Here is a 57,671-nt window from a genome sequence, read left to right as displayed (position 1 = left end):
GGGCCAATGATCCGTACCCCGAGGCGGCGCGCACGTGGGACCTCCACGTGGCGACATACGAGGGGTGCGACAGCGGTGCCGGATACGCCGACGCGATCACCTGCATCGTGTACGGCGCCGGCGGGGCCAAGACCGTATGTCTGTCCACCCTCGACCCCATGGAGCAGGAATTGTCCCGCAAATGCGCCGAAAAAGAGCAGGTTCCATGATTGGGCGAAACAAAAAATATGCTTTCATTGCGGCGTTAATCGGGGCGCTCGGGGGGTGCGGCGGAACCGGCGGCCCGGCCGAAAAGGCCGCCACGACTCCCGCCTCCCCGCCTGCCCAGGGCGTGCCGCTGGTCGTGCTCATGCCGACAGCGTGGAGCGGCGGCATCGGCACGGACCTGCCCGGCCAGACGTTCTGCGCCGATGTCCGCGAGCGCGGCAAGCCGCCGCCTCAGGCCGTGGCCTGCCGGTTCGTCGCTCCTGAGGGCACAGTCGTGCGCCTCACGGCCAAGGCTCGCGACCGTCACCCCGCCCTGGTCCACGAGTTCGACACCCTCAGGCTCGACCTGTGCAGGAACGGGGAGTGGTCGGCCAGCAGCCGTACCGCCACCTGCACGATCACCGTGAAGACCGGCACAGTGCTCTGTCTGAGCTCCAACGACCCCACTGAGGCCATGGTCCGTATCGCCTGCCCGTGGGCCGAGCAGGGCGCCGCCGCGCTGCCGGCCACCGCGCCGCCCGGGTTCACCTTCGGCCCGCATACCGCACTCACCTACGACGCGTTGCTGAGCTGAGCCATGACGGCCGACGAGCAGCGACACCTGATGCGCGAGGGGATGCGCGACCGGCTCGGCCGGTGGGCTCGCTCCTCCGGCAGGGGGCTGCGCCGCTGGTCCCCTCCCACCCTGATCGGGGTGCTGGCGACGGGGGCGCTTGTCCCGCTGCTGCCCACGGCGGGCGTGGCCGTCGGGGGCGTGCTCGGGGCTGCGCTCGGCGTGCTGGCTTCGGTCGGCGCGAACGTGCTCACCGACGTGCTCAAGGGGGCCGTCGAGACCATCAAGCCGGGCCAGCCCCCGGAGGCGCTGGAGGCGGAGGTCCAGCGGCGCATCGAGGAGGCGCTGGAGGCGGACGACGAGGTGGCCGGGTTGCTCCGCGCCGACATCGCCCGCGTCCTGCAGGAGGTCGGCGTCGTCAGCACGCTGGTCAACGAGGCGGTCGAGCTCGGCGACCGCGAGCTGCAGTCCCAGCTCATGACCGGACTGACCGCGCTGGGCGAGGAGTTCGGCGAGTTCCGGTTCCTGGTCGGCGACGTGGCCGCCGCGCTGAACGCGATGCAGGGCAGCATCGACCGGCAGGGAGCCAAGCAGCGCCAGATCATCGACCTGCTGCACCAGCAGTCGGCCAGCACCCGGCTCATGCGCGAGGACCTGGCGGCGCTCAGACGGCGCAGGGGTGGCGGCAGGCAGGCGCCCCCTGAGCGATGGAAGGGCGGGGCGCCGTACCGGGGGCTGATGCCTTTCGGCGAGGGCGACTCGGCGGTCTTCCACGGGCGCACGCAGGCCGTTGCCGAGCTGGTCGGCATTCTGGCCGCCCGGCTGACGGGTGTCGGCCTGGTGGTGGTGACCGGAGTGTCCGGCGTCGGCAAGTCGTCGCTGCTGCGTGCCGGGCTGCTACCCGCGCTGGCGCGCGAGGCGTTGTCGGCCGAGGCCGCCGCGTGGCCCCGGATGGTGATCACACCGACCCGTTCGCCGCTGGATGTGCTGGCAGTACATCTCGCGGCGATGTCGGGAGCCGATCCAGTCGCGCTGCGCGAGCGGCTGGCGCTGGCCCCCGACCAGGCGCGGCTGTTGGCCAGGCAGGCTGTACTCGCCGAGACCATGCGCCGCCAGGCGGTGGGCGGCAGGAATGAGGAGCTGCGGCTGGTCCTCGTGGTGGACCAGTTCGAGGAGCTGTTCGCGCCCGACGGGCCGCCGGAGGAGGAGGCCGCCGCGTTCGTCGCGGCCCTGCACGCCGCCGCGTCCCCCGTAGGGGACGGCGGCGAGGCCCCGCCCGCGCTGGTGGTACTCGGAGTCCGCGGTGACCAGGCCGCGCGCTGCGCCCGCTACCCACCGCTGCGGCAGGCGTTGCAGGACAGCCAGTTCGTCCTGGCCCCGATGGACGAGACGGGGCTGCGGCAGGCCATCACCGGCCCCGCGGACGCCGCAGGGCTTCGCATCGGCAGGCGGCTGGTCGAGACCGTCCTTGCCGAGCTGCGCAACTCGGCGCCGGACGCCGAGACGGGCGCGCTGCCGCTGCTGTCCCAGGCGATGCTCATGACCTGGGAGAGACACAAAGGCGACGAGCTGACCGTCGGCGACTACGAATTGTCCGGCGGGGTGCGCGGTGCCGTGGAGATGGCGGCGGAGGAGGCGTACGCCGCGCTGGCACCGCAGGACCGCGAGGTGGCCCGCGACGTACTGCGCCGACTGACCCTGATCGACCGCGATGGGCGGGCGCTCTGCCGTCGGGTGCCGTTGGAGAGCCTGCCGGAGCGGGCCGGACCGGTGCTGACGGAGTTCGCAGGGAAGCGGCTGGTCGTGCTGGGAAAGGGCACCGCCGAACCCGCCCACCAGGTGCTGCTGACCGCTTGGCCGCGACTGCGCAGGTGGCTTGAGACCGACGCCGACGAGTGGAAGCTGCACGGCCGCCTGGCCCACGACGCCGACCAGTGGCTGCGCGCCGAGCGTGACCCGTCGTTCCTCTACGGCGGACGACAGCTCAGGGCGGTCCGGCTGGCGGCGGAGGGCTGGCGGTCCGACCCCGGCCGTTATCCCACGCTGGAGGACACCGCTCGGGAGTTCCTCGACGCCTCCTCCGAGGCCGAGGCCGCGCGCGGCCGGCGACAGCGCCTGACGCTGGGCGGAGTGGCGGCGCTTCTGGTGGTGGCGCTGGTAGCAGCGCTCCTGGCGGTGCTGGCGGACAGGGAGGTGGACCGCGGGCAGGCCGAACGGCTCTCCCGTCGGCTGGCCGCACGCAGCGTGGCCGACCCCGATCCGGTGGCCGCCGCGCTCTTGGCGGCGGCCGCCTGGCAGGCCGCGCACACCGACGAAGCCCGCTACAGCCTGCGTGCCGTGGCCGCGGGCCCACACCGCGGCACGCTGGAGGCTCACCTGGGCGGCGCGAACGCGGTCGCGTTCAGCCCCGACGGCAGGCTGCTGGCCAGCGCAGGTGCCGACAGCCTGATCAGGCTCTGGGACCCCGCCACGCGCAGGCCCGTCGGCAGACCGCTGGCGGGGCACTCCGAGGAGGTCACCTCGCTCGCGTTCAGCCGCGACGGCCGCACGCTCGCCAGCGCGGGCCGAGACCGCACGGTCCAGGTGTGGGACGTAAGTTCGGGCAGTCGGGCCGCGACACTGGCGGTCGGCGACAGCGGCCCCATCGCATTCGGCACGGACGGGGCGACGGTCTTCACCGGCACCCGCCTGTGGGACCTGGCCACGCGCGGCCCTGTCGGCGAGCCTCTTGCCACCACCGCGTCCGCGGTCGCCCACAGCCCGGACGGCCGCATGGTCGCCACCGCCGACGAGCACGGCACGGTACGCCTGTGGGACACCGCCATCCGTCGCCAGAGCGGCCCGGACCTGACCGGTGCGGGCCGTCCGCTGGCCTTCGGCGGGAAGTACCTGCTCACCGCCGGAGACTCGGGGCTCCGCCTCTGGACGGCCGCCACCGGCAGGGCGGCGGGAGACCTCCCCGGCTGCCCGGCGGGGACGGGAGCGGACAGCGCCGCGTTCAGCGCCGACGCGGGCATGCTCGCCCTCGGCTGCAGCGACCGCACGCTGCGGCTGTGGGACGTAGCCGCCCGGCAGCCGCTAGGCGAGCCGATCCGTGGCCACACCGACGTCCTCACCTCGATCGCGTTCAGCCACAACGGCGCGACGGTGGCCACGGCGAGCGGTGACGGCACAGTTCGGCTGTGGAACTCCCGTCCTCCGCTGCTGCTGTCGGTGCCCGAGCGAAACGGTCCTATGGCGCTCGACCCACGCGGGACGGCGCTGGCCACAGGCGGTGTGGGCAACGGCGACTGGAGGGTCACGCTTTGGGAGCCGTCCACGGGGCGCGGCACCGCGCTGGGCGGGCACAAGAGCTGGACCACCGCCCTGGCGTTCAGCCGCGACGGTACGAGGCTGGCCGCCGCGACCGACGACGCCGTTCGAATCTGGGACCTGCCCGGTGGACAGGCACGCACGGTGCTGGTGGGCGGCGACGTGCAGACGCTGGCCTTCTCCGCCGATGGCCGGTCACTGCTGGCGGGAGGGTCGAGGGCCGGCTACGAGGTGGTTCAGTGGGACGTCGCGTCCGGCCGCAGGCTGCGGACGTACCGGCCGGCAGTGGACACGCCGCCGCAGGGCCATCTGACACTCAGCCCCGACGGGCGCCTGCTGGCCACGGCCGCGGGACGAGTCGCCCTGCTGTGGGACCTCGCGACAGGTCGGCCCGCGGGCGCGCCATTGAGCGGCCACGCCGACCTGGTCAACGACATCGCCTTCAGCCCCGACGGCGGACTGGTCGCCACGGCGGGCTCCGACCGGACGGTCAGGCTGTGGAACGCCGCCACCGGGCGACCCTCCCGCGAGCCGCTGACCGGGCACGGCGACGACGTGCTGGCCGTGGCGTTCAGCGCCGACGGCCGCGTGCTCGCGTCGGGCGGGAGGGACCGGACCGTTCGGGTGTGGGACGCCGCCACCCGGTCGGCGATCGGCCGGCCGCTGACGGGGGCCAGGGACTTCGTGACGGATCTCGCCTTCCTCTCGAAGCCGGGCGTGCTCGCCTCCGTCGACGGCACGGGGACGCTGCGGCTATGGGCCACGGGGGAACCTCCGGACCTGGAGGCGGCGGCCTGTGCGGCGGCGGGCCGCTCGATGACGCGGACGGAGTGGGAGCGGTACGCGCCCGGAGAGACGTTCGTGCCGGTCTGCGAGCGTCCAGGGGCCTTCCCTGCCGTACCCGTCTTCCCTTCGCCGCGGCCCGTCGCCACGCCCGGCGAGCCGAAGGCCACCGCCGTGCGGGCGAGCGCCGCCCAACTCGCCGGGAGCTATACGTTCGTGCTGGACACAGAGCGCACCAAGGCGGCGTTCCTGCCGGAGGCCCCGGCGCAGACGTATCCGCTGCAGCAGGAGCTGGATCGGCTGGCCGGGATCTACCAGGCCGACGGCTCCGTCCGGTTGGAGGCGGCCTGTGGCGGACCCGCCTGCGCGCTGCGCCTGAAGGGCTTCGCAGGCGAGGCACCCATCATGCTGCGCCGCACCTCGCAGGGGACCTTCCGGGGCGGGCGCGGCGACCGGAGCTGGACCCTCGAGCCCGGCGCCGTGGACGCTGGGCGGGTGACGGCCTTCTCACTCACCTACCGGGTGACAGACCCGTCAGGCGAGTACGGCGGCTCGCACGGCTTCCGGGCCGCCAGGGCGGCGGGTCCTTGATCTCCTTGAGCACGAAGACGTGGACGAGGGGGAGACCAACGCCATCGCCCACGTGTACGACGGCAGGGCGGCCGACGGACGAACCACCTCGGCGGCCGTCCGCACGCCATCTCACGCCCAAGGATCTCGAAGCGTCACTGGGGTACTAGTCGAGGTCGGCCGGCTTGGGACCGTCGTAGACCGGGTTCTTCTCCAGCCGCTCCTTCGTCACCAACAGCCTGACCTCGTCGGCCGACAGCGCCTGGGCCTCCCACACGATCCAGTCGTCCCCGACGGAGTCCGGCTGCTTGTGAGGGTTGTACCCGTAGCCGCCGCCCTCGTTCGGGTCGATCACCGTGACCACCGACTTGATCCCGCGCTCGGCCGCCTCCTTGCGCACCTCACCCACCGTGCGCTCGTCCACCTTGAGCCCGTGCAGCGCCTCACCCTCGCTGGTGGCCGGCGCCCAGTTGTCGTACCGCTCACCCGGCTGCGCCGTACGGCCGAGGTAGACCACGCCCTTGCCGGTGTAGCCCACGTCCACCGTGACCGCCAGCGCGCAGCCGGGGGTGCCCATCTGGCACCCCTCTGGCTCGAGGCCGCCGCCGAGGCCCTTACCCGGGGTGGTGCCTCCGGAGCCGCCGATGCGCACGACCTTCCCGACCCCGGTCGGGGACGACGGCAGCAGCGTGAGCGCGACATTCAGGCCCACCGCCTTGAACGCCTCCGCGTACTTGGCGTGGTCGGCGTAGGGGTCCTTGACCTTGGCCACCCACTGGTCGCCGCGCCGCTCGATCTCCATGGCCGCGTTCGCGTATGACGTGGCCAGCCCGGGCCCGTCCGTCAGCAGCCCTGGACCGACCACCGCCGCTGCCGCCAGCGCCGACACCGCCACCCCCGCCATCACGAACCTGCGCACGCGGCGCGGCCGTACGGCGGGCTCGTGGACGCGCTCGGCCTCCATGATCGTCTCCAGCAGCGTCCGCGCCCCCGCGCCGGACGCCCGTCCCCTCAGGTCCTCGTCACGCACCCTGGCCAGACCGCCGACCTGGTCATCCACGTTCGTCATCGTTGCCTCCCCGCAAGAGCTACCCGGTCGACCTGGACGCCCGCCGCCTCCAGCGCGCGGGCGAAGCGCTTGCGCGCTCGGTGCAGCCTGATCCGTACGGCGTTGCGCGAGCAGCCGAGCACGGCGGCTATCTCACCGCGCTCCAGCCCCTCCCAGCCGACGAGCGCGAGCAGTTCGCGGTCGTCGGCTGGGAGATCTCTGAAGGCCATGGCGATGACTCCGCGCTCGACCGAGGCGTCCGGCGTGGTGGCGTAGAGGTCGGCCAGGTCGAGATCGAGCTCCACGGTGCGAGCCTGGTGCCTGGCCGTGCCTCTGCGGTGGTTGGCCAGCACGTTGCGGGCCACGCCGTACAGCCAGAGGCGCGCCCCGTCCCCGCCTGGCAGCTGGTCGATCCGCCGCCAGGCGATGGCGAAGGTCTCCGCCACGACGTCGGCCGCGTCGTCGGGTGAGGCACAGCGTCGTACGGCGTAGCCCAGGATCTGCTCGTAGGTGTCGGCATAGACGGCCTCGAACCTGGACCTGCGACGTTCATCCACGGGCGATTCCCACGATCAGCCTCCTGGGTTACGAAATGTCGGACACCTCTCCATGTCGAAACCCCGGCCACCATTTCACCGGCCATCAGAACCGGACTTCGGACACCTCTCCATGTCGAAACCCCGGCCACCATTTCACCGGCCATCAGAACCGGACTTCGGACCCCGGCCACGCGCCCCCAGGGCCCCACCGTGACGCCGGCCGTCTTCATCCGGGACGATCACGACCGGCGCGCTGAGGAGAAGGGGTCCTCTGGCCTGTCGCCCCGGACCCGTGGGAACGGGCCGAGCGGCGGAAGGCGAACGCCGAACTCCCCGAACTGAGCTCCGTGAGCCGGGCCCCGCGAAGGCCGAGCAGCCGGATCCTGGAGCCCTTGGCCGACACCCGCGGGCCAAGACCCGAGGGCTGAAACCCGGAGGCCGAGACCCGAGGGCTGAAACCCGGAGGCCCAGACCCGGAGGCCGAGCCCCGGAGGCCGAGCCCCGGAGGCCGGCATAGGGATCCGGGCTGAGGCTGGTGGGGTTGGGGTCAGAGGGTGAGGAGGGCGGCGCTGCCGTAGGAGCCGCCGAAGCCGGTTACCAGGGCGACGCCCGCGCCACCCCTCACCTCGCGTACGGCCTGTGCCACATTGTTGAGTCCGTGAACGTATCCCTCGGAGAGCAATCCCCCGTGTGGATTGACCCCGGCGTGTCCCCGAGCCAGCAAGAAGGCTCCGAGGTCCGGTCGGGGCACGAGGCCGAAGTCCTCCAGCTGGCGGGGGACGAGCCACGAGTACGCGTCGTAGAGCAGGGCCACGTCCACGTCGGTGGGATGCATACCGGATGCTGTCCACAGCATGGGGGCCACGTACGTCGAGAAGATCGTGGTGACGTCGGGTGAGCGGTCCATTGTTGAACAACCGGGGCCGCCTCCCCGTACCACTGCCCTGATCCTCGGGCCTGGCAGCACCGCGCTCACCACCAGCGCGCAGGCGCCGTCCGTTTCCTGGCAGCAGTCGACCGTACGCAGGGGACTGCAGACGAAGGGCCTGGCGAGATAGTCCTCCAGTGACAGGGGGCCACGGCGGAGGGCTCTGTCGTTGGAGGCGGCGTTCTCGCGGGACTGCGCGACGACGGCGTGCAGGTGCTCCTCGGTGAGTCCGGTGTCGTGGAGGTAGCGGGTGGCGGCCATCGCGAACATCGGAATGGGGCCCGCCATGCCGTACGGGATGGTGAAGCGCTCCTGCGGGCCCGTCGAGACGGTGTTCATGCGCTTGCCCGAGCGGCCGTTGAGGGCTCGATAGATCAGGACGTGACGCGCCAGGCCCGCCCCGATGAGCATCGCCGCGTCGCCGAGGATGGACGCGGCCTGGGTGCCGCCGCCGGAGATGTCGTTGTGCCAGCCGAGTCTGTCGATCCGGAGCGCTCGAGCTACCTGGACGACCGGTGCGGAGTCGTTGAGGTGGTAGCTCAGGACGGCGTCGAGCTCGCGCGGGTCCAGGCCGGCGTCGGCGCAGGCGAGCCGGGCCGCCTCGACCGCCAATTCCAGCTCCGTCTTGCCGGAAGCCCGCGTGAGGGGTGTCATCCCGATCCCGGCGATGGTGCCGCGCATGCTCCTCCCGGCGAGTGGCGTCGTCGTCACCCCCAGACCTCTGACCGCCGGATGTCGGTGGGTGGCGGTGCGGGCGAGCCGATCGTCCGCCCGTTACGGTAGTGCGGCACCCTGAGTTAGGCAAGCGCTTGCTAGGCACCAGGAAGATCGCGCTCGCCCACCAGGTGGGCATGACCGAACGGACGGCGGACGATCACCGTACGCGCCGCGCTCCCGCGATCGAGGTCAGATCATCGAGACGAGAATCCTCCGACTACCGGTGTAAGCGTGCCTGCCATGCATCACCAGGAGGTTGTCGATCATCATGACATCCCCCCGCTCCCACGGAAACGAGCACTCGTTTCGCTTGGCGACCTCCCGCACCATACGAAGGTCATCCACGCCCAAGGCACCGCCGTCCCCGAACGTCGCCTGAAGAGGAAGCTCCTCATCGGAAGAGGCCATCTCCAACAAGGCCTCAGCCTCATCGGCGGGCAAGCTGGACACGTGCCACTGCTCAGCCTGGTTGAACCACACCTCCTCCCCCGTCACCGGGTGCTGACGAACAGCCGGCCGAACCTGCCGCACGCGCAGGTCATCGTCGTCCGTCCATCGGAACTCGGCGCCGGTCTCGGCGAGAGCGCGCTCAACGTCGCCCCGGTCCTCGGTCTCGTAGGTGTCCTGCCAGGACTTACCGAGTCCGAACCCGCCATGCAGGTTCTGCAGGTAGGCGACCCCACGGGACGTGAACCGCGTACGCACCTCAGGCGAGAGCCCGTCCAGCACGGCACGCGAGTCGGACACAGGGGTGGCGCCACCGGTGGCAGGGGCCTGATCGCAGTAGAAGAACAGCCGCGAAGGCCACCGGTGGGAGTAGGACAGCTCATTGTGCAGGGAGATCTCGTACTCCGCCGGATACTCGGTGGAGGTCCAGACACCGGCCTGTACGGCGACGCGAGGCGAGTTGCCGTGGCGGTAGTTGGTGAACGGCTCCCCGAAGGTCCTGACGAACTCGTGGAACGCGGCAGGCGAGTCGACGCCCAGCCCTCGGAAGAGGACGGCGCCGTGCTGAAGCAGCAGCGAATCAGCGGAGTCGCGGTCGGGGGAGCCCAGAACAGCGATGGTCGTCGCGCCAGAAGTGAACTTGTCCATGTCAGTGCTCCTGCGGGTCCGGCATGCCCTTGGTGCGAGGGATCGGGGAGAGCGCCAGCACGATGATCGGGATCACCGCGCCCGCGGCGCAGATGAGCAGGGTGGTGCGAAGGCCGATGCCTTCGGCGAGAAGGCCCATGAGCAGGGCGCCCGCGGGCGCCAAGCTGAGGGCGACGGCCCGCTGCGAGGCCATGACGCGGCCCTGGAGGCGTTCGGGGGTGGCGCCCATGCGGAGGGTGCCGCTGGCCACCATGGCGATCGGGCCGGTGATGCCGAGCAGGAACTGCGCGAGGCCGATCATGGTGACGAGCTGCCAGGTGGGTCCGGTGGCCAGGCCGATGAGGAAGAGCGAGAGGTTGCCGATGACGGTCATCCAGAAGAAGGAGGGCCCGATGCCGATCTTCTTCATCGACCTGACGGCCAGGAGCGAGCCCAGGATGGCGCCGGGTCCGCCGATGGCCAGCAGGATGCCGACCCAGTACACCGGCAGGCCCAGGCCCTTGATGACCCAGATGGGCAGCAGCACCTCGATGCCGGTGAAGAAGAACATGTAGAAGCCTGCGGCGATCACGCTGGGGCGGATCAGCGAGTCGCGCAGCACCCAGCGCAGGCCCTCGGCGATGGAGGAGAAGACGCCGGGCCGGTCCTCGCTGCGCTCAGGCACGGGCTCGGGCTTGCGGATGAGCGCGCAGCTGATCGCGGAGACGACCAGCGCCACCACGTCGATGATCAGAACCTGGACCGCGATGAAGGCGTTGACCAGCACGGAGCCGACGCTGTTGCCCGCGACGCGGGCGACGGAGTTGCTCAGCTGGAGCTTGGCGTTGCCGTCGCCGATGAACTCGCGTCCCACCAGGAACGGCAGGTGCGACATGTTCGCGACCTCGAAGAACACGAACAGCACGACCGACAGGAAGGAGATCGCGCCGAGCCAGAAGAGCGTCAGCATGTCGGCGGCGTAGAGGCCGATGACCGCCAGGAGGAGTAGGGAGCGGCCGATGTCAGCGGCGATCATGGTGGGCCGCTTGCGGAACCTGTCGGCCCAGAAGCCGGCGAACAGGAACAGCAGGAACGGCAGCCGCCCGACCGCGCCCAGCGTGCCGACCTCGGCCTCGGTGGCGCCCAGCACGACGATGGCGACCAGCGGCATGGCCACGACGGTGATCTGGCCGCCGAACTGGGAGGTGCTGTAACCGACCCAGAGTTTGAGGAAGTCGCGATGCTTCCAGAGGCTTGTCGGTGCTGCCTCAGTGGCGGGCGCGGTGTTCGAGACCACGGTCCATCCACCTCCTCCATGCGTTGGCGGTGCGGGTGACGTAGGGGTTGTAGAGCGCGCTGAAGCGCGCGCCGGGGATGAGCCCGGTCTCCAGGTTCGGGACGAACGCCCGCCACCCGTAGTCCTCGTCGGGCGGGGCGTTGTCCTCCTCGGGGATCAGCAGGATCGCCGGCCCGTCGAAGGTGTCGTGCTTGTAGCGCCCCACCGCGTGCGCGTTGGCGCGGAAGACCTCGACGTAGCGCTGGATCTGGTCGAGGTCGGTGCTCTCGGTGCGGAGCTGGCCTTCCTTGGTGGCGGCGTTGACGATGGCCAGCAGCCGTTCGGCCGGCTCCATCAGGCTCAGTTCGCGGGGGTCGAGCGAGGTGGCTCCGCCGGCCAACGCGTGCACCATGAGCGCGGTGTCGTCCTCCAGCGTCGAGCCGACGACCGGCTCCTGCGCCGAGGACCAGGCCAGGAAGACATACGGCACGTCGTGGCCGTCCTTGCGCAGCCGACGGGCCACTTCGAGGGCGATGTTCCCGCCGATGCAGAAGCCGCCGACGAAGTACGGCCCGTCGGGGAAGAGCTCGCGGACGTAGCCGGCGTAGGTCTCGGCCATCTCGTCGATGGTGGTCTGTACGGCGTCGCCCTCGGTCAGCCCGTGCGCGGGAATGGCGTAGACCGGCTGGTCGTCACCCAGGTGCTGGGCGAGCGGCCGGTACCGGAAGACCTGCCCGCCCAGGGCGTGGATGAGGAAGAGGGGCGGACGGTTGCCCGCGGTGCGCAGCGGCACGACCCGGCCACGGGAGATCGGGTTGTCGCCCTCGTCCGCCAGGGCTTCGGTGAGCTGGGCGATCGTCGGCGCGGCGAGGACCGTGGCGACCGGGATCTCCCTGCCGAGCGCCTGCCGCATCCGCAGGGCCAGGCGGAGCGCCAGCAGCGAGTGTCCGCCCAGGTCGAAGAAGTCGTCACGGATGCCGGGACGCTCCACGCCGAGGATCTCCGCCCAGATCCCGGCGAGGGTCTCTTCCAGCTCGTCCCTGGGCGCCTCGTAGGGAGCCCGGGCCACCGGCGCCGGGTCCGGGAGCGCCTTGCGGTCGAGCTTGCCGTTGGCGGTGACGGGCAACCGGTCCAGCTCGGTGAAGGACGAGGGCACCATGTGGTCGGGCAGCCGCTGGCGGAGGAATCCCGCCAGCTCCTCCGGCTCCGCCGTGCCGACCACGTAGGCCGCCAGCACGCCGCCGACGGGCCGCACTGCCGCGGCCTGCACGCCAGGGTGCTGAGCCAGGACGGCCTCGATCTCGCCGAGCTCCACCCGCATGCCGCGGACCTTCACCTGGTCGTCGATGCGGCCCAGGTAGTCGACCTCGCCATCGGGCAGCCAGCGTGCCAGGTCGCCCGTGCGGTACAACCGCGCCCCTGGCTCGCCATAGGGGTCCGGCACGAAACGCTCCGCGGTCAGACCTGGCCGCGCGGCATACCCCTGCGCGACCTGCACCCCGCCGATGCACAACTCGCCTGCGGTCCCGACCGGGACCCGGCGCAGATCGGCGTCGAGGATCTCGATCCGCGTGGCCCTGATCGGCGACCCGATCGGCGTCCGCTCCTCGCCCACCCGGCACGCATGCCAGGTGACGTCGACGGCGGCCTCGGTCGGACCGTAGAGGTTGTGCACCTCGACGCCGGGCCACGATGAGTGCACCCGAGCCACCAGAGAAGCAGGCAGCGCCTCACCCGAGCAGACGACCCGCCGCAACGACGGCACGTCCAGATCCGGGACCTCCATGACCGCGTCCAGCATCGACGGCACGAAATGCGCCATCGACACGCTGTGAGCGCGCATCAACTCGATCAACGCGGCCGCGTCCAGGTGGGCACCTGGTGGCGCCACCACCAGCCCGGCCCCCTCCATCAGGGGCCAGAACAGCTCCCACACCGACACGTCGAAGGTGAACGGCGTCTTCTGCACGACCCGATCACCAGCCCCGAGAGGGAACGCCTCCCCCATCCAGACCAGCCGGTTGGCGATGGCCGCGTGGGAAACGAGCACCCCCTTCGGGCGCCCTGTCGACCCGGAGGTGTAGATCAGATAGGCGGGAGCGCTCGGCGGGATCGTCAGGCCGAGAACCGGCCCCTCCGCCGACTCGGAAGGAGCCACCACCACCGAACCAGGGAAACGGCCAGGCTCCCCCGTGATCACGACACGAACCCCGGCGTCACCCACCATGAAGGACAAACGCTCATCCGGGTAGTCCGGCTCCAGCGGCACGTAGGCCCCACCAGCGGCCATCACCGCATGCACGGCCACGATCAGATCGGCACCGCGAGGCAGGCACACGCCCACCACATCGCCCAGCCGTACACCCTGCTCGCGAAGCACTGCGGCCAACCCGCGAACCCGAGCCCCGAACTCGGCATACGTCAACCAGGAGCCATCCCAGACAGCAGGGGCATCCGGCGACGCGGCCACCCGCCGAGCCACCACATCCGGCAACGCCACCAACTCCCGAGCCGCACCCGTCGCGTTCCACCCCTCCACCGACGACATATCGGCGGCCAGGAGCTCCTCGGACTCGCGCGGGTCAGCGGCCGGATCCTCGGCGATCTTCGTGAAGACCCGGCGGTAGTGCTCGCCCGCCCGCACGACCTGATCGGCGGAGAACTGCGTGATGTCGTACTTGAGCTTCAACTCCAGCCCGCCGACCTGCGGCGACCAGGTGAAGTTCGCGGACAGGGGCAGGTTGGTCTGCTCGAAGAACTCGCTCTCCACGACCTGGATGACCCCGCCGGGACCGAGGTCCTGGTAGACGTGGAAGTCGCGATAGTCGAAGAGCACGTCGATCAGGGGAGAGCGCTGGCTGAGACGCTGCATCTCGAACAGCGGATACAGCCGGTGCGGCAGGAACGCCACCTCCGCGGCGAAGACCCGCTTGATCAGCTCTTCCCAGCTCGGCACGTCGGTGCGCACCCGCACCGGCACGCTGTTGAGGAACAGCCCGAGGACCTGCTCGGCCGCCTCGTGCTCGGGCCTGCCGTGCGTCACGATGCCGGTGACCACGTCGCTGTCGCCCGTCAGGAGCGCCAGCACGCGTAGATGCCCGGCGAGCAGCACGGTGCGCAGCGGCACCCTCGCCTGCCGCGCCACCCGCTCCAGCCCTTCGACGAGCTGGTCATCAAGGCGTACGGCATGCGAGACGGTGTCCTCGGCGTCTCCCGTCCGGTAGCCGGGAAGCCTGGGCAGCGCGGTCACCGGCGCGTCGGCCAGCACGTCCCGCCAGAACTGCTCGGTCTGCGGCGAGGCCACCGCCTCCTTCTCCCTGGCGACGAAGTCGCGGAAGGTGGAGGGCGGCGGCACGGCCGGCGCCTGCCGTACCCCTTGCAGCCCCGCGGCGTAGCGGTCCAGCAGCTCGGTCACCATGGTGGCGACGCTCCAGCCGTCGAGGATCGCGTGGTGGAAGCTCAGCGTGAGCGCGAACTCGTCGGTGTCGAGGTGGTGGATGACGGCGCGGAAGAGCGGCGGCGCCTCCCAGTCGAAGGGCCGGTGCTTCTCCTGCTCGCGCCAGATGCTCAGGCGCTGCCCGGGGTCCTCGAACCCGGACAGGTCGAGCTCCTGGACGGGTGGCTCGACGTCCTGCCAGACCAGCTGGATGGGCTCGTCGAAGCCGGTCAGGTCGAACGAGGTGCGCAGGACCGAGTGCCGGGCCATGACCTCGCGAAGGGCGGCACGGAAGGTGTCGCTCTGGTACGGCCCGCGCAGGATCAGCGTGAAGACGTCATGGTAGGTCGCGGAGTCTTCCTGGTAGGCGCTGTGGAAGAGCATCCCGGACTGCAGCGCGGTCAGCGGGTAGGCGTCCTCGAGTTCCAGAGCGGTCAACGCTTGCCTCCTTGGAAACGCTGCTTCAGCCGGTCCAGGTCCGCGGCGCCGAGCATGCTGAACGCCTCGCTGCCGCGGCTCTCGTTCACCGTCCCGGTGGTGACCACCTGGGCGAGCTCGCGCACCGTCTGGTGGATGAAGATGTCCTCGAGCGCGAGGGTGTATCCGCGGGCCCGGAGGCGCGCGACGATCTTGAGCGATCTGATGGAGTCCCCGCCCAGTGCGAAGTAGCTGTCGTGGGCGCCGGGCGTGGGGACGCCCAGCACCTCCGCCCAGACCTCGGCCAGTGCCCGCTCGATCTCACCGCTCGGTTCCTCGTACGGCACGCCGACAGGGGCCTGCGGTTCGGGGAGCGCCTTGCGGTCGAGCTTGCCGTTGGCGGTCACCGGCAGGCGGTCCAGCACCGTGAAGGAGGCGGGCACCATGTGCTCGGGCACCCTCTGGCGCAGGAAGCCGGCCATGTCCTCCGGATCCGCCGTGCCGACGACGTAGGCCGCCAGCACGCCACCGGCCGGACGCACCGCGGCCGCCTGGACGCCAGGGTGCTGAGCCAGGACGGCCTCGATCTCGCCGAGCTCCACCCGTATGCCGCGGATCTTCACCTGGTCGTCGATGCGGCCCAGGTAGTCGACCTCGCCATCGGGCAGCCAGCGTGCCAGGTCGCCCGTGCGGTACAACCGCGACCCGGGCGGTCCGAACGGATCGGGGACGAACCGATCGGCCGTCAGGCCCGGCCGCGCGGCATACCCCTGCGCGACCTGCACTCCGCCGATGCACAGCTCGCCGGCGGCGCCCACGGGCACCCGGCGCAGATCGGCGTCGAGGATCTCGATGCGCGTCGCCCTGATCGGCGCCCCGATCGGCGTGCGCTCCTCGCCCACCTGGCAGGCGTGCCAGGTGACGTCCACCGCCGCTTCGGTCGGGCCGTAGAGGTTGTGCACCTCGACGCCGGGCCATGCTGAGTGCACCCGAGCCACCAGAGAAGAAGGCAGCGCCTCCCCCGAGCACACGATCCGCCGCAACGACGGCACCGCCGGGTCCGGCTCCTCCAGGACCGCGTCCAGCATCGACGGCACGAAGTGCACCATCGACACGTTCTCCCGTCGCATCAGCTCGACCAGCGCGTCCGCGTCGCGATGAGCCCCAGGAGGCGCCACCACCAGGCCGGCTCCCTCCATGAGGGGCCAGAACAGCTCCCACACCGACACGTCGAAAGTGAACGGCGTCTTGTGCATGACCCGATCACTGGGGGTCAGGGGGAAGGCCTCCCCCATCCACACCAGCCGGTTGGCGATGGCCTCATGGGAAACGAGCACCCCCTTCGGACGGCCGGTGGAGCCGGAGGTGTAGATCAGATAGGCGGGGGCGCCGGGCGGGATCCGGACACCCGGCGGAGCCGGGTCCCCTGACGCAGCCGGACTCACCGTCACCCCGGGGAAGCGCTCGGGCTCATCGGTGATCACGACGTGGGCACCGGCATCGGCCACCATGAAGGACAAGCGCTCATCGGGGTAGCCGGGCTCCAGCGGGAGGTAGGCACCTCCGGCCGCCATCACGGCATGCACGGCCACGATCAGGTCGGCACCGCGAGGCAGGCACACGCCCACCACATCGCCCAGCCGTACACCCTTCTCCCGCAACACCGAGGCCAGCGCGTTCACACGTGCCCCGAACTCGGCATACGTCAACCAGGAGCCATCCCAGACAGCAGGAGCATCCGGCGACGCGGCCACCCGCCGAGCCACCACATCCGGCAACGCCACGAACTCCCGAGCCGCACCCGTCGCGTTCCACCCCTCCACCGACGCCACATCGGCGATCAGGAGGGGCAGCTCCGAGACGGGCAGGTCAGGATCGGCGACGGCGGCGGACAGGAGAGCGGCGAAGTGCTCGGCCAGCCGCGAAACCGTGTCGGCGTCGAAGAGGTCGGTGCGGTACTCGAAGATCCCACCGAGCTGGCCGGGGAAGCGCTGGACATACAGCGACAGGTCGAACTTGGCGGTGGTCGTGCCCGAGCTCACCCACTCGGCTTCCAGATCGCCGACGCGGAGCTCGGACCGCTCCGCGTCCTCCACGCTGAAGAGCGCCTGGACCAGCGGCGTGCTGCCGAGATCACGACGCGGCTGCAGGTCCTCGACGAGCGCCTCGAAGGGCACCTCCGAGTTGGCGAAGGCATCGAGCGCGGTGTTCCTGGCCCGGCCGATCAGCTCTCGGAAGGTGGGGTCGCCGGAGCAGTCGGTGCGCAGCACGAGGGTGTTGAGGAAGAAGCCGATCAGCGGCTCCAGCTCCGGCCGGGGCCGCTCGGCAGCGGGGGTGCCGACCACGATGTCCCGCTGTCCGGTGTGGCGGGCGAGCAGAGCGGTGAAGGCGGCCAGGAGCGTCATGAAGAGCGATGCGTTCTCGTCCGCGCCGAGCAGCCGGAGGCGTTCGGAGACCTCCGGAGAGATCATGAACGGGATGTTGCCTCCGTCATGACCTCTGCGAGCGGGACGCGGCCTGCTCGTCGGGAGCTCCAGGCGTTCCGGCATGCCCGCCAGTCGCTCGCGCCAGTAGGCCAGCTGGGTGTCACGCAGCTCGCCCTCGACCCGGTCCCGCTGCCAGGCCGCGTAATCGGCGTACTGCACGGCCAGGTCAGGCAGCTCGCGACCCGCATAGAGCTCACCCAGCTCCTGGGCGAACAGTCCGGACGACCACGCGTCGTTGGCCACGTGATGGATCGTCACCAGCAGCTCGTGATCCTCCGGCGCGTGCCGTACGAGAGCAGCCCGGATCGGCGGCTCCACCGTCAGATCGAACCGCCGAGCACCGAAGGCCCGCAGCTCCTCCGACCGCACCACCTCGAACGGCACAGCGGCCTCGGCCGCCACCGAGACGAACACATCGTCGTCACGCTGCACGAACCGCGATCGCAACACCTCGTGCCGGACAGCCATCGCGACCAGCGCACGCTCCAGCGCCGCCACATCCAGCGGGCCCCGCAGCCGCAACCACACCTGCGTGTTGTAGACAGCCAGCTCCGGCTCCAGCTGGTCGAGGAACCACAGCCGCCGCTGGCCGTACGACACGGGCAGCAACCCGTCGCGCGGGATGGGCACGACCTCGACCGAGGTGGCGGTGCGCGCGGCGGCGATGCGCTCCGCCAGACCGGCCACGGTCGGCGCCTCGAACAGGGCTCGGACCGGCAGCTCGATGCCGAAGGCGGCGCGCAGGCGGGTGACGACCTTGATGGCCAGCAACGAGTGGCCGCCGAGCGCGAAGAAGCCGTCCTCCCTGCCGACCGGACCGGTTTCCAGCACCGACTCGAACAGCGTCGCGACCAGCTCCTCCACCGGACCCTGCGGCGGGGTGCCCGCGGAGTCCTGGTGCACCTGACCGGGCTCGGGCAGGGCGGCGCGGTCGAGCTTGCCGTTGGCGTTGGTCGGGAGCTCGTCGAGGAAGGTGAACGAGGCCGGGATCATGTGCTCGGGCAGCCGCTCGCGCAGGAGGCCGGTGAGCGCCGCAGGGTCGGCCGTGCCGACCACGTAGGCGGCGAGCACGCCCCGCACGGGCTGCACCACCGCGCTCCTGACCGATGGGTGCGCGGCCAGGAGCGACTCGATCTCCCCTGGCTCGACGCGCATGCCACGGATCTTGACCTGGCCGTCCATCCGGCCCAGGTAGTCGACCTCGCCGTTCGGCAACCAGCGAGCCAGGTCTCCGGTGCGGTACATGCGCGCGCCGGCCGGGCCGTACGGGTCGGGTACGAACTGCCGGGCGGTCAGCCCGGGACGCCGCGCGTAGCCGTGGGCCACGCCGATGCCGGCGATGCACAGCTCGCCGGGAGTGCCGACGGGAACGCGGCGCAGGTCGGAGTCGAGGATCTCGATCCTGACGCCCCGGATGGGCGCGCCGATCGGCGTGCGGGACTCGTCCGGCTCGGACTTGTGCCAGGTCACCTCGATGGCGGCCTCGGTGGGACCGTAGAGGTTGTGCACCTCGATGCCAGGCAGCCGCTCGTGCGCGCGTGCGACCAGGGAAGACGGCAGCGCCTCGCCGGAGCAGTAGACCCGGCGCAGCGAGGGCAGGTCGAGGACTGGTTCGTCCAGGAGCGCGTCCAGCATCGACGGCACGAAATGCACGGTGGTCACGCCGTGAGCCGCGAGGAGCCGGACCAGCGCGGCCGGGTCGCGGTGCGCGTCGGGGGCGGCGACCACGAGCCCGGCTCCGGCGATGAGCGGCCAGAACAGCTCCCAGACCGACACGTCGAAGGTGAAGGTCGTCTTCAGCAGGACCCGATCCTCGGCGGTGAGCAGGAAGGCGTGATCGGTCCAGGTCAGCCGGTTGACGATGGCCTCGTGGGAGTTGAGCACGCCCTTCGGCACGCCCGTCGACCCGGAGGTGTAGATCAGGTAGGCCGGGGCGGTCGGTGGGATCGCAAGGTCGAGCGGCCCGTCCGCGGACGCGGTCGGAGCCACCGTGACGAGCCCGGGGAAGCGCTCAGGCTCCTCAGTGATCACCACGCCGGCGCGGGCGTCCTCGACCATGAAGTCCAGCCGCTGGTCGGGGTAGCCGGGATCGAGTGGCAGGTAGGCGGCTCCGGCAGCCACGACCGCGTGGACGGCCACGACCAGGTCGGCGCTGCGCGGAAGGCAGACGCCGACCACATCGCCCAGCCGTACGCCCTGCTCGCGGAGGACCGAAGCCAGCCCTTGAACCCGCGCGCCGAACTCGGCATACGTCAACCAGGAGCCGTCCCAGACGGCCGGCGCGTCCGGCGACGAAGCCACCCGCCGGGCCAGCAGTTCGGCCAGGGAGGCGTACTCCTCCGGCGCGCCCGTGTCGTTCCACTGCTCCACCAGCGCCTCGTCGGCGGCGGTCAGCGCGGGCAGGGCCGACATCGGCTCCTCGGGCCCGGCCGCGACGGCGGCCAGCACCTCGGTGTAGAGCGCGGCGATGCGCTGGGCGGTGGCCTCGTCGAACAGGTCGGTGCGGTATTCCAGGATGCCGCCGACCCCGCCGGGTTCCCTGCGCAGGTACATGGTGAGGTCGAACTTGGCCGTCGAGGTGCCGGTTCCCCGCCACTCCATGGTCAGCCCGCCCGAGCTCACCGCGGGGCGGTCGGCGTCCTCCAGGCTGAAGAGCACCTGGACCAGTGGCGTCGCGCCCAGGTCGCGCTCGGGCTGCAGCTCCTCGATGAGCGCCTCGAAGGGCACCTCGGAGTTGGCGAAGGCCTCGAGCGTGGTGGCCCTGACCTGCTTGAGCAGATCGTGGAAGGTGGGGTCGCCCGAGGTGTCGGCACGCAGCACCAGCGTGTTGAGGAAGCAGCCGATCAGCGACTCCAGCTCGGGCCGGGGCCGCTCGGCCGCCGGCGTGCCGATCACGATGTCCCGCTGCCCGGTCGCGCGGGAGAGCGCGATCGAGAGCGCGGCGACCATGGTCATGAAGAGGGAGGCGTTCTCCTGCGCGCCCATGGCGCGCAGCCGCTCCACGACAGGGCCTGGGACGGTGATCGGGACGTTCGCGCCCACGTAGTCCCGGCGAGCGGGGCGCGGGCGGTCGGTCGGGAGTTCCAGGCGTTCCGGCATTCCGGCGAGCCGCTTGCGCCAGTAGGCCAGCTGCGTGCCGCGCAGCTCGCCCTCGACCCGCTCCCGCTGCCAGGCCGCGAAGTCGGCGTACTGCACGGTCAGCTCCGGCAACGCCCTGCCCGCGTAACACTCACCCAGCTCGCGGGCGAACAGCACCGCCGACCACGCATCGGTGACGACGTGGTGCAGCGTCACCAGCAACTCGTGATCATCCACGGCATGCCGTACCAGAGCAGCCCGGATCGGCGGTTCGGCGGTCAGGTCGAACCGGCGGGCACCGCGAGCTTCCAGCTCGGAAGGCTCGACCATCTCGAAGGGCACGACGGCCTCGGCCGCCACCGACACGAACAGGTCGTCGTCGCGCTGCACGAACCGCGACCGCAACGTCTCATGGCGGGCGGCCACCATGACCAGGGCACGCTCCAGCGCCGCCACGTCCAGGGCACCGCGAAGTCGTAGGCGCACATGCGTGTTGTAAACGGCCAGTTCCGGCTCGAGCTGGTCCAGGAACCACAGCCGGCGCTGCGAGTAGGAGGCGGGAAGCAGGCCGTCCCGGGGCACGGGGACGACAGGCGGAACCTGCTCGGCACCGCGGCCCTGCGCCGCGGCCACCAGGGCGGCGACCCCTGCGACCGTGGGCGACTCGAACAGCGCCCTGGGCGAGAGCCCGACGCCGAACGCCTTGCGCAGGCGGCCCATCAGCTTGATGGCCAGCAGAGAGTGGCCGCCCAGCGCGAAGAAGCCGTCGTCCCTGCCGACGGGACCGCTCTCCAGCAGCGCCTCGAACAGGCCGGCCACCAGCTCCTCCACCGGGCCGCGCGGAGGCACCCGCTCGGCCTCCACGGCGTCGGGCGGGTCGGGCAGCCTGGACCGGTCGACCTTGCCGTGCGCGGCCAGCGGTAGCGCGGGCAGCTCGACGAGGTGCGCGGGGATCAGGTAGGCGGGCAGGCGCTCGGCCAGGTAGCCGGGCAGCTGTCGGGTGTCGCCGACGACGTAGGCCACCAGCTCGGGCTCGTCCTGCCCGCGCACGACCACCACGCAGTCGGTGACGGCGGGATGGGCGGCCAGGACGGCCTGCACCTCTCCTGGTTCGACCCGGTGCCCGCGGATCTTGACCTGGCCGTCCGCACGGCCGAGGAACTCGATGGCGCCGCCCGGCAACCGCCGTGCCCGGTCGCCGGTGCGATAGATGCGCGCACCCGGCCGGCCGAAGGGATGGGGGACGAAGACGGCCGCGGTCTGTCCTGGCCGGCCCAGGTAGCCGCGGGCGACGGTGGCGCCGCCGATGCACAGCTCGCCGACGACCCCGTCGGGCACCGGGCGCAGGTCCTCATCGAGGATGTAGGCCTCGGCATGGGGCAGCGGGAAGCCGATGGGCGTGACCGGGCCCGCTCCGGCCGGCTCCTGATCGTGTGCGAGGCCGAGGACGCCGACGGTGGTCTCGGTGGGGCCGTAGTGGTTGACGACCGCGGGACCGCTCGGACGCGCGCGCAGCTGCCGTACCCAATCCCAGCGAGACGCCTCGCCGCCGAACACCAGCGTGCGCGCGGGCAACTGGTCGAGCTGCAGGGCGGCCAGATGCGAGGGCGTGATCTTCAGCAGGTCGATCCGGTCGCGCCGGAGGTGCTCGGCGATCCACGCGGCGTCGGTCGCGCGCTCCCGAGGAGCCAGGTGGAGCGTGCCGCCGGTGAGGAGCGAACCGTGGAAGACGGTGACGCTGAAGTCGAAGGTCAACGGCTGCACCATCGAGTGGCGCAACCCCGGGGCCAGGCCGAGCAGCCCGCTGACCCCGGCCACGTAGGCCGTGAGGTGCCGGTCGGCGATGCCCACCCCCTTGGGCAGGCCGGTCGAGCCGGAGGTGTAGATCACGTAGGCGAGCATGTCCGGGTGACGGGTGATCTCGGGGGCCGTCTCCGGCAGCTCGCCCGTCTCGCGCACGTCGATGACCGGAAGGTCGGTCTCGAATGCCGCGCTGGTGAGTACGGCTGTCGCACCGGAGTCGGCCAGCAGCTGGCGCAGCCGCTCCACGGGGTGCTCCAGATCGAGCGCCAGGTAGGCGGCGCCCGCCTTGAGCACGGCGAGCACGGCCACGGCGAGCTCGACGTCGGTGTCCAGGAAGATCGCCACCGGGGTGTCTGGGCGGGCCACCCCGGCCAGGCGGTGGGCCAGCCGGTTGGACCTGCGGTCCAGCTCGGCATAGGTCAGGCTGCGCCCCTCGGCGTCGGCCACCGCCACCTGGTCGGGGCGGTCGGCCACCTGGGCAGCGAAGGCCTCCGTCACGGTGTCGAACTCGGCGCCGAACGGTGGTGACGCCGTGGTGAGGCGCTCCTCCTCGCCGGGCAGCAGGAGCGGCAGGTCGGCCAGGGAGGTCTCCGGCGCGGCCAGGGCGGCGTCGAGCAGATTACGGTAGCGGGCGGCGAACCCCCTCGCCCAGGCCTCGTCGAACAGCGCGGCCGCGTACTCGATGCGCCCGTCGATGCGCCCGTCGACCTCGGCGAGGTCGATCAGCAGGTCCACCTTGGCGGTGCCGTTGCGTACCTGCCCATTGGTCACCAGAGAGGGCAGCAGGTTGAACACGACCTGGTGCAGCGGCGCACCCGCACCGTCAGAACGGTCCGGCCGGAGCTCCTCGACGAGCCTCTCGTAGGGCACCTCGGCGTGATCGAGGGCGTCGAAGACCGCGGTCCGCACCCGGTCGACCAGCTCGTCGAAGCTCACCTCCCGCGCGCACTCGGTGCGCAGCAGCAGGGTGTTGACGAAGTTGCCGATCAGAGGCTCCAGCTCGGGCAGCGGCCGCCCGCCCACCGGGGAGCCGACCACCACATCCGCCCGCCCAGCCAGGCGAGACAGCAGCGCCTTGAGCCCGGCCAGCAACACCACGAAGGGCGTGGTCCGCCGCTCCCGCGCCATCCGGTGCACACCCTGCACGGTGGCGGTGGGCAGCTCGAAGCCGATGTCGCCGCCGGCGTGCCGCGGAAGGCCGGGGTCGGGCGCCCGGGGCGACAGGCGCAGCGGCTCGGGCAGGTCGGCGAGCTGCTTGCGCCAGTAGCCGAGCTGGTCGGCCAGCTCGCCGCCCTCCCACCGGCCGCGCTGCCAGGCGGCGAAGTCGCCGTACTGGATGGGCGGCTCGGGAAGGTCGGCCTCGCCGAAGCAGGCCAGGAAGTCCCGCTGGAAGATCGCCACGGAGGCGGCGTCGAAGGCGACGTGATGCACGGTGAAGAAGAGGTGGTCGTGCTCGCCCCCGGTGTGGATCAGGCGCGCCCGCCACAGCGGGGCCTGATCGAGCGGGATGGACCGGGCAGCGTCGGCCTCACGTACCTGGGCGAGCCGTGCCTGCTGCTCATCGGCGCGGAGTCCACGCAGGTCGGTGACCGCGACCTCGATCGGGACCTCGGGCAGCACGATCTGGGTCGGCACGCCGTCGCGGTTCTCCAGCGCGGTTCGCAGCACCTCATGGCGGGCGACGACCCTGGCCAGGGCGGCGGTCACGGCGTCGGGTTCGGCACCGGCCGGCAGGCTGGTGCCGAACGGGATGTTGTAGACGGCGAGCCCAGGTTCCAGCTGGTCCACAAACCAGAGCCGCTCCTGCGCGAAAGAGGCAGGAAGCGCGAAACCCGACGCCTGATCGGTAGGCGCGCTCACGCCCGCTCGGACTCCTGCATGGCCTCACGCAGGCTGCGGGGCCTCATGTCCGTCCATACCTTGTCGATATGCGCAAGGCAGCTATTACGGTCGCCCGAAAACCCTTCATCCCGCCAGCCTGTCGGCGCGGGGCGATCCAATGCCCAGATCGAGTACTGCTCCTCGTGGTTGATCACTACCTTGTAGTCGCCACTGGGCATGGGTACGCCTATCTCCCTTTCGCCGCGCCAGGGGTTGCCGGACACGCCAAAGAACAATGTGGGACTTAGAGCCGCAAAACACGACATGTTACGGCCAGCAATGGAGCAGCAGGGCGCTTTGTCGGCCCTGACAGCCCCAGTAGTCGTCCTCGACGAAGTGCCGCCGATTGAAGTCCACAGGAACCCGGCAAGTCAACACATGTCGGGAGAACCGCATCCAACGATCACTGACAGTACTCATGACCGAAACGAGATTGACAGCACCTGGATGCCCTGTGGAATATAAGCCGGGCCCAAACACACCACTACGGTTTGGGGTCATAACGGGCAATCCGTCCGTTTTGGGGAGTAATCCTTGAATTCCGTGCTTACCCAGCATGTAGAGAGGCTCAGTCCAGCATGGCGGTGCAGAGTTACCTCCCGATGCCGGCCAGAGCAGCATGACCGAGCTTGTCGAGGTCATCGATAGGCGCAGTGACCTGGTCATGGGGCCGACGGAGGAGGGTCCATGACCGAGCTGGCAGTCATCGGCACCGGGGGCCTGGCCAGAGCCGTTTGTTATGCCCTGGCCGTGACCGGGCCGTCTGCTCGGATCACCGTGATCGGGCGCGATCCGGCTCGGACCGCCGAGTTATGCCATATCGGTATGGCCAGAGCCGCACTCGCCGGCTCCAACGTGACCTTCCGCCCCATGACGGACTCCCTGCCTGAGGCCTTGGCGACCGCCGCTCCGGCAGGCGTGCTGCTGGCCGCCTCCAGCCAATCCCCCTGGGAGTCGCTCAGCTCCCCCTCGGCCTGGACCTCCCTGCTCCGGCGCGGCGGCTTCGGACTCACCCTGCCGTTCCAGGCCGAGTCCGCCGTCCGCGCGGGCACGGCAATCGCCTCGGCCAGCCCTGGGGCCTGGTTCGTCAACGCCTGCTTCCCCGACGCGGTCAACCCCGTGCTGGCGGCGTGCGGCGTCCCGGTGCTGTGCGGGATCGGCAACGCCGGCCTGCTGGCCGCCAGCCTCCAGACCGCCCTCGGCCTGGCCGACCAGCGGGAGCTGCAGGTGCTCGCCCACCACGTCCACCTGTACACGCCCTCCTCCCCCGAGGACGAGGCGCAGGCCTGGCACCAGGGCCGCGCGCTCGCCGACGTCGGCACGCTCCTTGCCGCCCAGCGGGCCACCTCGCGCACCGAGCTCAACCACGTCACCGGCCTGACCGCCGCCCGGGTGCTGGGATGCCTGCTCACCGGCGGCGACCTGGACACCTCCCTGCCGGGCCCGCTCGGGCTGCCTGGCGGCTATCCGGTACGGCTCGCGGCCGGTCAGCTGAGCCTGCGCCTGCCGCCGGGCCTGGACCGTGCCGAAGCCATCGCCTTCAACCAGCGCTCAGCCGTACAGGACGGGGTGGTCGTGGAGGGCACGCGCGTCACCTTCGGCCCCGCCGCCCGGGAGGAACTCGCCCGAGTCGCCCCCGACCTCGCCGACGGCTTCCACACCGCGGACCTGGACTCTGCCACCGAAGCCTTCACCCAGCTCAGAGACCGGCTCCGAGACCTCCCCTCCTATCCCTAACGAGGTGCGCCCGACGATGCACGCAGCGAACCTGCTAATCGACTACTACGACCGCCTTCCCGCCTCGATCGCGGCCTGCGTCGACGACCTCGAACCGGTCAGATCGGACATCGGCTTCTCCCCCGGCTACCACCTGCCCGCCCTCGACGCGGATGTGGAACGTTTCCTGTCGGTGGCCACCGCCCGCTGGGAGCCGCTCGGCGAGTACGGCGAGCACCGGCTGACCCTGCTCGACCTCACGGGCAACCCCGCCACGGGCACCACCAAGACCTTCGCCTCGCTGATGATCGTCGCCCGGGCGGTGGAGTACATCAGGCGGTACGGCGAAGCAGTCACGATCTTCTCGCCCACCTCGGCCAACAAGGGCGTCGCGCTGCGCGACGCGGTCCTGCGCGCGATCGAGAGCGGACTGGTCCGGCCCGACCAGCTGCGCACGGTGATCCTGGCGCCCGGCTCGTGCCTGGCCAAGCTCCGCTCCAGCCGGCTGTCCACCGACCCCGAGCTGCGCGAGCTGAACCCGATGCTCGTCTACAACGGCCCCGAGCCGGAGCAGGTCAAGGCGCTCGGCCGGGCCTTCGCCGACAAGTACGCCGGCGACCTGCGGGCCAACGGCGAGAACCTGTGGTACTCGCTGGACCTGGCCAACTATCTCGTAGCCGACACCGCCAGGGCGTACTTCGAGCACGCGGCCTCCCCTGTCGCCGGGCCCCGGCTGCACGCGCACGCGGTCTCCAGCGCCTTCGGGCTGCTCGGCTACCACCGCGGCAGGGATGTGCTGGAGGCCTCCGGCTCCTCGAGCCCGGAGCACCGGCCCGCCAGCCTGCTCGTGCAGCACCTCGGCACCCCCGACATGGTGCTCAACCTCCGCAACGGATCCTTCGACCGGGCCAACCTGCCCGAGTACGCCCTGACGGACGGCCTCTACCGGCAGTCGGCCGACCCGCGCTTCCCCGCGCTGACCTATGACCCGGACGAGGTGCTCGACCCGACCTTCTACACCCACCGGCCCGCCACCTCTCCCTCGATGAACGCGATCATCGAGCGCTCGGGCGGCGACGGCATCGTGGTCTCGCTGGCCGAATGCGTCGCCCGCTACCCGCAGGTGCGCGAGCTGCTCGCCGGGACCGGCTGCGAACTGCCCGCCGACTTCCGCCGGCTCCGGGAATGGTCCCTGGTCATGGCCATGACGGGCGTGCTCAACGCCGTCGACCGCGGCCTGGCCGACGACTGGCGCGACGTGGTGGTGCACGGGTCGGGCCGCTACACCTCGGCGGACTACACGCCGCTCGAGCCGGAGGCGATGACCGAGGTCGCGACCGTCGAGGACGTCGCCGCGGTGGTCTGCCGCTGATGTCTCTCCCGGAGGACGCGATCGCCGTCGTCGGCATGGCCGGGCGCTTCCCTGGCGCTCCCGACGTGCCCTCGCTCTGGCGCAACCTGCTCGACGGCGTGGACGTCGTGCACGACTACACCGAGGCCGAGCTGCGCGCGCTCGGGGTGGGTGAGCGGCTGCTGGCCGATCCGGCGCACGTGCGAGCGGGCGGCCGCCTGCCCGGCGTGGCCGCGTTCGACGCCGACTTCTTCGGCGTGACAGCGGACGACGCCGCCGCCATGGATCCCCAGCAACGGCTCTTCCTCGAGCAGTCCTGGATCGCGCTGGAGGACGCGGGCTGCGACCCCGCGGCCTTCGACGGGCTGATCGGCGTCTTCTCCGGTGCCTCGGTCAACAGGCACTTCCTCTACCGGCAGTTCACCGGCGACCCGGACGAGCCGCTGGTCCCGGGCTTCGCGCCCGACTACGTGGCCGCCCAGGTGGCCTACCGGCTGGGCCTGACCGGCCCCGCCATGGCCGTGCAGACCGCCTGCTCGAGCTCGCTCACCGCGGTCTGCGTGGCCGCCCAGCACCTGCTCGACTACCGCTGCGACCTGGCGCTCGCGGGCGGGGTGAGCGTCACGGAACCCCGCTTCCTGCACACGCCCGGCGGCCTGGTCTCGCCCGACGGCCGCTGCCGCGCCTTCGACGCCGCCGGTCAGGGCGGCGCCTACAGCAGCGGCGTGGCGGTCCTGGCGCTCAAGCGACTGCAGGACGCGGTCGAGAGCCGGGACCAGGTTCTCGCCGTGCTCCGGGGCTGGGCGGTGGGCAACGACGGCGCCCGCAGGGCCGGGTTCGCCGCCCCCGGGCTCGAGGGGCAGGCGAGCGTGGTGACCGAGGCGCTGGCGGACGCCGGGCTGGCACCCGGCGCGATCGGTTTCGTCGAGGCGCACGGCAGCGGCACCGTGGTCGGGGACGCGATCGAGGTCGCCGCCCTGGCCCAGGCCTTCTCCGGCGACCCGCTGCCACCGAGCGCCGTCGCGTTGGGCTCGATCAAGACCAACCTCGGCAACCTCGACGCGGCGGCGGGCGCGGCGGCGCTGATCAAGGCCGTCCTGGCGGTACGGCACGGCGTCATCCCGGCCAACCTCCACTTCGAGCGCGCCGATCCGGACGTCGAGTTCGGCCCCTTCTACGTGCCGGTCAAGAACGTGGCCTGGGAGGCGGAGACCCGGCGGGCCGGGGTGAGCTCCTTCGGCCTGGGCGGGACCAACGCCCACGTGATCGTCGAGCAGGTCGCGGACGAACCGCCGCGCCCAGCCGCCACCGGCTGGCGCGTCCTGCCCGTCTCAGCCCGGACGCCCGAGGCGTTGCGCCAGGCCCGCATGCGGTTGGCCGACCACCTGGAGGCGACTCCCCGGACCGACCTGGACGACGTCGCCCACACGCTGACCGCCGGACGCCGAGCCTTCTCCTACAGGGCGGCGATCGTCTGCCGGGACCTGTCCGAGGCCGTCGCCCGGCTGCGCGGCCTGCCGTACGACGCGCCAGAGGACCTGATGCGGGCGGCCGAGGCCTGGGTGGCGGGCGACGAGCCCGCCTGGCCGCCGGCGGACGGCCGCATCATCTCCCTGCCCGCCTACCCGTTCCAACGGCAGGAGGTCTGACCATGAGACCCGACACCAGCTCGCTCGACCGCTGGTTCTCCGTTCCACAGCCCCGCCCCGCGGCGCCCATGCAGCTGTTCTGCCTGCCGTGGGCGGGCGCCGGGGCCGGAGCCTTCCAGGGCTGGGCCGCCGCGGCGGGACCCGGGCTCGAGGTGCTGCCCATGGTCCTGCCGGGCCGGGAGGGCCGCTTCTCCGAGCCCTTCGGCATCGACATCGGGGAACTCGCCGACGCCGTCTCGGCCCGGGCCGACCGGCCGTATGCGATCTACGGACACTCCATGGGCGGCAGGCTGGGCTTCGAGGTGACCCGCGAACTGACCAGGCGGGGCGAACCGCTGCCGCGCCGGCTGTACCTGGGCGGGTGCCGGCCGCCGGACCACGTCGAACCGCTTGCCGAGCTGTCGGAGGTGTCGGACGAGGAGCTGCTCGGCAGGCTCACCGAGCTCGGCGGCTTGCCGGAGGAGTTGCTGGCCGAGCCGGAGCTGTGCGAGCTCCTCCTGCCGGTCCTGCGCGCGGACTTCACCTGGTTGCACGAGTACGTCTACCAGCCGGGGCCGCCGATCGAGGTGCCGATCGAGGCCTTCGCAGGAGCCGACGACAAGTCGATCTCCGTCGAGGCCATGCGGGGCTGGGCCAGGCACACCAGCGCAGGCTTCACTCTCAGCGTCGAGCCGGGCGGCCACTTCTTCCTGCGCGAGCGGCGGGACCACATCCTGGACCGGGTGCGCGCATGAGCGACCACCGCATGCCGCTCGGCGACACCGGCTGGTGGGTGTGGAGCGAGGCGCTGCTGCGCAGCACCGGCTTCCCTGCCGACGGCCTGACGCGCCTGTCCGCCCCCGACTGCGCGCAGGCGGCGGACGCGTTGCTCTCGGGCGAGCTCGCGGCGGAAGACTTCGACAAGATCCTCGCGGAGGCCGGCCACGAGCTGGGCGACGAGCTGACGGAGATCGCCGCCGACCCGCTCTTCCGCGAGGCGATCACCTGGCAGAACCGGGGCGCCCTGGTCGCGCTGGACGCCCTGACCTCCGGCGGCCGCCGCGACAGCAGGCGGCGCGAACGGGAGCGCATCGCCGTCAAGTACTGGCAGCGCTACAGCGCCAAGAACGAGACGGTGGGCTTCTTCGGGCCGGTGACCTGGGTTCGGTGCACGGAGGACGGCCCGGCCCTGGAGGTACGGCCCGGCGAACGGCTGCTGTCGGACCGGCGCGTGTTCTTCGAGGACTGGGCGCTGCGCGCGTACGCGGCGAAGCTGGCCGAGGATCCCGAGGTGCGCCGCTGGTTCCCACCCGCCCTGCAACCCCAGCTGACCCTGGACGGCCGCCAGGTGCGGCGGCCGGCGCAGCCGCCCGCCCCTGTGTCGGCCGCCGAGGCACTACTGCTGTCGCGATGCGACGGCAGGCGCCGTGCCGTCGACGTGGCCGCCGAGGTGGCCGGGCAGGCGGGCATCCGCACCGAAGCCGACGCCTACCTGCTGCTCGACCTCCTGGCCGGGCGCGGCCTGCTGACCTGGCAGGGCGACGTGCCGCAGAGCCCGCACGCCGAGGAGCACCTCCGGCGGTTGCTGGCCGGCATCGAGGACCCGGCCGTGCGCGAGCGGGCCCATGCCGGGTTGGAGCGGCTGGCATCGGCCAAGGGAGAGGTGGCGCGCGCCGCGGGCGACCCGGATGCCCTGCGCGCCGCGATGGAGGCGCTCAGCACGGTGTTCAGCGAGGTCACCGGCGCCGACTCGGTCCGCAGGACCGGCCGGACCTACGCCGGCCGCGGCCTGGTCTACGAGGACACCACGCGCGACGTGCGAGTGACCGTGGGCAAGCCGCTGATCGACGGCATCGCCGAGCCGCTGGCGCTCATGCTCCAGGCCGCCCGCTGGCTGACGGCCGAGCTGGCGTCGACCTACGGCCAGGCGCTGCGCGAGCTGTACGAGGAGCTGCGCGCGGACGGCCCGGTGCTGCTGTCCGACCTGTGGTACCTCGCCCAGGGCATGCTGTTCGGCACCGGTCCCAGACCCGTGGACGCCATCGCCGAGGAGTTCGCCCGCCGCTGGTCGGAGCTGTTCGGCCTGGACCAGGTCGCCCCGGACACCGCCGAGCTGACCTTCACCGCCCGCGGGCTGGCCGCCTCCGACGCGTTCGCCGCCGCCGGCCCCGGCTGGTCGGACGGCCGGTTGCACAGCCCCGACCTGCAGATCTGCGCCGACAGCGTCGAGGCCGTCAACCGCGGCGACTACCTGGTGGTCATGGGCGAGATGCACGCGGCCTGGGCGACCTTCGACTGCGCCGTCTTCACCCTCGCCCACCCCGATCCAGGCCCGCTGCGCGACGCGCTGGCCGAGGACCTGGGAACCGACCGGGTCAGGCCGCTCTACCCGGTGGAGTGGCCCCGCTACACCGGCCGGCTGACGCACGGCCTGGAGCACCCGACCGACATCGAGCTGGGCTGGACGGCCGCCCCCGGCGCCGACCCCGACCGGCTGGTGCCCGCCACGGGCGTGCTGGTCGACGAGGTGGACGGGGAACTGGTGGCCACCATGCCGGACGGGAGGAGCCGGCCGCTGCTGGAGGTCTTCTCGCAGCTGGTGTCGATCCACGCCGTGGATGGCTTCAAGCTCGTCGGAGGCGATCGGCACACCCCGAGAATCACCATCGACCGGCTGGTCGTCGCCCGCCGTACCTGGCGGACCACCGTGGAGGCGACGGGACTGACCGACGTCGGCGGTGAGCGCGCACGGTACCTGGCCGTGCGCCGATGGCGGCGTGAGCTCGGCCTGCCCGAGCGGGTCTTCGTCAAGCTGTCCACGGAGATCAAGCCGCTCTACGTCGACCTCACCAGCCCGGTCTTCGCCGACCTGCTCTGCTCGATGGTCCGCTCTGCCAGCCTCACCGCCGGGCAGGACGTGCGGCTGGTGATCTCCGAGATGCTCCCAGGCCCGGACCAGACCTGGCTGTCCGACGCCGAGGGCCGCCGCTACTTCACGGAGCTGCGTATGCACATGGTCGACCCCCTTCCTGGAGGCGTGGGATGACGACGCTGCCCGATCTGGTGCTGGCCCAGGCCGAGCGCCGCCCGCAGGCGCCCGCCGTGCGGCAGTGGCAGGAGGTGCTCACGTACGGCGAGCTGGCCGAGCGGGCGGGCGGCCTGGCCGCGCGGCTGCCGGATGTGGGGCCTGAGCGTCTGGTGGGAGTCTGCCTGCGACGCCGGCCGAGCATGGTCACCGGGGTGCTCGGCGTGCTTCTGGCCGGGGGCGCGTACGTGCCGCTCGACCCCGACGGCCCCGCCGCGCGCAGGGAGCAGATCATCAGGAACGCGGGGCTCGACCTGATCGTGGTCGACGAGTCCACCGCGGAGCTCTTCGACGGGGTGCGGACCGTCCCGGTGGAGGGCCCGCCCGCCGCGCCAGGACAGTGTCCCGCGCTGCCCGGCAACGCGGCCTATGTGCTGCACACCTCGGGATCCACCGGCACGCCCAAGGGCGTGGTGGTCAGCCATCGCAGCGCCTGCGCCTACACGCTCGGGAACATCGAGCTGCTGGGCGTCGATGAGGACACGCGCGGCCTCGCCTTCGCCTCGCTCGGGTTCGACGTGGCGGTGCACGACCTGTTCGTGCACCTGGCCGCCGGGGCCACGCTGATGCTGGCAGGAGAGGACGACCGGCGTGACCCCGTACGGCTGCAGCGTTTCTGCGTGGAGCACCGCATCACCTCCGGTGACCTGCCGGTCTCCCTGCTGCCGGTGCTGGATCCTGCGCGCCTGCCCGAGTGGCGGGTGCTGACCACCGGCTCCGAGGCCCCCGGCCCTGAGCAGGTGGAGCGCTGGGCGAGCAGCCGGTTTCTCAACTACTACGGCCCGACCGAGACGACGGTGGCGGTCACCGTCTTCGAGGCCGAGGGAAGCTGGGACCGGCCGCTGCCGATCGGCGCCGCCCAGCACGGGCACCGCCTCCATGTCGTGGACGAGGAGCTGCACGAGGTTCCAGCGGGCGTGCCGGGGGAGCTGCTGGTCGGCGGGGTCGGGCTGGCCCGCGGATATCTGGGCCGACCCGATCTGACAGCCGAACGCTTCGTGCCCGACCCGTTCGGCGGCGACGGCGAGCGGCTCTACAGGACCGGCGACCTCGTGGTGCTGCAGCAGGACGGGAACCTGATGTTCCTGGGCAGGACCGACCGGCAGGTCAAGATCCGCGGGCAGCGGGTGGAGATCGGCGAGGTGGAGACCGTGCTGCGCGGGCACCCGCAGGTCGGGCACGCGGTGGTGGAGGCCGTCGAGGGTCCCGCGGGTGTCCGGCTCGTGGCCTTCTGCACCGCGGACGGCGTGCGCCAGGACGTGCTGCGAGAGCACTGCGCCGAGCGGCTGCCCGCGGCGATGGTTCCCGCCGACATCCTGATCCTGCCGAACCTGCCGATGTCCTCGTCGGGCAAGGTCGACCTCCAGGCGCTGCATGCGCTGGTGCCTGACGCGCCGGCCCTGGGCTCGCCGCCGGAATCGTCGAGCGAGCGCGCCGTGGCCGAGGTCTGGTCTCGGGTGCTCGACCGCGTCCCGGGGCTGGAGGACGACTTCTTCGCCTCCGGCGGGCATTCCATCAGCGCCATGCGCCTGGTCAGCGGCCTTCGCGAGGCACTGGGCCGTGAGGTGGCGGTGGAGGACGTCTACGCCGCGCGCACCCTCGGCGCGCTGGCGGCGCTGGTGGAAGCCGCACCTCCCGTGGCCGAGGCACTGCCCTCCGGCAGCCCGCCCGCGCTGACCGCGGCGCAGCGCCGGTTGTGGTTCCTGGAGCGGCTCTTCCCCGGCAACGTCGCCTACAACATCGCGCTCGCCGAGCGCCTGCGCGGCCCGCTCGACGTGGTGGCACTGGAGCGGGCGCTGACCGCGGTGGCCGAGCGGCACGAGGTGCTCCGCTGGCGGGTGCCCGACGACGGTGGCGTGCCCCGCGTGGAGGTGTCCGCGCCCGAACCGGTGCGGATAGCGGTCGAGGCCCTGGACGGCGCGCAGGACAGCCGGCCTGACGAGCCGGGCAGCGGGTCGGACGGCCTGCCTGACGGGGTCCGCGCCTGGCTGGACCGGGCCGGCGCCCAGCACTTCGACCTGGCCCGCGGCCCGCTCTGGCAGGCCAGGCTGCTCCGGCTGGGCCCTGACGACCACGTGCTGGCGGTGACCTTCCACCACGCCGTCTTCGACGGCTGGTCAGAGGGCCCGTTCTTCGACGACCTGGCCCGCGCCTACGCCGGCGAGGTCCTGGACGAGCCGGAGGCTACCTTCGCCGACTACGCCGCCTGGCGGGCGGCGCGGGACGGCAGGCGGGCCGGGGAGGACCTGGCCTGGTGGAAACGCTCGCTGGCCGACGCCCCCACGACGCTCGATCTGCCCAGGGACCGCCCGCGGCCGGCCGTGCAGAGCCACGCCGGCGCCCTGGCCACCGCCGCGCTGACCGCGGAGACCACGGCAGGTGTCCGCGAGCTGGCCGTACGGCTGGGCACCACCGCGCCGAGCGTGTGGCTGGCCGCCTTCGCCGAACTGGTCCGGCGCGTCACCGGCCGTGACGACATCGTGGTCGGCACCCCCGCGGCGGACCGCAGGCACGAGGCCTTCCAGGACCTGATCGGCTTCTTCGTCGACATCGTGCCGATCCGCCTGCGCTCGACCGGGGAGGCCTCCTTCGCGGAGCTGGTGCGTGGCTGCGCCGATGCGATGATCGACGCGATGGCCAGGCCCGGCGCCGCCATCGAGGACATCGTCGGAGCACTGGCGATACGCCGTGAGCCCAGCCGTGCGCCGCTGGTGCAGGTGCTCTTCAACGTCTTCAACTTCCCGGAGCCGCGGCTGGAGCTGAAGGGGCTGAGCTCCACCGGCATCGTGCCCGCGCCGGCGGGTTCCCCTTTCGATCTGACGGTCTACGTCGTCGAGCGGAACGGGAGGTACGCGGTCGACCTCGTCTACAACACCGACCTCTACACCGCCGAGCGCGTCGAGCTGCTGCTCCGGTCCTTCACCGACCTGCTCGACCAGGCCGTGGCCGACCCGGGCGCCCCCGCGGCCGGCCTCGAGCTGAGGCATGTCGCCACGCTCGCGCACGGCGTGACGGACGAGCCGGCGCAAGCCGTACAACCGGAATCCGGGCTCCGCGCGGATCCCGCCACCGACACCGAGCGCCTGCTCGCCGGGATCTGGCGGGACGTGCTCGGCCGAGCCGAGGTGCTCGCGACCGACAACTTCTTCGACGTCGGCGGCACCTCCATGGCCGTCGTCGTGGTCCGCGACCGACTGGCCGCCCTGACCGGGCGCCAGGTGACGGTCGTGGACATGTTCCGCTACCCGACCGTACGCGCGCTGGCCGCCCACCTCGACGGTGATGCCGCGAATCCGGAACTGAGCCGCGCCGACCGGCGTGCCGACACACGCCGCCAGCTGCGGGACAAGCGCAGGAGGAGACAGTGACAGAGTTGTCCAACGACTCGGGTGCCGAGCCCATCGCCATCGTCGGCATGAGCGCCCGCGTGCCGGGCGCGAACGATCTCGGCCAGTTCTGGCGCAACCTGGTCGACGGAGTGGAGTCGGTGACCTTCTTCACCGACGAGGAGCAGCTCGCCTGGGGTGCGACTCCGGAGGAGCTGGCCAGCCCCTCCTTCGTCAAGGCCGCGCCGGTCATGATCGACATGGAGGGCTTCGACAACCGCCTGTTCGGCATGAGCGTGCGCGAGGCGGAGCTCGCCGACCCGCAGCAGCGGATCTTCCTGGAGCAGTCGCACGCCGCGCTGCAGGACGCCGGCTACGACCCGGCCACCTACGAGGGCTCCATCGGCGTCTACGGCGGATCCGGGCCCAGCCAGTACCAGTGGCTCAACCTCCAGACCAACCCCGATCTGGACAGCAACGCGGTCAAGCTCGGCATGTCGATCGGCAACAACATCGACTACGTCGCCACCACGGTCTCCTACCGGCTGAACCTGCGCGGGCCGGCCATGACCGTCACCACCGCCTGCTCCTCCTCCCTGGTCGCCCTGCACCTGGCCTGCGAGTCGCTGCGCAACGGGGAGTGCGACATGGCGCTGGCCGGCGGGGTCTGCGTGGAGCTGCCGCACGGCGCCGGATACCCGGCCATGGACGGCTTCACCACCTCCGACGGGCACGTCAAGCCGTTCGACTCCCGCGCGGACGGCACCATCTGGGGCAGCGGCGTCGGCGTGATCGTGGTCAAGCGCCTGGAGGACGCGCTGGCCGACGGCGACCACATCAGGGCCGTGGTGCTGGGGAACGCGATCAACAACGACGGCAGCAACAAGATCGGCTTCTCCGCGCCGAGCCACGCGGGCCAGACCGCGGTGATCGCCGAGGCGCTCGGCGTGGCCGGGGTGGACCCGCGCACCATCGGCTACGTCGAGGCGCACGGCACCGGCACCGCCCTCGGCGACCCCATCGAGGTGGCCGCCCTGAGCGAGGTCTACCAGCGCAGCACCGACGATCGCGGCTGGTGCGGCATCGGCTCGGTGAAGTCCAACCTCGGCCACCTCAGTCAGGCCTCCGGCGTCGTCGGCGTGATCAAGGCGGTGCTCGCCATGGAGCACGGCCTGATCCCGCCCAGCATCAACTTCGAGCGGCCCAACCCCGCCATCGACTTCGACTCCAGCCCCTTCTACGTGGTCTCCACCCCCACCAAGTGGGAGGACGGCCTGCGCCGGGCGGCGGTGAGCTCCTTCGGCATCGGCGGCACCAACGCCCACGTGATCCTCCAGGAGGCGCCGCCCCCCGCCGCCGCCACGAGCGCGCAGGGGCCGCAGCTGCTACGGCTCTCTGCCCGCACCGACAGCGCGCTCGACACCATGCGCACCCAGCTCGCCGAGCACCTCACCGAACACCCCGAGCTCTCCGTCTCCGACGTGGCCCACACGCTGCGGGTGGGCCGGCCGGAGCTTCGGCATCGCGTCGCCGTCGTGGCCGACGACCTGGCCGGCGCGGTGAGCGCGCTGGCCGACCGCAAGCGGCACCCGGCAGGGGACGCGGGCGGAACACCGCCCAAGGTGGCCTTCCTCTTCTCCGGGCAGGGCGCGCAGTACGCGGGCATGGGCGCCGCGCTCTACGCCGCCCAGCCGGCCTTCGCCGCCGCCGTCGACGAGTGCGCTGAGCTCCTGCGTGCCGAGCTGGGCGAGGACATCAGGCAGCTGATGTTCGCCGAGGGCGGCGACGACAAGCTGCGCGAGACCCGCTTCACCCAGCCCGCGCTGTTCACCGTGGAGTACGCGTTGGCCAGGCTCTGGCAGGAGCTCGGCGCGCAGCCCACAGGCATGATCGGTCACTCCATCGGGGAGTACGTCGCCGCCACGCTCGCCGGGGTGTTCACCCTGCCCGACGCGCTGCGGCTGGTGGCGGCGCGCGGGCGGCTGATGCAGTCGATGCCAGCCGGTTCGATGCTCGCGGTGATGAAGGACGAGCAGGAGGCCGCCGAGCTGCTCATCGACGGGGTGAGCGTGGCCACGGTGAACGGCCCTGGCACCTGCGTGGTGGCCGGGACGGATGAGGCGATCACGGCCTTCGCCGAGCTGCTCGACGGCAAGGGCGTCAAGGCCACCAGGCTGCGCACCTCGCACGCCTTCCACTCGCCGATGATGGAGCCCATCCTGGCGCAGTTCGAGGCCCTCGTCGCCGCCGTGCCGCGGCAGGCACCCGCCCTGCCGTTCCTGTCCAACGTGACCGGCGACTGGATCACCCCCGAGCAGGCCGTCGACCCGGCCTACTGGGCCGGACACATCCGCCGTCCCGTGCGCTTCGGCGACTGCGTGGCCCGGCTGCTGGCCGAGAAGGACTGGGTGATGCTGGAGTGCGGGCCCGGCAAGCAGCTGGCCCAGCTGGCCCGCATGCAGCTGCGCGGCGCCAAGGACGTGCTGCCGCCGCTGACCAGCCTGCCCGGCCCCGGCGAGAGCGCCGGCGATCTGGACGTGCTGTACGGCTCCGCCGCCCGGCTGTGGTCCGCCGGAGTGCCGATCACCATGGACGGCGACCAGGGCCACCGGGTGCCGCTGCCTGGCTACCCCTACGAGCGGGAGTACCGCTTCATCGCGCCGGGTGAGGCCGGGGCGAAGCCGAAGGCGACGCAGCCCTCCGGCTCCCGGGCGCTGGAGGACTGGTTCGAGATCCCCGCGTGGCAGCAGCTCGCGCCCTCCCCGCTCGGCGAGCCGGTCACCCGCTGCCTCGTCTTCGTCAGCGGGGAGCGCGGCGAGGAGCTGGTGGCGGCGCTCCGGGCACAGGGTGCCGAGGTGACTGTGGTCCGCCCCGGCACGGACTACTCCGGCGAGTTCACCGTACGGCCCGGCGAGCGCGCCGACTACGACGCCCTGATCAGCGCGCTCGGCGACTCCCTGCCCTCGCGCATCGTGCACGCCTGGGCGCTGGACAGCGACCAGGCCCAGGCGCAGGAGCACGGCTTCTTCAGCATGCTCTTCCTGGTCCAGGCCCTGGCCGCCGATCAGCGGGCCGACGGGGTCCGCCTCGACGTGCTCACCTCCGGCACTGAGGACCCCCTGGGCGGCGCCGACCTGACCCGGCCGGAGTACGCGCTCATGGCGGGCATCGCCCGAGTCGTACCGCTGGAGGTCGACGGCCTCCAGGTGCGCCACCTCGACCTCGAGTCCGGCGGCACCCCCGCCGCCAGCGTCCTGGCCGAGCTGCGCAGGGAGCCTGCGGGCGACGTGCTGGCTCTGCGGGGCGGGCGCCGGTGGGTCCGCGAGTTCCAGCCGGTACGGCTGAGCGAGGGCGACTCCGGGCTGCGCGAGGAGGGCGTCTACCTGATCACCGGTGGCCTGGGCGGCATCGGCCTCACCCTCGCCGAGCACCTCGGCACCCGGCTGCGGGCCCGCGTGGTGCTGCTCGGCCGCAGCGGCACGGTGACGCCGAGGGCCGCGCGCGCGCTCGCCAGGATCGAGCAGGCGGGCGGCAGGGTGACGGTCCTGGCCGCCGACGTCACCGATCCTGCCCGGTTGCGCGAAGTCAGGGAGGAGGTCCTGGCCGCCCATGGCGGACTGCACGGCATCGTGCACGCCGCCGGCCTGCCAGGCGGCGGCATGGCCGAGATCAAGGAACGAGCCGTCGCGCAGGCCGTACTCGACCCCAAGGTCACCGGAACCGCCGCGCTGTTCGACGTCTTCGGCGACCTCGAGCTGGACTTCGTCGCCCTGTGCTCGTCGGTCACCGCGGTCAGCGGCGGGTTCGGCCAGGTCGACTACTGCGCGGCGAACGCCTTCCAGGACGCCTTCGCCCGTGCCCAGCACGGCACCCGCGTCCTGAGCGTCAACTGGGGCGCGTGGCTGGAGGTGGGCATGGCCGCCAACGCCGACGCCACCGGCCTGGCCGCCGCCGGCCCCGCCGTCGTCACCGAGGGAACGCCGGTCGACCACCCGGTCGTGCGCAGCCGTACCCACGACAGGGCGTCGGGGCCGCTGGCCGCGGACACCCACTGGGTGCTGGACGAGCACCGCATCGGCGGGGTGCCGGTCCTGCCCGCGACCGGGCAGCTGGAATGCGCCAGGGCGGCCTTCACGGCCGTCGTCCCCGCGCCGGGCGAGGGCCACGCGGTGGAGCTGCGCGACGTGGTCTTCCTGGAGCCTCTGGCCGTGCCGGACGACACCACGTCCGAGCTCGTGGTCTCCTTCGCCGACGGTTCGGCCTTCGAGGTGCGCGCCGGGGAGCGGCTGCACACCCAGGGCGCGGCGGCATGGGTACGGCCCGCGCCCGTCGCGGCCGTGGACGTGGCGGCGCTGAAGGCCGGAATGACGCCGGAGGCCGAGCAGGACGGCGAGTACGCCGGAGTGCTGACGTTCGGTCCGCGGTGGCGCTCGCCCGAGCTGATCTGGCGGACCGAGGGCGAGGAGCTCGCCTTCGTCGAGGGGACCGAGCAGGTGGCGGCGGAGGTCGGTGGCTGGGGCCTGCACCCAGCGCTGCTCGACGTGGCCACCTCCTTCGGCCGGGGCAACGGCGGCGGTGCCTACCTTCCGCTGAGCTACGGCCGGCTGCTGGTCAGGTCGGCGCTTCCGGATCGCTTCTACAGCCACCTGCGGCGCAGGGGCGACGGCGGCGCCGAGGTCGTCACGGCCGACCTGACGCTGATGGACGAGGCGGGCACGGTGCTCGTGGAGATCGAGGAGTTCGTGCTGCGGCGCATCGACGCCTCGGCGGTGACCGGGTCGCTGAGCGCAGGGGACCAGCAGTCCGACACCGGCATCCGCCCTGCGGACGGCGCCGAGGCGTTCTTCCGCGTGCTGGCCGCGGCCGACCTCGGCCCGCAGGTCGTCATCAGCGCGACCGCGCTCGCCGAGATCACCCGGCGGGAGCGGCTGACCCGCCAGAGCCTCGAGGCCCAGGCCACGGTGGCCAGGACCGAGGACTTCGTCGCGCCTGAAGGCGAGGTGGAGGCGGCGCTTGCCCGGGTGTGGAGCGAGATCCTGGGCGTGCCCGACGTGGGTGCCGACGACGACTTCTTCGAGCTCGGCGGCAACTCGCTCATCGCGGTCCAGCTGATCGCGCAGGCTCGGGCCGCGGTCGGCGTCAAGCTGCCGATGCGCACGCTCTTCGAGGCCCCGTCCGTGCGGCAGATGGCCGCCAGGGTCGAGCAGATCCGTGCCGAGCAGCCGGCGACCCCGGCAGCTACCCCGGCGACCCCTGCCACCACGATCCCGCGCGTAGCGCGAGGAAGGTAGCCCGATGCACGCCGAGCATCGCGAGTTCCGGGCGGAGTGGCTCGAGGAGTCCATCGCCGCCCGGTTCTGGGCCGTCGTCGCCGAGCATCCCGGCCGGGTCGCGGTGCTCGGCGAGGATGGCCCGCTCACCTACGCCGAGCTCGCACAGGAGGTCCAGGCCGTGGCGGCGGCGGTGCACGGCGCCTCCCGGGTCGGGCTCCTGGTCGGGCACGGCCCCAGGATGGTCGCCGCCATCCTGGGCGTGCTCACGGCCGGGGCCACCTACGTACCGCTCGATCCGGCCTATCCGCCGGCCCGCCTGGCGGGCATGGCCGAGCTGGCCAGGCCGGAGCTGGTCGTGACCGTGCCCGAGCACAAGGACCTGCTCACCGGCGACCTCGTCGACCTCACCTCGATGCCGCCGGCGCCGGGTTTCCGTCCCGTCACCGTGGATCCGGGCTCCCCTGCGTACATCCTGTTCACCTCGGGCTCCACGGGGCGGCCCAAGGGGGTCGTGCAGACCCATCGGGGGGCGTTGTTCCAGATCCGGACGCATACCAACAACCTGCGGATCCGTCCTGCTGATCGGATCAGCGTCGTATCCTCCTTCAGCTACGACATGGCGGTGACGGACGGCTTCTCCGCGCTGCTCAACGGGGCCGCCGTGGTGCCCGTCGACCTCCGGCTGCATGGCCTGGGTCAGCTGAGGGAGGCGCTCGTCACCGGACAAGTCACGATTTATCACTCGACGCCGACTGTCTACCGCTATCTGCTGGACTCCCTCTCCGAGGGAGAGGTGCTGTCGAATGTCCGGGTCGTCATCCTCGGCGGCGAGGAGGTCGTCCGCCACGACCTCGTCCGCTTCCAGCGGCACTTCCCCGCCTCCAGCGTCTTCGTCAACGGCTACGGGGCCACCGAGATCTCCTTCGTCGCCCAGAACCACCTGACCGCAGCCGAGATGGGCGACGACCCGGTCGTGCCCATCGGGCGACCCCTGGACGGCGTGGAGATCGAGCTCAGGCCCCACCCTGCGGAGGGCGAGATCGTCATCCGCAGCCCGTACCTGGCCGGCTATCTGGGCGCCGCCGAGCGAGACCAGGCCAGGTTCGGCGTCGATCCTGACGGCATGCGTTTCTACCGAACCGGCGACCTGGGGCGGTGGTTTCCCGATGGCCGGCTGGCCTACCTGGGTCGCCTCGACCGGCAGGTGAAGATCCGCGGCCACCGCGTCGAGCTCGGCGAGATCGAGGCCGTGCTGGCCACGCTGGTGCCCCGGGCCGCCGTCGTCACCCGCGAGGTCCGCGGCGAGCCGCACATCGTGGCCTACGTCCTGGGAGACGACACCTCAGGACTGCGCGAGCGGCTGGCCGAGGTGCTGCCCGACTTCATGGTTCCGGCTGAGATCGTCGGAGTCGGCACGCTGCCCCTGACCCCCACCGGGAAGATCGACACGGCCGCCCTGCCAGACCCGCACTCTGGACCCGCTCCCGCGCGGGCGGTGAACCTGCCGGCGCCGGAGGCCGAGCTTGCCACCGTGATCGCGGCCGTCTGGGGCGCCGTGTTCGAGGTGCGGGAGGTGGACTGGGAGCGATCCTTCTTCGACCAGGGCGGGCACTCGTTGCTCATGGCGAAGGTCCAGCAGCGGCTCGAAGCCGTCCTGAGCCGGCGTATCCCGCTGACCACCCTCTACGCCCATCCCACCGTCGCCTCCCTCGCGCACCACCTCACGGCGGGGGAGGCGGGGGCGCCGAGCGACGCCCCCGCGACCCGGGCGGCTCTACGACGGCAGCGCCGGCGACCCTGACGCCTATTGGGTAGTAGTACTATCCAACTATGCGCATGTCCCAGCTGAGCGCCGAGTCCGGCATCGCCATCGCCACCATCAAGTACTACCTGCGCGAGGGCCTTCTCCACCAGGGTGAGCAGGTGGCGGCCACCAGGGCCGAGTACGACGAGTCGCATCTGCGCAGGCTGCGGCTGATCAGGGCGCTGCTGGAGGTGGGCCGCCTGCCGATCACCTCCATCAAGAAGGTGATCGAGGCGGTCGACGACGAGAGCATGTCCGTCCACGACATGCTCGGCACCGCCCACTACGCGCTCAGCCCCGTCGTCGAGACAGGAGAGGGCGAGGAGTGGGTGGCCGCCCGCGAGCAGGTCGACCACCTGCTCGCCGAGCTCGGCTGGCAGGTCTACGGGAACGCCCCCGCCCGCGACGAGCTCGCCCAGACCCTGGTCAAGATCCGGCAGCTCGGGCTGAACACCGACCTGACCGCCTACGCCGGCGCCGCCTACCGGCTCGTCACCGACATCGAGCTGGACACGTTCCCGCTGGAGGGCCCACGCGACACGGCCGTGGAGGCGCTGGTCCTCGGCACCGTGCTGTACGGCAGAGCCTTCGACGCCCTGCGTCGGCTGGCTCAGGAGTCGGAGTCGGCCCGCAGGCTGAACGTCAGTCCCCGAGGACGAGAGGGCGCTTGAGCAGCCAGAGCGCCGCCCTCTTGAGCAGCGCGCGGTGCACCTCGTTGTCGTAGGAGCGGACGTCGTGCCCGAGGGCGTCGTAGACGAGGCGGCCTCGCCGTACCGGACGGGCCCAGACCAGCGGCTGCCCCATCGACGAGGCCAGCGGCCGGACATCGGGCAGCACGTCGAGGTCGCTGTAGACCTCGTCCACGACGTCGAAGTCGCGCAGCCCCTCGACGATCGGATGGCCACCGAGGACGCGGACGCTCGTCCAGCCCAGCGGAGGGTGGTGCGACTTGCCCCAGCGCCAGCAGGCGCCCAGCACGCGTGGCCAGCCCTGCCAGTCGTCGAAGCAGATCGAGGCGGCGTGCATGCACAGCAGGCCGCCGCCCCGCTCGAGGTGGTCGAGCAGGGTGGTGCGGGCCTGAGCCGGCAGGGTGAAGCCCTTCTCCTGCCAGCGCAGCGCGTTGACGGTGATGAGCTGGAACTCCGACGGTTCGCTGAGCGCCCCCGCGATGTCCTCGGTGATCTCGGACTCCACCCCGACGTCGGCGAGCACCTGCGCGAGGGCCGCGGACGTGGCATCGAAGTCGTGGTACAGGCCGCCTGAGAGGATCAGATTTCTCGCCACGTCACAACCTCATCACGGATGACCCTGGGAAATCCATGGGCGTCCGTTGACGTGATCGCGGGAAGCACTCCGCGCATGACATCGATCAAGATCGTGGGCCTGGTGGCCGCCGCCGTTCTCTGCTCGTCCGCGGCCTCGTGCCCGACCACCACCGCCAACCTGCGGGTCGCGGTCACGGCTGGAGAGGGGGCTCCCGCCACGGCGCGGCTGACCTGCGGGTGGGACGGCGGCACGCATCCGAAGGCGGCGGCCGCCTGCGCGCTGCTGACCACCGTGGAGGGCGACCTGGCGCGCCATCCCGGCGAGCGCGGCGCGTGCACCAAGGAGTACCACCCGCACACCGTCTCCCTGAGCGGGACGTGGAACGGCAGGAACGTCTCCTACCTGCGGACCTTCGGCAACCGCTGCATGATGCTCCTCGCCACGGGCGCCGTCTTCGATCTGTGAGCCGGATCACTGTCACACGCCCAGGAGCTGTCTCGTCCAGTCACCATGAGAGTGCTGGTAGCAGGAGCTTCAGGGGTCATCGGGCGCCGGCTGGTGCCGCTGCTCACCGCCGTCGGCCACGACGTGATCGCGCTGTCGAGGTCGACGGGCGGCCCCGACATGCTCGACCGCGACGCCGCGGTCAAGGCCGTCAGACGGATCGCGCCCGACGTGGTCGTCAACATGCTGACCGCCATTCCGGCGGCCATCAACCCGCGCACCCTGGCCAGGGATTTCGAGCTGACGAACAGGCTGCGCACCGAGGGGACGCGTCACCTCGTCGAGGCCGCCCCTGACGCCAGGCACATCGCGCAGGGACTGGCCTTCGCCTACCGTCCCGGCGAGGGGCTGGCCGACGAGGACGCGCCGCTCTGGACCGACGCCCCCGCGCAGTTCGCGCCGAACGTGCGGGCGGTGGTGGAGCTGGAGCGGCTGACCGTGGGGGCGGGGGGCCTGGTGCTGCGCTACGGCCACCTGACGGGGCCGGGCTCGATCTACGACAAAGAGGGCTCGACCACGGCCGCCGTGCTGGCCGGAAGGATGCCGATCGTCGGCGACGGCGGCTCTGTGTTCTCCTTCACCCACGCTCACGACGCGGCCACCGCCGTGGTCGCCGCCCTCGACAGGAACGTCTCCGGCGCGCTCAACGTGGTCGACGACACGCCGTTGGCGCACAGGGACTGGCTGCCCGCCTTCGCCAGGAAGCTGGGCGCGCCCGCTCCCAGACGCGTGCCCGCCTTCGCGGCGAAGCTCGCGGTCGGCGGGTTCGGCGTGGCGTTCATGACCAGGCTGCGGGGGGCCGACAACAGCCGGGCGAGGCTCGTGCTGAACTGGCGCCCCCGGCACGCGTCCTTCCTCGATGACCAGGAATGATGCCACCGTGGACTTCGAGACCCATCGCCCCGTGCTGCTCGGCCTTGCCTACCGGCTGCTCGGCAGCATGTGGGACGCCGAGGACGTGGTGCAGGAGGCCTGGCTGCGCTGGAGCGACACCGACCGGGCGGCGGTGAAGGAGCCCAGGGCCTTCCTTGTCACCATCGTGTCGCGGCTGGCGCTCGACCAGCTCAGGTCCGCGCGGGTCAAGCGTGAGGCGTACACGGGGCCGTGGCTGCCGGAACCGGTCTCCGCCTCCGAGGTCGGGCCGCTCGACACGGCCGAGCTGCGCGACACCCTCTCCTACGCCACCCTCCATCTGATGGAACGGCTCTCGCCGCCCGAGCGGGCGGTGTTCGTGCTGCGCGAGGCGTTCGACCTGCCGTACGACGAGATCGCCTCGATCGTGGACGCGAGCGTCGCCAACTGCCGCCAGATGCACCACAGAGCGTCGGTACGGCTGGCCCAGGGCAGGGACCGCTTCCAGCCGAGCCCCGAGGACCACGCCAGGCTGCTGCTGCGCTTCCTCGACGCCGCGCAGGGCGGCGACCTGGCCGCGCTCACCTCGATGCTCAGCGACGACGTGGCGGCGTGGACCGACGGCGGCGGCAAGGTCAGGGCGGCGCTCCATCCGATCGAGGGCCGCGAGAAGGTGGCCGCCTTCATCGCCGGGCTCATCAGGCGTTACGGCGTCGAAGAGACGAGGATCGTCGATGTCAACGGCGCGCCAGGGCTGTGGATCATGACAGGCGGCCAGCCTCAGGTCGCCACGGTCGCCATCCAGAACGGTCTGATCCGCGGCATCTACGCCATTCGCAATCCCGACAAGCTGGGGCGTGGTTTTCCACAGGAGGGATAGGAGGCGCACCTCATTACCTCGCCACCCCTCCGCTCCGTAGCGTCTTCGGCATGATCTCTTTTGTGAACGTGCTGGTGGCCGCCGCTGTGACGCTCCCTGGAGCGCAGGTGCAGGAGCAGCTGGAAGCGCTGCCCAAGACCGCCGCGATCGCCAGGCTGAGCGACGCCGACTCCTCGTGGCAGGGGGCGGCAGGCGTGCGCGACCTCAAGTCGGGACGGCCCGCCGTACCGGAGGGGCACTTCCGGATCGGCAGCGTCACCAAGACCTTCGTGGCGACGGTCGTGCTGCAGCTGGTCGACGAGGGAAAGGTCAAGTTGGACGAGCCCGTCGACAGCTACCTGCCCGGCGTCGTCCCCGACGGGGAGAAGATCACCGTGCGGCAGATCCTCAACCACACCAGCCACCTCTACGACTACATGAGCGAGCCCGGCTACTCCACCAACCGGTGGAGAGGCAAGGACCGCTTCCGCCACTACTCCCCCGCGGCGCTGCTGAAGGTGGCCTTCGCCAAGAAGCTGCCCGCCGACGGCCGCTGGCACTACTCCAACACCAACTACGTGGTGGCGGGGCTGCTGGTGGAGAAGGTGACGGGCAGGCCGTACGGCCAGGAGGTCGCGCGCAGGATCCTGCGGCCCCTCGGCATGCGGCACACCAGCGTGCCGGGCGACAGGCCGGGCCTGCCCGCACCGCACGCCCGCGGCTACGAGCCCGTGCCCGGCGGCGAGCTGGTCGACGCCACGCTGATGAACCCCTCGCTCGACTGGGCGGCGGGCGAGATGGTCTCCACCGCGCGCGACCTGGACGTCTTCTTCGACTCCCTCCTCACCGGCAAGCTGACCAGCGCCGCCTCGCTCAAGGCGATGCGGACCACCGTCAGGACCGGCGCGGGCTTCGAGTACGGCCTCGGCCTGCAGGCCTACCCCACGCCCTGCGGGACGAAGGTCTGGGGGCACAGCGGTGAGCTGATCGGCTACCTCACCTTCGCCTTCCGCTCCGACGAGGGCCGCTCGCTCACCCTGTCGATCAACCCCGCGGCCACCAACCCGTCCACCGAACAGGTCATGGGCATCGCGGCGGCGCAGTTCTGCGATCGGTAGTCTCGCTCCTATGGATCTCGGCATCTCGGGCAAGGTCGCACTCGTCACAGGGGGCAGCGCCGGCATCGGCCTGGCCGCCGCGAAGGCTCTGGCACAGGAAGGGTGCGACGTGTGCGTCAGCGCGCGCAGCCCCGAACGTCTGGCGGACGCCGTGGTGCAGCTGCAGGAGTACGGCCGCGTCGTGCACGCCGTACTCGCCGACGTGGAGGACCCCGCGGCCGCCGAGCGGGTGGTCGCGGAGACGCGCGAGGTGCTCGGACCGATCGACATCCTGGTCGCCAACGCGGGCGGCCCGCCCGCGGGCACGTTCGTCGAGGTGAGCCTGGCCGACTGGGAGGTGGCCGTCCAGCGCAACCTGCTCGGCATGGTGCGGCTGATGCGGGCCGTGCTGCCCGACATGCGCTCGCGGGGCTGGGGCCGCATCGTCACCGTGACCAGCAGGTCGGTGCGGGAGGTGCTCGACGGGCTCGCGCTGTCCAACGCCACCCGTACGGCCGTCGCCGGCGTCGTCCGCACCCTGGCCAGGGAGGTGGGCGGCGACGGCATCCTGGTGAACAACGTGCTGCCAGGACCGATCGACACCGAGCGGCTGCGGTCGCTCGGACACACGGGCACGACGCCGATCGGGCGAATCGGACGCCCCGAGGAGGTCGGCGACGTGGTGGCGTTCCTGGCCAGCGAGCGCGCCTCGTTCGTCAACGGGGTCTCGCTGCTGGTCGACGGCGGCGAGAGCAGGATCGTGGCCTGAGCGTCCGCGCTTTCCGCTGAGGCCACAAGCCATGACATCCTTCCTGTAGAAGCCAAAAGGGAAGGACGGGGGCATGGACAAGCCGGTCATCGTGACGGTTGACGACGACCCGGGCGTGTCGAGGGCGGTCGCCCGCGACCTTCGGAAGAAGTACGGCCAGCAGTACCGCATCGTCCGCGCCGAGACCGCCGAGCAGGGGATCGAGGCGGTCCGCGAGATGCGCCTGCGCGGCGACGAGGTGGCGGCGATCCTGGCCGACTACCGGATGCCGCAGATGAACGGCGTGCAGTTCCTCGAAGCGGCGATGGACATGTACCCGTTCGCCCGCAGGGTGCTGCTCACCGCGTACGCCGACACCGATGCCGCCATCCAGGCGATCAACGTCGTCGATCTCGACCACTACCTGCTCAAGCCGTGGGACCCGCCGGAGGAGAAGTTCTATCCGGTGATCGACGGCCAGCTCGACGCGTGGCAGCGTTCCGACAGGCAGGTCAGACCCGAGCTGCAGGTGGTCGGCGACCGCTGGTCGGCGCAGTCGTACGAGATTCGCGACTTCCTGGCCCGCAACCACGTCCCCTACCAGTGGATGCTGTCCGAGGACCCCGAGGGCAAGCAGCTCGTCGCCGCCGTGGGCTCGGAGTGCCACCTCCCTCTCGTGATCACCTCGGAGGGCGAGCAGCTCCAGGCGCCCGACCAGTCCACGCTCGCCTCGGCCGTGGGCCTGTCCACCACGCCCTCGACCGACTTCTACGACCTCATCGTGGTCGGCGGCGGGCCCGCGGGGCTCGGCGCCGCGGTCTACGGCGCCTCCGAGGGGCTGCGCACGGTCCTGGTCGAGGCGCACGCCTCGGGCGGCCAGGCAGGGCAGAGCTCCCGCATCGAGAACTACCTCGGCTTCCCCGACGGCGTCTCCGGCGCGCAGCTGGCCGACAGGGCGCGCAGGCAGGCGCTGAAGTTCGGCGCCGAGCTGCTCAGCGCGCGCAAGGTGATGAGCCTGGAGGCCAAGGGCCAGGCCAGGGTCGTCGGCTTCAGGGACGGAGGGGAGATCGCCGCGCACGCGGTCATCCTCGCCACCGGCGTCACCTACCGCAGGCTCGAGGCGCCGGGGCTCGACGACTTCGTCGGCAGGGGCGTGTACTACGGCGCCGCGCTGACCGAGGCCTCCTCCTGCCAGGACCGCGAGGTCTTCATCGTCGGCGCGGCCAACTCGGCCGGCCAGGCGGCCGTCTACCTGGCGGGATTCGCCAGCAAGGTCCACTTGTTGGTGAGGGGTGAAGGTCTGGAGAAGTCCATGTCCCACTACCTCATCGAGCAGATCGCGGCGATCCCCACCATCGAGGTCCACTACGAGACCGAGGTGACGGGCGGCGCGGGAGACGGCCACCTCGAGCGGCTGACCCTGAACACCAGGGGCGCCCCCTGGACGGCCGACGCGTCGTGGCTGTTCGTCTTCATCGGCGCCGAGCCCTACACCTCCTGGCTGGGCGACGACCTGGAGCGCGACGCCAAGGGCTTCGTCCTCACGGGGCCCGACCTGGTGGCGTACGGCGAGCGACCGCGCAACTGGCCGCTGCGGCGGCAGCCGTACTTCCTGGAGACGAACATCCCCGGCGTGTTCGCCGCCGGCGACGTGCGCGCCGACTCGATCAAGAGGGTCGCCTCCGCCGTCGGCGAGGGCGCCATGGCCGTGGCTCTGGTGCACCGCTACATGGAGAAGCAATGATCGACATAGACGAACTGCGCAAGCTCTTCCTCTTCGAACGGCTGACCGACGAGCAGCTGACGCTGCTGGCCACCAAGGGCGAGGTCCGCGGCTACGAGCGCGACGAGTACGTCCTGCGCCAGGGCGAGCCGTCCGAGCACTTCTTCGTCCTCATCGAGGGCGAGGTCCAGATGCTGACCGACACCAGCGCGGGACCCGTCTCCCAGCCGCGCACCTCGCAGCCGGGCGTCTACGCGGGCGCCGTCCAGGCCTACCTGGGCAACCGCGCGCCCGACGTCTACCAGCACTCCCTGCGCGCCACCGCGCCCAGCAGGATGTTCGTGCTCCCCGCCAAGAAGTTCGGCTACATCGTCACCGAGTGGTTCCCGATGGCCTTCCACCTGCTGGAGGGCATGACGTACGGCGGGCGCGCGGCGCGCGAGATCATCGACAGGCGACAGCGGCTGACGGCGCTCGGCACGATCACCGCTGGGCTCACGCACGAGCTGAACAACCCCGCGGCGGCGGCCGTACGGGCGGTGAGCGAGCTCCGCACCCTCATCAGGGCGTCGCGCATCCAGCTGGCCGGGCTGGCCGAGGACGGAATAGCGCCACAGAAGCTGCTGCACCTCATCGAGATGGCCGACGCCTGCGCCCAGGCCGTCGGCACGCTGCCCCCTCGCAGCCCGATGGAGATCTCCGACGCCGAGGACACCATCGGCGACGCGCTGGAGGAGCTCGGCGTCGAGGACGCGTGGGAGCTGGCGCCGTCCCTGGTGAACGCGGGGTTCACCCTCGAGACGCTCGCCAAGATCCGCACCAAGGTGGGCGACGACCACGCAGGGGCCGCGCTGCGCTGGCTGTCGGAGGCCACCGAGATCTCGCAGATGCTGGGCGAGGTCACCGAGGCCACCGAGCGGATCACCTCGCTGCTCGCCTCGGCCAAGCAGTACTCCCAGATGGACCGCGCGCCGTTCAGCGTCGTCGACGTGCACGAACTGCTGGACAGCACGCTGGCCATCTTCAGGGGCAAGATCCCTCCGGGGATCTCGGTGGTGACCGACTTCGACAGGTCGCTGCCTCCGATCCCGGCGTACGGCGGCGAGCTCAACCAGGTGTGGACGAACCTGATCCACAACGCGCTCGACGCGATGGGCGAGGAGGGAACGCTCACCGTCAGGACGGCCCACGACGAGGACGAGGCGATCATCGAGATCGGCGACACGGGGCCAGGGGTCGCCGACGAGATCAAAGAGCGCATCTTCGAGCCGTTCTTCACGACGAAGACCGTGGGGAAGGGCACCGGGCTGGGCCTGGACATTTCCTACCGGATCGTGGCGGGACGGCACAGCGGTGAGCTGAAGGTGCGCTCCTTGCCCGGTGACACGTGGTTCGAGGTCCGCCTCCCGCTGCGTGAGACGCCTGGCCCCACCTGAGGAACTGCGCGCTCTTCTGGCGGAGTGGTCGTGGGAAGCGGGGAGGCTCATCAGGCTCCCCGCTCAAGCCCACAAGGCCGGCGATCACTTGGCCATGACCTGAAGGTGAGCGGTGGCCTGACTCGCTACCGCATTCAGAGCAGCAGTTCCCCCACGGTCTCCCCGAAGAGCACCTCGCCGGTGGGCCTGAAGCCGAGCCGCAGATAGAACGCCTCGGGTCCACCTTCGCCCTGTTCCCACAGGACCGTCACGCGCCGGTTTCCGCGTCTCCTTGCCTCCTCGCAAAAGGCGAGGACGGCGAAGCGGCCGTAGCCCTTGCCCTGCTCGTCGACGTCGACGTTGAGTCGCCAGATGCCACAGCGGAAGGCCTCTGTCTCGTTGTCAGGGTCGAAGTTCCCCATGATGAAGGCGACAGCGCGGTCGTCGTCGTAGACCAGGCGTGGCCAGGCAGTACGGCGGGAGGCGTAGGCCTCAGCGAGAGAGGTCACCACGGGGGCGACGAAGGCCTCCTGCTCAGGCCCCACCTTGATGTTGACCGCAGCGGAGACGTTGTCGGGCGCGATCTCTTCGAGTCTGGGCACGGGACAAACTAGATCACGGCCGACCGACAAAAGATCCCCCGAACCCTGCGGCACGACGTCGCTGATCCCGTCACCGAACCGGGGCGTGTGCACGCCGGGCACCGAAGCCACCGCCTGGCCGGAGCCCCGATCAGACGATGAGCGCAGGCGCCCGACCCAAGCCCCGATCAGACGATGAGCGCAGGCGCCAACATGCTCACGAGGTCGGCGGCGAACCGGTCGGCGTCGTCGGGCAGCTCCACCAGATGCTCGAAGAACGCCCGCTGAAAACAGGCCCCCAGCAGCAGCGCCGCCGCCGCGTCAGGATCGGCCTCCGCCAGGACCCGCCCGCGCCGCTGCTCGGCCCGCAGGAACCTGGCCAGCGCCAGCACCGCCTGGTGCGGCCCCGACCCGGTGCTCGCGAACGACGCCCGCATCACGTCGAGCAGCATCGGATCCGCGAACATCCCCCCGGCCAGCGGCAGCACGTCCTTGTACAGCCGGACGGCCGCGAGCGCGTACTCGGTCAGGTTCTCCTCGAGCGAGCCCTTGCCCACGTTGGCGTGCAGGCGCGCCGACGCCTCCTTCAGCACCGGGATCCGCTCCCTGAACACGGCGTTGTACAGCATCTCCTTGCTGGAGAAGTGCTTGTAGAGCAACGCCTCGGAGCAGTCGGCGGCCTTCGCGATCTCCTTGGTCGTCGCCCTGGCCACCCCCAGGTCGCGCATCGCACGGGTGGCCGCGTCGAGAATCCGTTCCCGCGTGTCCATGAGAGGGCCCCCTTGACGGGTGAGTGAGTGCTTACCCATCATAGAGTGAGTAAGCACTCACCCACCCCCTCCCGGCTCGCCAAACCAATCAACCCCCGCCCTCAACCAACCACCACCCACCCGGACCCCCTCCCACCTTCGCCACCCACCCGCACCCCCTCCCAGCTGGCACCTTCCACCCCGCTCCCGCATCCCTCCACTGCCGCCTCTACCGCCCGGCATCCCTGCTGCCTTCCACCGCCCGGCGTCCCTCCCACCACCGCCTTCCAACCCCGCACCCCGTGCTCGACCCTCGACAGACGCCCAGCCGACGTGGGCTCGGTCGAAGCGGCCACGCGTCGGCGCCCCGAGCACCCAGCCCGACCGAAGCCCCACACCTTCAAGCTGCACCAGCGAAAGGAGCCCTCATGCGCTTCACCGTCCTCGGTGCCACCGGTGGAACCGGTGTGCACTTCGTCCGGCAGGCGCTGGATGCCGACCACGACGTGGACGCCGTCGTCAGAAGACCCGAGGCGCTAGCCGATCGCCATCCCGGGCTGGTCGTCTACCAGGGCGACGTCATGCGCCCCGACACCCTCAAGGAGCCGATCAACGGCACCGACGCCGTCGTCTTCCTGGTCGGGCCGCATTCCACGGGCCCGTGCACGGTCTACTCCTCCGGCGGCCACCATGTCGTCGAGGCCATGCGGGCCACCGGCGCCCGCCGTATCCTCGCCGTCACAGCGGCCCTCGTCGACCAGCCGAACGACACGCTGATCCAGCGGGCCACCCGTCGCATCGTGCGCCGCGTCTTCCGCGAGGCCCAGGCCGACCGGCTCGTGTTCGAGCGGGAGCTCAGGGAGTCGGGCCTCGACTGGACGATCGTCCGTCCGCCTCGCCTGATGGAGGGGGCGGGCAGGGGGGCGTACCGCATGGCGTTCGACACAGGGGTCAGAGGTGGGCTGACGCTCTCGAAATCCGATCTGGCCACGGCGCTGCTCTCCATGGCCGCCGACCCCGCCACCCACGGCCACACCGTCGACATCGCCTACTGACCCCTCCAGGACTCGGCCGAACTTTCCGACGAGGAGCACCTCCCAATGCCGCCCTCCCGGACGACGACGACGCGCCCCAACGGCCGGCCGCCTGTGCACTGCTGACGCCGTCACCCTCCCGCGTCGATCCTGATCTTCCTGCTCGGCGTGTGGTACCTGGCGACCTACTTCGCCGCAGCCAAGGGCAATCCGCTTAACCTGAACACCGTCAACCTCATCCTGCTCGCCACGATCCTTCACTGGCGGCCGGTACGGCTGATCGCCGCCGTCAGGGAGGGCACCCCAGCCGCCTCCGGCGTGCCCGTCCACGCCGCCACACCGCCCCTCCCAAGGCGCAAGAGGGCATCGCCGCCCTCGCGGGGCAAAAGCCTCAGAGCCGGACGAAGACCGTCTATGATCACGCTTTATGGATGACGCTCTCCCCGGCATCAACCCGCACATCCCCAGCGTGGCTCGGATGTACGACTACTATCTGGGCGGAAAAGACAACTTCCCCTCAGACCGGGAGGCCGCCGAGAAGGTGCTGGCCGTCGTCCCCGAGACACGGCAGGCGGCGCGGGAGAACCGGGCGTTCATGCAGCGCGCCGTACGGTATCTGGCCGGTCAGGGCATCAGGCAGTTCCTCGACATCGGAACCGGGCTGCCGACCCAGGGCAACGTCCACGAGATGGCGGGTCCCGACGCTCACGTGCTCTACGTCGACAACGACCCGATCGTGCTCGCGCATGGCAGGGCGATCCTGTCAGGGTCCGAAGGTGTCGACGTGGCGCAGGGCGATCTGAGGTTGCCCGAGGCGATCCTCGACAGCGACGAGGCGCGCAGGCTGCTCGACTTCGACCAGCCGATCGCGATCCTGGTGGTGGCGGTGCTGCACTTCGTCCAGGACGGCGACGACCCTGCCCGCATCCTGGGCAGGCTGAAGGAGCGCGTGGCGCCAGGAAGTCATCTGGTGCTGTCGCACGCCTGCCCGAACCGTCCCACCGAGTCGGAGGACATCGCCTCGGTCTACGACCTGGCCACGGCGCACATCAGACTGCGCACCAGGCAGGAGATCCTGCCGCTGTTCGACGGGCTGGAGTTCGTGGAGCCCGGGCTGGTGAACGTGGCCGAGTGGCGGCCTGAAGTGGCCGAGCTGGCCCCGCTGCAGGGCGTCGGCGACTACCTCCTGGGCGGCGTGGCCAAGAAGCTCTAGGGCTCCGCATTAGTCAGTTACCTGACTCACTATGGACACGAAGGCTCCAGGCCCACTAAGGTCATCACTTAGTTAGCCAACTAACTCAGTTGAAGGAGCATGAGATGTTCGTAGTGACAGGGGCCACGGGGAATGTCGGACGCGAGCTGGTGCAGGTGCTCGCCGACGCCGGTGAGCGCGTGACCGCCGTCTCCAGGCAGCCCGCCCCGGTCCCGCCCGGCGTACGGCACAGCCAGGCCGACCTGGCCGACCCCGCCGGCCTGCGGACCGCGCTGGAAGGCGCCGACGCCCTGTTCCTGCTGGTCGCGGGCGAGGACCCGCAGGCCATCCTCGACCAGGCGAAGAGCGCCGGTGTGCGGCGCGTCGTCCTGCTGTCCTCCCAGGGCGCGGGCACCAGGCCGCACATCTACCGCCACCCCGCCGCCTTCGAGGAGGCGGTGCGCGAGTCGGGTCTGGAATGGACGATCCTGCGGCCCGGCGGCTTCGACTCCAACGCCTACGTCTGGGCCGAGAGCATCAGGACGCACCGCACGGCTGCCGCGCCGTTCGCCGAGGTCGGGCTGCCGACCATCGACCCTGCCGACATCGCGGAGGTCGCGGCGGTGGTCCTGCGCCAGGCGGGCCACGCGGGCCGTACCTATGAACTGACCGGTCCCGCGCCGATCACCCCGCGCGAGCGGGCCGAGGCGATCGGGGCCGCGCTGGGCGCGCCGGTGCGGTTCGACGAGCAGACCCGTGAGGAGGCGCGGGCGCAGATGCTGGCGTTCATGCCCGAACCGGTCGTGGACGGCACGCTGGCCATCCTGGGCGAGCCCACCCCCGAGGAGCAGAAGGTGAGCCCCGATGTGGAGCTGCTCCTCGGCCGTGCGCCCCGCGCTTTCTCCGACTGGGCCGCGCGCAACGTCGCGGCCTTCAGGTGAGCGCGCCGCCGAGCCGGGTCGAGGCCTTTCTGTCCGGGCCGCAGCCGGCCACCCTGACCACCCTCAGGCCCGACGGCTCACCGCACGTGGTGCCCGTGCGCTTCACCTGGGACGCCACCGCCGGCCTGGCGCGCGTCCTGACCAGGGCGCCCTCGCGCAAGGCCAGGAACCTGACCTTCCGCCAGGGCGGCCGCGCCGCGCTCTGCCAGGCGGAGGGGTTCCGCTGGGTCACCCTCGAAGGCGTCGCCACCGTCAGCGCCGACCCTGAACGGGTGGCCGAGGCGGCGCGACGCTACACCGAACGCTACGGCTCCCCGCCGCCGGACCCGCTCGACCGGGTCGTGATCGAGATCGCGGTGGACCGTGTGATGAACCTCAACCTCTGACAAGGACCTGCCATGCCCGTTCAGCCCGTACTCGACTCCACGATCTCCTACAGGGAGCTCGGCGCGGGAGCGCCGATGGTCTTCCTGCACGGCAATCCGACCTCCTCCCACCTGTGGCGGCACATCCTGCCGGCCGTCGGTGAGCCCTGGCGCCGTCTGGCCCCCGACCTGATCGGCATGGGCGAGTCGGGCAAGCCTCCGATCGACTACACCTTCGCCGACCACGCGCGCTACCTGGATGCCTGGTTCGACGCGCTCGAACTCGACCAGGTGGTGCTGGTCGGGCACGACTGGGGCGGCGCCCTGGCCTTCGACTGGGCCGCCCGCCACCCCGGACGCGTGCGCGGCGTCGCGTTCACCGAGACCATCGTCAAGGCGATGTCATGGGAGGAGTTCCCCGAGGGAGGCCGTCCGCTGTTCCAGGCGATCAAGACGAAAGGCGTCGGCGAGACCATGATCCTCGACGACAACGCCTTCCTCGAACAGGGTCTGCCCGCCACCGTCGCCACCCCTCTCAGCCAGGACGACCTCGACGTCTACCGCCGGCCGTACCCCACGAGGGAGAGTCGACTGCCGCTGCTGCAGTGGCCGCGGTCGATGCCGCTGGGCGGGGAGCCCGCCGAGGTGGTGGCCAGGGTCGAGGCGTACGGCGCCTGGCTGGCGAGCAGCGGGCAGGTGCCGAAACTCCTGCTGACCTTCGAGCCTGGGCCGGGGAGCATGATGGGCGAGGAGCTCGTCGACTGGTGCGCGGTGAACATGGCCGCTCTGGAGATCAGGCACCACGACGCGGTCGCCGGGCACCACACTCCGGAGGATCACCCCTTGGCGATCGCGGCGGCCATCGCGCAGTGGGCCGACGACCATCGCCTCCGTTGAATCCGAGACGGCGGCGTCACCCCTCCGTAGGCGCGAAGGCCTGGGCGACGGCCAGGCTGTCCTCGTAGACGTGGTGGCGGGCGACGAGGCCGTCCTCGATCGTGAGGTGCAGGGCGAACCGCGCGCGATAGGCGCGTCCGGTGGAGCGGGCGGTCTGGCGGATCTCGCCGAGCACCACCGCGTCGGCGCCGTCCACGAGGATGCGCTCGATCCGGGTGTCCGCGCCGCCGGGCACGTGGTGCTCGCCGATCTGGCGATAGTGGGCGGCGGCGTCGGCGCGGGTGGATCGGTGACGGATCCACGGGGTGGCGGCGCGGCCGTGCTCAGCCTCGGGCCAGTCGAGCTTCCAGTCGGCGCCCTCGGCGTACAGCTCGGCGATCCGCTCGGGGTCGCCCTCGCCGATCCTGCGCAGCAGTTCCTCGACGGCGGCGCGCGTGGTCGTGGTCGTGGACGTGGACATGGTGTGGCCCCCGGCGTTGGATCGTGCGGAAACAGCCCCATCCTGGCAGCGCGCCGCGACCCTGCGCGATTACCTCCCAGGTAGCCTGCCGCGCCCCCGGCTGATACGCTCCCAAGCGAGCGCTTGGTTCAGAGTCGAAGGGCTGACGCATGAGGTTCTCCACGTTCCACCTCTTCCACCGGTTCGAAGGGCAGAGCTTCAAGGACGTCTACGACTACCACCTTGAGCTCATCGAGCTGGCCGAGGAGCTGGGGTTCGACGGGGTACGGCTGGCCGAGCACCACTTCCGCGACTACGGCGTGGTCCCCAACCTGTTCACCCTGCTCGCCCACGCCGCCGCCCGCACCGAGCGGATCCGCCTGGGCACCGGCATCGTGGTGCTCCCCCTGCACAACCCCGTGCACGTGGCCGAGGAGGCGGCGCTGGTCGACGTGCTCTCGGGCGGACGGCTCGACCTGGGCATCGGGCGCGGCTACCAGAGCTTCGAGTTCGAGGGCTTCGGGATCGACCTGGCCGAGGCGCGCGACCGCTTCAACGAGGCGCTTGAGGTGATCCTCGGGCTCTGGACCCAGGAGTCCTTCCAGCACGAGGGCAAGTTCTACAGGACGGGCGAGGTGTCGCTGACGCCCAGGCCGCTGCAGGCGCCGCACCCGCCCATCCACGTGGCCGCCGTCTCCCCCGAGACCGTCACCATGTA

The 57,671-nt window shown here is 71.4% G+C and carries 37 protein-coding genes (2 of these 37 only partly in view); 25 read left to right on the top strand and 12 right to left on the bottom strand.

Going from position 1 to position 57,671, the window contains the following annotated elements:
• The 3 genes in view from ABFX55_RS45925 to ABFX55_RS45915 are tightly spaced (at most 3 nt apart) and all read left to right on the top strand, a layout consistent with a single transcriptional unit that may run on beyond the window.
• Positions 1-209, top strand: the end of a protein-coding gene (locus tag ABFX55_RS45925; protein WP_346130133.1) for a hypothetical protein. 583 nt of this gene lie to the left of the window's left edge; the window shows 209 of its 792 coding nt (coding positions 584-792); the start codon falls outside the window, past its left edge; the stop codon is at positions 207-209.
• Complete coding sequence (locus ABFX55_RS45920; protein ID WP_346130132.1) at positions 206-781, top strand: hypothetical protein; 576 nt, start codon at positions 206-208, stop codon at positions 779-781. Before ABFX55_RS45925 ends, ABFX55_RS45920 begins: the two co-directional genes overlap by 4 nt.
• A 3-nt stretch (positions 782-784) precedes the next feature.
• Positions 785-5,446, top strand: a complete 4,662-nt coding sequence (locus ABFX55_RS45915; protein ID WP_346130131.1) for an nSTAND1 domain-containing NTPase — start codon at positions 785-787, stop codon at positions 5,444-5,446.
• A gap of 145 nt (positions 5,447-5,591) precedes the next feature.
• Here ABFX55_RS45915 and ABFX55_RS45910 read toward each other — a convergent pair whose 3' ends face one another.
• The 8 genes from ABFX55_RS45910 to ABFX55_RS45875 all read right to left on the bottom strand — a co-directional run bounded on the left by ABFX55_RS45910 (position 5,592) and on the right by ABFX55_RS45875 (position 24,332).
• Complete coding sequence (locus ABFX55_RS45910) at positions 5,592-6,494, bottom strand: hypothetical protein (RefSeq protein ID WP_346130130.1); 903 nt, start codon at positions 6,492-6,494, stop codon at positions 5,592-5,594.
• Complete coding sequence (locus ABFX55_RS45905) at positions 6,491-7,030, bottom strand: RNA polymerase sigma factor (RefSeq protein ID WP_346130128.1); 540 nt, start codon at positions 7,028-7,030, stop codon at positions 6,491-6,493. The genes ABFX55_RS45910 and ABFX55_RS45905 overlap by 4 nt, the downstream gene beginning before the upstream one ends.
• 529 nt (positions 7,031-7,559) lie before the next feature.
• On the bottom strand, positions 7,560-8,621 hold the full coding sequence (locus ABFX55_RS45900) for a thiolase C-terminal domain-containing protein (protein ID WP_346130127.1): 1,062 nt from the start codon (positions 8,619-8,621) through the stop codon (positions 7,560-7,562).
• Between the two features lie 225 nt (positions 8,622-8,846).
• The gene (locus ABFX55_RS45895; protein WP_346130125.1) at positions 8,847-9,752 is read right to left on the bottom strand and encodes a TauD/TfdA family dioxygenase; all 906 of its coding nucleotides are present in this window, start codon (positions 9,750-9,752) and stop codon (positions 8,847-8,849) included.
• A 1-nt stretch (position 9,753) separates the two neighbouring features.
• Positions 9,754-11,028 carry an MFS transporter gene (locus ABFX55_RS45890; RefSeq protein WP_346130124.1) on the bottom strand — a complete coding sequence of 425 codons (1,275 nt, stop codon included), beginning with the start codon at positions 11,026-11,028 and terminating at the stop codon, positions 9,754-9,756.
• Positions 11,000-14,881: a non-ribosomal peptide synthetase gene (locus ABFX55_RS45885; RefSeq protein WP_346130123.1), complete on the bottom strand. Its 3,882-nt coding sequence runs from the start codon at positions 14,879-14,881 to the stop codon at positions 11,000-11,002. Before ABFX55_RS45885 ends, ABFX55_RS45890 begins: the two co-directional genes overlap by 29 nt.
• Complete coding sequence (locus ABFX55_RS45880) at positions 14,878-24,087, bottom strand: non-ribosomal peptide synthetase (RefSeq protein WP_346130121.1); 9,210 nt, start codon at positions 24,085-24,087, stop codon at positions 14,878-14,880. The genes ABFX55_RS45885 and ABFX55_RS45880 overlap by 4 nt, the downstream gene beginning before the upstream one ends.
• Positions 24,084-24,332 (bottom strand): MbtH family protein, encoded by a 249-nt coding sequence (locus ABFX55_RS45875; RefSeq protein ID WP_428834786.1) that lies wholly within the window; start codon positions 24,330-24,332, stop codon positions 24,084-24,086. The genes ABFX55_RS45880 and ABFX55_RS45875 overlap by 4 nt, the downstream gene beginning before the upstream one ends.
• Before the next feature lie 463 nt (positions 24,333-24,795).
• Between ABFX55_RS45875 and ABFX55_RS45870 the strand changes: the two genes are divergently transcribed.
• Genes ABFX55_RS45870 through ABFX55_RS45830 form a run of 9 tightly spaced genes read left to right on the top strand, consistent with a single transcriptional unit; the run spans position 24,796 to position 42,962 of the window.
• Positions 24,796-25,845: a Rossmann-fold NAD(P)-binding domain-containing protein gene (locus ABFX55_RS45870; RefSeq protein ID WP_346130119.1), complete on the top strand. Its 1,050-nt coding sequence runs from the start codon at positions 24,796-24,798 to the stop codon at positions 25,843-25,845.
• A 16-nt stretch (positions 25,846-25,861) separates the two neighbouring features.
• On the top strand, positions 25,862-27,196 hold the full coding sequence (locus ABFX55_RS45865) for a DUF6002 family protein (protein WP_346130117.1): 1,335 nt from the start codon (positions 25,862-25,864) through the stop codon (positions 27,194-27,196).
• Positions 27,196-28,824 carry a beta-ketoacyl synthase N-terminal-like domain-containing protein gene (locus tag ABFX55_RS45860; RefSeq protein ID WP_346130116.1) on the top strand — a complete coding sequence of 543 codons (1,629 nt, stop codon included), beginning with the start codon at positions 27,196-27,198 and terminating at the stop codon, positions 28,822-28,824. Before ABFX55_RS45865 ends, ABFX55_RS45860 begins: the two co-directional genes overlap by 1 nt.
• Positions 28,825-28,826: 2 nt before the next feature.
• Positions 28,827-29,558, top strand: coding sequence for a thioesterase II family protein (locus ABFX55_RS45855; RefSeq protein WP_346130115.1), 732 nt, complete (start codon positions 28,827-28,829; stop codon positions 29,556-29,558).
• Positions 29,555-31,849, top strand: coding sequence for a lantibiotic dehydratase (locus tag ABFX55_RS45850; protein WP_346130114.1), 2,295 nt, complete (start codon positions 29,555-29,557; stop codon positions 31,847-31,849). The genes ABFX55_RS45855 and ABFX55_RS45850 overlap by 4 nt, the downstream gene beginning before the upstream one ends.
• Positions 31,846-35,256 (top strand): amino acid adenylation domain-containing protein, encoded by a 3,411-nt coding sequence (locus ABFX55_RS45845; protein ID WP_346130113.1) that lies wholly within the window; start codon positions 31,846-31,848, stop codon positions 35,254-35,256. The genes ABFX55_RS45850 and ABFX55_RS45845 overlap by 4 nt, the downstream gene beginning before the upstream one ends.
• Entirely contained in the window at positions 35,253-40,505 is a 5,253-nt protein-coding gene (locus tag ABFX55_RS45840; protein ID WP_346130111.1) for a type I polyketide synthase, read from the top strand. Before ABFX55_RS45845 ends, ABFX55_RS45840 begins: the two co-directional genes overlap by 4 nt.
• 4 nt (positions 40,506-40,509) lie before the next feature.
• On the top strand, positions 40,510-42,288 hold the full coding sequence (locus ABFX55_RS45835; RefSeq protein WP_346130109.1) for a non-ribosomal peptide synthetase: 1,779 nt from the start codon (positions 40,510-40,512) through the stop codon (positions 42,286-42,288).
• Positions 42,289-42,317: 29 nt separating this feature from the next.
• A complete protein-coding gene (locus ABFX55_RS45830; RefSeq protein WP_346130108.1) occupies positions 42,318-42,962 on the top strand; it encodes a MerR family transcriptional regulator in 645 nt (214 codons plus the stop codon).
• Here ABFX55_RS45830 and ABFX55_RS45825 read toward each other — a convergent pair.
• The gene (locus ABFX55_RS45825; RefSeq protein WP_346130106.1) at positions 42,934-43,575 is read right to left on the bottom strand and encodes a ThuA domain-containing protein; all 642 of its coding nucleotides are present in this window, start codon (positions 43,573-43,575) and stop codon (positions 42,934-42,936) included. The two genes, ABFX55_RS45830 and ABFX55_RS45825, sit on opposite strands and share 29 nt — an antisense overlap.
• Before the next feature lie 75 nt (positions 43,576-43,650).
• Here ABFX55_RS45825 and ABFX55_RS45820 point away from each other — a divergent pair, with 75 nt between their 5' ends.
• From ABFX55_RS45820 to ABFX55_RS45790, 7 genes are all read left to right on the top strand, one after another.
• The gene (locus tag ABFX55_RS45820) at positions 43,651-44,022 is read left to right on the top strand and encodes an SSI family serine proteinase inhibitor (RefSeq protein ID WP_346130105.1); all 372 of its coding nucleotides are present in this window, start codon (positions 43,651-43,653) and stop codon (positions 44,020-44,022) included.
• Positions 44,023-44,067: 45 nt separating this feature from the next.
• The gene (locus tag ABFX55_RS45815) at positions 44,068-44,934 is read left to right on the top strand and encodes an NAD-dependent epimerase/dehydratase family protein (RefSeq protein ID WP_346130103.1); all 867 of its coding nucleotides are present in this window, start codon (positions 44,068-44,070) and stop codon (positions 44,932-44,934) included.
• The gene (locus ABFX55_RS45810) at positions 44,921-45,793 is read left to right on the top strand and encodes an RNA polymerase sigma-70 factor (protein WP_346130101.1); all 873 of its coding nucleotides are present in this window, start codon (positions 44,921-44,923) and stop codon (positions 45,791-45,793) included. The genes ABFX55_RS45815 and ABFX55_RS45810 overlap by 14 nt, the downstream gene beginning before the upstream one ends.
• Positions 45,794-45,843: 50 nt before the next feature.
• Positions 45,844-46,890 (top strand): serine hydrolase domain-containing protein, encoded by a 1,047-nt coding sequence (locus ABFX55_RS45805; RefSeq protein ID WP_346130100.1) that lies wholly within the window; start codon positions 45,844-45,846, stop codon positions 46,888-46,890.
• Positions 46,891-46,900: 10 nt separating this feature from the next.
• Entirely contained in the window at positions 46,901-47,638 is a 738-nt protein-coding gene (locus ABFX55_RS45800) for an SDR family oxidoreductase (protein WP_346130099.1), read from the top strand.
• 73 nt (positions 47,639-47,711) lie between these two features.
• Positions 47,712-49,361 (top strand): NAD(P)/FAD-dependent oxidoreductase, encoded by a 1,650-nt coding sequence (locus ABFX55_RS45795; protein ID WP_346130097.1) that lies wholly within the window; start codon positions 47,712-47,714, stop codon positions 49,359-49,361.
• Entirely contained in the window at positions 49,358-50,776 is a 1,419-nt protein-coding gene (locus ABFX55_RS45790; RefSeq protein ID WP_346130096.1) for an ATP-binding protein, read from the top strand. Before ABFX55_RS45795 ends, ABFX55_RS45790 begins: the two co-directional genes overlap by 4 nt.
• Before the next feature lie 134 nt (positions 50,777-50,910).
• Here ABFX55_RS45790 and ABFX55_RS45785 read toward each other — a convergent pair whose 3' ends face one another.
• Both ABFX55_RS45785 and ABFX55_RS45780 read right to left on the bottom strand, forming a co-directional pair.
• Positions 50,911-51,357 (bottom strand): GNAT family N-acetyltransferase, encoded by a 447-nt coding sequence (locus ABFX55_RS45785; protein ID WP_346130095.1) that lies wholly within the window; start codon positions 51,355-51,357, stop codon positions 50,911-50,913.
• 167 nt (positions 51,358-51,524) lie between these two features.
• Positions 51,525-52,106: a TetR/AcrR family transcriptional regulator gene (locus ABFX55_RS45780; protein ID WP_346130093.1), complete on the bottom strand. Its 582-nt coding sequence runs from the start codon at positions 52,104-52,106 to the stop codon at positions 51,525-51,527.
• 407 nt (positions 52,107-52,513) lie between these two features.
• Between ABFX55_RS45780 and ABFX55_RS45775 the strand changes: the two genes are divergently transcribed.
• The 5 genes from ABFX55_RS45775 to ABFX55_RS45755 all read left to right on the top strand — a co-directional run bounded on the left by ABFX55_RS45775 (position 52,514) and on the right by ABFX55_RS45755 (position 56,514).
• Complete coding sequence (locus tag ABFX55_RS45775; RefSeq protein ID WP_346130091.1) at positions 52,514-53,140, top strand: NAD(P)-dependent oxidoreductase; 627 nt, start codon at positions 52,514-52,516, stop codon at positions 53,138-53,140.
• 406 nt (positions 53,141-53,546) lie between these two features.
• Positions 53,547-54,332, top strand: a complete 786-nt coding sequence (locus ABFX55_RS45770; protein ID WP_346130089.1) for an SAM-dependent methyltransferase — start codon at positions 53,547-53,549, stop codon at positions 54,330-54,332.
• 104 nt (positions 54,333-54,436) lie between these two features.
• Positions 54,437-55,252: an SDR family oxidoreductase gene (locus tag ABFX55_RS45765; protein ID WP_346130087.1), complete on the top strand. Its 816-nt coding sequence runs from the start codon at positions 54,437-54,439 to the stop codon at positions 55,250-55,252.
• Positions 55,249-55,638 (top strand): pyridoxamine 5'-phosphate oxidase family protein, encoded by a 390-nt coding sequence (locus ABFX55_RS45760; protein ID WP_346130085.1) that lies wholly within the window; start codon positions 55,249-55,251, stop codon positions 55,636-55,638. Before ABFX55_RS45765 ends, ABFX55_RS45760 begins: the two co-directional genes overlap by 4 nt.
• A gap of 12 nt (positions 55,639-55,650) precedes the next feature.
• Entirely contained in the window at positions 55,651-56,514 is an 864-nt protein-coding gene (locus ABFX55_RS45755) for a haloalkane dehalogenase (protein WP_346130084.1), read from the top strand.
• Between the two features lie 16 nt (positions 56,515-56,530).
• Here ABFX55_RS45755 and ABFX55_RS45750 read toward each other — a convergent pair whose 3' ends face one another.
• Positions 56,531-56,974, bottom strand: coding sequence for a nuclear transport factor 2 family protein (locus tag ABFX55_RS45750; protein WP_346130082.1), 444 nt, complete (start codon positions 56,972-56,974; stop codon positions 56,531-56,533).
• Positions 56,975-57,123: 149 nt separating this feature from the next.
• Here ABFX55_RS45750 and ABFX55_RS45745 point away from each other — a divergent pair, with 149 nt between their 5' ends.
• A protein-coding gene (locus ABFX55_RS45745) for an LLM class flavin-dependent oxidoreductase (RefSeq protein WP_346130080.1) crosses the window boundary here: on the top strand, positions 57,124-57,671 show its 5' portion. It continues 499 nt past the right edge of the window; the window shows 548 of its 1,047 coding nt (coding positions 1-548); its start codon is at positions 57,124-57,126; its stop codon lies off the right edge, out of view.

This window comes from Nonomuraea roseola (genome assembly GCF_039535395.1).
Taxonomy (GTDB): Bacteria; Actinomycetota; Actinomycetes; order Streptosporangiales; family Streptosporangiaceae; genus Nonomuraea; species Nonomuraea roseola.
Note: the sequence above shows the minus strand (reverse complement) of the source record. Positions and strands in the feature narration are given on the sequence as shown.

What these genes read in the sequence shown, in the direction of transcription:
- ABFX55_RS45845 (WP_346130113.1), top strand. Translation starts at nt 31,846, where the DNA reads ATGACGACGCTGCCCGATCTGGTGCTGGCCCAGGCCGAGCGCCGCCCG.
- ABFX55_RS45820 (WP_346130105.1), top strand. Translation starts at nt 43,651, where the DNA reads ATGACATCGATCAAGATCGTGGGCCTGGTGGCCGCCGCCGTTCTCTGC.
- ABFX55_RS45755 (WP_346130084.1), top strand. Translation starts at nt 55,651, where the DNA reads ATGCCCGTTCAGCCCGTACTCGACTCCACGATCTCCTACAGGGAGCTC.
- ABFX55_RS45860 (WP_346130116.1), top strand. Translation starts at nt 27,196, where the DNA reads ATGTCTCTCCCGGAGGACGCGATCGCCGTCGTCGGCATGGCCGGGCGC.
- ABFX55_RS45805 (WP_346130100.1), top strand. Translation starts at nt 45,844, where the DNA reads ATGATCTCTTTTGTGAACGTGCTGGTGGCCGCCGCTGTGACGCTCCCT.
- ABFX55_RS45865 (WP_346130117.1), top strand. Translation starts at nt 25,862, where the DNA reads ATGCACGCAGCGAACCTGCTAATCGACTACTACGACCGCCTTCCCGCC.
- ABFX55_RS45810 (WP_346130101.1), top strand. Translation starts at nt 44,921, where the DNA reads ATGACCAGGAATGATGCCACCGTGGACTTCGAGACCCATCGCCCCGTG.
- ABFX55_RS45795 (WP_346130097.1), top strand. Translation starts at nt 47,712, where the DNA reads ATGGACAAGCCGGTCATCGTGACGGTTGACGACGACCCGGGCGTGTCG.
- ABFX55_RS45780 (WP_346130093.1), bottom strand. Translation starts at nt 52,106, where the DNA reads ATGGACACGCGGGAACGGATTCTCGACGCGGCCACCCGTGCGATGCGC.
- ABFX55_RS45775 (WP_346130091.1), top strand. Translation starts at nt 52,514, where the DNA reads ATGCGCTTCACCGTCCTCGGTGCCACCGGTGGAACCGGTGTGCACTTC.
- ABFX55_RS45895 (WP_346130125.1), bottom strand. Translation starts at nt 9,752, where the DNA reads ATGGACAAGTTCACTTCTGGCGCGACGACCATCGCTGTTCTGGGCTCC.
- ABFX55_RS45815 (WP_346130103.1), top strand. Translation starts at nt 44,068, where the DNA reads ATGAGAGTGCTGGTAGCAGGAGCTTCAGGGGTCATCGGGCGCCGGCTG.
- ABFX55_RS45850 (WP_346130114.1), top strand. Translation starts at nt 29,555, where the DNA reads ATGAGCGACCACCGCATGCCGCTCGGCGACACCGGCTGGTGGGTGTGG.
- ABFX55_RS45770 (WP_346130089.1), top strand. Translation starts at nt 53,547, where the DNA reads ATGGATGACGCTCTCCCCGGCATCAACCCGCACATCCCCAGCGTGGCT.
- ABFX55_RS45830 (WP_346130108.1), top strand. Translation starts at nt 42,318, where the DNA reads ATGCGCATGTCCCAGCTGAGCGCCGAGTCCGGCATCGCCATCGCCACC.
- ABFX55_RS45750 (WP_346130082.1), bottom strand. Translation starts at nt 56,974, where the DNA reads ATGTCCACGTCCACGACCACGACCACGCGCGCCGCCGTCGAGGAACTG.
- ABFX55_RS45790 (WP_346130096.1), top strand. Translation starts at nt 49,358, where the DNA reads ATGATCGACATAGACGAACTGCGCAAGCTCTTCCTCTTCGAACGGCTG.
- ABFX55_RS45900 (WP_346130127.1), bottom strand. Translation starts at nt 8,621, where the DNA reads ATGCGCGGCACCATCGCCGGGATCGGGATGACACCCCTCACGCGGGCT.
- ABFX55_RS45800 (WP_346130099.1), top strand. Translation starts at nt 46,901, where the DNA reads ATGGATCTCGGCATCTCGGGCAAGGTCGCACTCGTCACAGGGGGCAGC.
- ABFX55_RS45765 (WP_346130087.1), top strand. Translation starts at nt 54,437, where the DNA reads ATGTTCGTAGTGACAGGGGCCACGGGGAATGTCGGACGCGAGCTGGTG.
- ABFX55_RS45915 (WP_346130131.1), top strand. Translation starts at nt 785, where the DNA reads ATGACGGCCGACGAGCAGCGACACCTGATGCGCGAGGGGATGCGCGAC.
- ABFX55_RS45835 (WP_346130109.1), top strand. Translation starts at nt 40,510, where the DNA reads ATGCACGCCGAGCATCGCGAGTTCCGGGCGGAGTGGCTCGAGGAGTCC.
- ABFX55_RS45855 (WP_346130115.1), top strand. Translation starts at nt 28,827, where the DNA reads ATGAGACCCGACACCAGCTCGCTCGACCGCTGGTTCTCCGTTCCACAG.
- ABFX55_RS45920 (WP_346130132.1), top strand. Translation starts at nt 206, where the DNA reads ATGATTGGGCGAAACAAAAAATATGCTTTCATTGCGGCGTTAATCGGG.
- ABFX55_RS45910 (WP_346130130.1), bottom strand. Translation starts at nt 6,494, where the DNA reads ATGACGAACGTGGATGACCAGGTCGGCGGTCTGGCCAGGGTGCGTGAC.
- ABFX55_RS45870 (WP_346130119.1), top strand. Translation starts at nt 24,796, where the DNA reads ATGACCGAGCTGGCAGTCATCGGCACCGGGGGCCTGGCCAGAGCCGTT.